Origin of the sequence: Agriterribacter sp. (assembly GCF_035497235.1) — a bacterium.
Taxonomy (GTDB): domain Bacteria; phylum Bacteroidota; class Bacteroidia; order Chitinophagales; family Chitinophagaceae; genus Agriterribacter.
This window is the reverse complement of sequence record NZ_DATJEB010000022.1, coordinates 1-57,671: the sequence shown is the minus strand read 5'-3', so window position 1 is coordinate 57,671 and position 57,671 is coordinate 1. Positions and strand designations below refer to the sequence as shown.

General features: G+C 42.9%; 54 protein-coding genes (1 of these 54 running past the window's edge). 24 read left to right on the top strand and 30 right to left on the bottom strand.

The window, feature by feature from the left end; genetic code table 11:
• Positions 1-742, bottom strand: partial view of a sodium:solute symporter family transporter gene (locus tag VL121_RS06520; RefSeq protein ID WP_325403401.1) — the start only. Its footprint begins 944 nt before the window's first position; only the first 742 of its 1,686 coding nucleotides appear in the window; the start codon lies at positions 740-742; its stop codon lies beyond the left edge, outside the window.
• A 186-nt stretch (positions 743-928) separates the two neighbouring features.
• Between VL121_RS06520 and VL121_RS06515 the strand changes: the two genes are divergently transcribed.
• From VL121_RS06515 to VL121_RS06455, 13 genes are all read left to right on the top strand, one after another.
• A complete protein-coding gene (locus VL121_RS06515) occupies positions 929-1,969 on the top strand; it encodes an aldose epimerase family protein (protein WP_325403399.1) in 1,041 nt (346 codons plus the stop codon).
• A 91-nt stretch (positions 1,970-2,060) separates the two neighbouring features.
• A complete protein-coding gene (gene def / locus VL121_RS06510) occupies positions 2,061-2,639 on the top strand; it encodes a peptide deformylase (protein WP_325403397.1) in 579 nt (192 codons plus the stop codon).
• The gene (locus tag VL121_RS06505) at positions 2,629-3,579 is read left to right on the top strand and encodes a hypothetical protein (RefSeq protein ID WP_325403395.1); all 951 of its coding nucleotides are present in this window, start codon (positions 2,629-2,631) and stop codon (positions 3,577-3,579) included. The genes def and VL121_RS06505 overlap by 11 nt, the downstream gene beginning before the upstream one ends.
• A gap of 59 nt (positions 3,580-3,638) precedes the next feature.
• The gene (locus VL121_RS06500) at positions 3,639-4,547 is read left to right on the top strand and encodes a ribonuclease Z (RefSeq protein WP_325403394.1); all 909 of its coding nucleotides are present in this window, start codon (positions 3,639-3,641) and stop codon (positions 4,545-4,547) included.
• Between the two features lie 109 nt (positions 4,548-4,656).
• The gene (locus VL121_RS06495) at positions 4,657-5,151 is read left to right on the top strand and encodes a BON domain-containing protein (protein ID WP_325403392.1); all 495 of its coding nucleotides are present in this window, start codon (positions 4,657-4,659) and stop codon (positions 5,149-5,151) included.
• A gap of 20 nt (positions 5,152-5,171) precedes the next feature.
• Entirely contained in the window at positions 5,172-5,594 is a 423-nt protein-coding gene (locus VL121_RS06490) for an SH3 domain-containing protein (RefSeq protein WP_325403390.1), read from the top strand.
• 430 nt (positions 5,595-6,024) lie between these two features.
• Entirely contained in the window at positions 6,025-7,431 is a 1,407-nt protein-coding gene (leuC, locus tag VL121_RS06485; protein WP_325403388.1) for a 3-isopropylmalate dehydratase large subunit, read from the top strand.
• Between the two features lie 44 nt (positions 7,432-7,475).
• A complete protein-coding gene (gene leuD, locus VL121_RS06480; RefSeq protein WP_325403386.1) occupies positions 7,476-8,072 on the top strand; it encodes a 3-isopropylmalate dehydratase small subunit in 597 nt (198 codons plus the stop codon).
• Positions 8,073-8,087: 15 nt separating this feature from the next.
• Complete coding sequence (locus VL121_RS06475; protein ID WP_325403384.1) at positions 8,088-9,611, top strand: alpha-isopropylmalate synthase regulatory domain-containing protein; 1,524 nt, start codon at positions 8,088-8,090, stop codon at positions 9,609-9,611.
• 69 nt (positions 9,612-9,680) lie between these two features.
• On the top strand, positions 9,681-10,757 hold the full coding sequence (gene leuB, locus VL121_RS06470; RefSeq protein WP_325403382.1) for a 3-isopropylmalate dehydrogenase: 1,077 nt from the start codon (positions 9,681-9,683) through the stop codon (positions 10,755-10,757).
• 331 nt (positions 10,758-11,088) lie between these two features.
• On the top strand, positions 11,089-12,189 hold the full coding sequence (locus VL121_RS06465; protein WP_325403380.1) for a hypothetical protein: 1,101 nt from the start codon (positions 11,089-11,091) through the stop codon (positions 12,187-12,189).
• A gap of 187 nt (positions 12,190-12,376) precedes the next feature.
• On the top strand, positions 12,377-13,513 hold the full coding sequence (locus VL121_RS06460) for a TlpA disulfide reductase family protein (RefSeq protein ID WP_325403378.1): 1,137 nt from the start codon (positions 12,377-12,379) through the stop codon (positions 13,511-13,513).
• Between the two features lie 272 nt (positions 13,514-13,785).
• Positions 13,786-14,676, top strand: coding sequence for a DMT family transporter (locus VL121_RS06455; RefSeq protein ID WP_325403376.1), 891 nt, complete (start codon positions 13,786-13,788; stop codon positions 14,674-14,676).
• Between the two features lie 90 nt (positions 14,677-14,766).
• Here VL121_RS06455 and VL121_RS06450 read toward each other — a convergent pair whose 3' ends face one another.
• The 4 genes from VL121_RS06450 to VL121_RS06435 all read right to left on the bottom strand — a co-directional run bounded on the left by VL121_RS06450 (position 14,767) and on the right by VL121_RS06435 (position 18,289).
• Positions 14,767-15,042, bottom strand: a complete 276-nt coding sequence (locus VL121_RS06450) for a hypothetical protein (protein ID WP_325403374.1) — start codon at positions 15,040-15,042, stop codon at positions 14,767-14,769.
• Between the two features lie 11 nt (positions 15,043-15,053).
• Complete coding sequence (locus tag VL121_RS06445) at positions 15,054-15,302, bottom strand: ORF6N domain-containing protein (RefSeq protein ID WP_325403372.1); 249 nt, start codon at positions 15,300-15,302, stop codon at positions 15,054-15,056.
• 117 nt (positions 15,303-15,419) lie between these two features.
• The gene (locus VL121_RS06440; RefSeq protein ID WP_325403370.1) at positions 15,420-17,462 is read right to left on the bottom strand and encodes a ComEA family DNA-binding protein; all 2,043 of its coding nucleotides are present in this window, start codon (positions 17,460-17,462) and stop codon (positions 15,420-15,422) included.
• Positions 17,459-18,289 carry a hypothetical protein gene (locus tag VL121_RS06435; RefSeq protein WP_325403368.1) on the bottom strand — a complete coding sequence of 277 codons (831 nt, stop codon included), beginning with the start codon at positions 18,287-18,289 and terminating at the stop codon, positions 17,459-17,461. The genes VL121_RS06440 and VL121_RS06435 overlap by 4 nt, the downstream gene beginning before the upstream one ends.
• 203 nt (positions 18,290-18,492) lie before the next feature.
• Between VL121_RS06435 and VL121_RS06430 the strand changes: the two genes are divergently transcribed.
• Positions 18,493-19,650, top strand: coding sequence for an MFS transporter (locus VL121_RS06430; RefSeq protein WP_325403366.1), 1,158 nt, complete (start codon positions 18,493-18,495; stop codon positions 19,648-19,650).
• Between the two features lie 77 nt (positions 19,651-19,727).
• Here VL121_RS06430 and VL121_RS06425 read toward each other — a convergent pair whose 3' ends face one another.
• The 4 genes from VL121_RS06425 to VL121_RS06410 all read right to left on the bottom strand — a co-directional run bounded on the left by VL121_RS06425 (position 19,728) and on the right by VL121_RS06410 (position 22,267).
• Positions 19,728-20,228: a hypothetical protein gene (locus VL121_RS06425; RefSeq protein ID WP_325403364.1), complete on the bottom strand. Its 501-nt coding sequence runs from the start codon at positions 20,226-20,228 to the stop codon at positions 19,728-19,730.
• Between the two features lie 140 nt (positions 20,229-20,368).
• A complete protein-coding gene (locus tag VL121_RS06420) occupies positions 20,369-21,022 on the bottom strand; it encodes a GNAT family N-acetyltransferase (RefSeq protein WP_325403361.1) in 654 nt (217 codons plus the stop codon).
• 346 nt (positions 21,023-21,368) lie between these two features.
• A complete protein-coding gene (locus tag VL121_RS06415) occupies positions 21,369-21,815 on the bottom strand; it encodes a DUF1573 domain-containing protein (RefSeq protein WP_325403359.1) in 447 nt (148 codons plus the stop codon).
• 2 nt (positions 21,816-21,817) lie between these two features.
• Entirely contained in the window at positions 21,818-22,267 is a 450-nt protein-coding gene (locus VL121_RS06410; RefSeq protein ID WP_325403356.1) for a DUF1573 domain-containing protein, read from the bottom strand.
• Between the two features lie 160 nt (positions 22,268-22,427).
• Between VL121_RS06410 and VL121_RS06405 the strand changes: the two genes are divergently transcribed.
• The 4 genes from VL121_RS06405 to VL121_RS06390 all read left to right on the top strand — a co-directional run bounded on the left by VL121_RS06405 (position 22,428) and on the right by VL121_RS06390 (position 25,219).
• A complete protein-coding gene (locus tag VL121_RS06405) occupies positions 22,428-22,925 on the top strand; it encodes a TlpA family protein disulfide reductase (protein ID WP_325403353.1) in 498 nt (165 codons plus the stop codon).
• A 107-nt stretch (positions 22,926-23,032) separates the two neighbouring features.
• Positions 23,033-23,962 carry a malate dehydrogenase gene (gene mdh / locus VL121_RS06400; RefSeq protein WP_325403351.1) on the top strand — a complete coding sequence of 310 codons (930 nt, stop codon included), beginning with the start codon at positions 23,033-23,035 and terminating at the stop codon, positions 23,960-23,962.
• A 248-nt stretch (positions 23,963-24,210) separates the two neighbouring features.
• The gene (locus tag VL121_RS06395) at positions 24,211-24,771 is read left to right on the top strand and encodes a hypothetical protein (RefSeq protein ID WP_325403349.1); all 561 of its coding nucleotides are present in this window, start codon (positions 24,211-24,213) and stop codon (positions 24,769-24,771) included.
• 169 nt (positions 24,772-24,940) lie between these two features.
• On the top strand, positions 24,941-25,219 hold the full coding sequence (locus tag VL121_RS06390; RefSeq protein WP_325403347.1) for a hypothetical protein: 279 nt from the start codon (positions 24,941-24,943) through the stop codon (positions 25,217-25,219).
• Positions 25,220-25,227: 8 nt separating this feature from the next.
• Here VL121_RS06390 and VL121_RS06385 read toward each other — a convergent pair whose 3' ends face one another.
• From VL121_RS06385 to VL121_RS06370, 4 genes are all read right to left on the bottom strand, one after another.
• A complete protein-coding gene (locus tag VL121_RS06385) occupies positions 25,228-26,220 on the bottom strand; it encodes a glycosyltransferase family 9 protein (RefSeq protein WP_325403345.1) in 993 nt (330 codons plus the stop codon).
• 109 nt (positions 26,221-26,329) lie between these two features.
• Positions 26,330-27,556 (bottom strand): MFS transporter, encoded by a 1,227-nt coding sequence (locus VL121_RS06380; protein ID WP_325403343.1) that lies wholly within the window; start codon positions 27,554-27,556, stop codon positions 26,330-26,332.
• Between the two features lie 12 nt (positions 27,557-27,568).
• The gene (locus VL121_RS06375) at positions 27,569-28,540 is read right to left on the bottom strand and encodes a DedA family protein (RefSeq protein ID WP_325403341.1); all 972 of its coding nucleotides are present in this window, start codon (positions 28,538-28,540) and stop codon (positions 27,569-27,571) included.
• Between the two features lie 114 nt (positions 28,541-28,654).
• A complete protein-coding gene (locus VL121_RS06370) occupies positions 28,655-30,031 on the bottom strand; it encodes a dicarboxylate/amino acid:cation symporter (RefSeq protein ID WP_325403339.1) in 1,377 nt (458 codons plus the stop codon).
• Positions 30,032-30,221: 190 nt separating this feature from the next.
• Between VL121_RS06370 and VL121_RS06365 the strand changes: the two genes are divergently transcribed.
• Complete coding sequence (locus VL121_RS06365; RefSeq protein ID WP_325403337.1) at positions 30,222-31,865, top strand: amino acid permease; 1,644 nt, start codon at positions 30,222-30,224, stop codon at positions 31,863-31,865.
• Between the two features lie 117 nt (positions 31,866-31,982).
• Entirely contained in the window at positions 31,983-32,477 is a 495-nt protein-coding gene (locus VL121_RS06360) for a DinB family protein (protein ID WP_325403335.1), read from the top strand.
• A 41-nt stretch (positions 32,478-32,518) separates the two neighbouring features.
• Here the strand turns inward: VL121_RS06360 and VL121_RS06355 are convergent, their stop codons facing one another.
• From VL121_RS06355 to VL121_RS06340, 4 genes are all read right to left on the bottom strand, one after another.
• Positions 32,519-33,007, bottom strand: a complete 489-nt coding sequence (locus VL121_RS06355; RefSeq protein WP_325403333.1) for a cytidine deaminase — start codon at positions 33,005-33,007, stop codon at positions 32,519-32,521.
• Positions 33,008-33,081: 74 nt separating this feature from the next.
• Entirely contained in the window at positions 33,082-34,578 is a 1,497-nt protein-coding gene (lepB, locus tag VL121_RS06350; RefSeq protein ID WP_325403331.1) for a signal peptidase I, read from the bottom strand.
• 136 nt (positions 34,579-34,714) lie between these two features.
• The gene (locus tag VL121_RS06345; RefSeq protein WP_325403329.1) at positions 34,715-35,374 is read right to left on the bottom strand and encodes an alpha/beta hydrolase; all 660 of its coding nucleotides are present in this window, start codon (positions 35,372-35,374) and stop codon (positions 34,715-34,717) included.
• A gap of 5 nt (positions 35,375-35,379) precedes the next feature.
• Entirely contained in the window at positions 35,380-36,543 is a 1,164-nt protein-coding gene (locus tag VL121_RS06340) for a sigma-54-dependent transcriptional regulator (RefSeq protein WP_325403327.1), read from the bottom strand.
• A 264-nt stretch (positions 36,544-36,807) separates the two neighbouring features.
• Here VL121_RS06340 and VL121_RS06335 point away from each other — a divergent pair, with 264 nt between their 5' ends.
• Complete coding sequence (locus VL121_RS06335; protein WP_325403325.1) at positions 36,808-36,954, top strand: hypothetical protein; 147 nt, start codon at positions 36,808-36,810, stop codon at positions 36,952-36,954.
• 79 nt (positions 36,955-37,033) lie between these two features.
• Here the strand turns inward: VL121_RS06335 and VL121_RS06330 are convergent, their stop codons facing one another.
• Entirely contained in the window at positions 37,034-39,112 is a 2,079-nt protein-coding gene (locus VL121_RS06330) for a TonB-dependent receptor (RefSeq protein WP_325403323.1), read from the bottom strand.
• Positions 39,113-39,192: 80 nt separating this feature from the next.
• Positions 39,193-40,182 (bottom strand): pyruvate dehydrogenase complex E1 component subunit beta, encoded by a 990-nt coding sequence (locus VL121_RS06325; RefSeq protein WP_325403321.1) that lies wholly within the window; start codon positions 40,180-40,182, stop codon positions 39,193-39,195.
• A gap of 133 nt (positions 40,183-40,315) precedes the next feature.
• Between VL121_RS06325 and VL121_RS06320 the strand changes: the two genes are divergently transcribed.
• Together VL121_RS06320 and VL121_RS06315 are read left to right on the top strand one after the other, a co-directional pair.
• Positions 40,316-41,065, top strand: coding sequence for a DeoR/GlpR family DNA-binding transcription regulator (locus VL121_RS06320; protein ID WP_325403319.1), 750 nt, complete (start codon positions 40,316-40,318; stop codon positions 41,063-41,065).
• Positions 41,066-41,169: 104 nt separating this feature from the next.
• On the top strand, positions 41,170-42,591 hold the full coding sequence (locus tag VL121_RS06315; RefSeq protein ID WP_325403316.1) for a M20/M25/M40 family metallo-hydrolase: 1,422 nt from the start codon (positions 41,170-41,172) through the stop codon (positions 42,589-42,591).
• 150 nt (positions 42,592-42,741) lie between these two features.
• On the opposite strand, the gene VL121_RS06310 is transcribed toward VL121_RS06315, so the two are convergent.
• Entirely contained in the window at positions 42,742-43,719 is a 978-nt protein-coding gene (locus VL121_RS06310; RefSeq protein WP_325403314.1) for a serine hydrolase domain-containing protein, read from the bottom strand.
• Between the two features lie 158 nt (positions 43,720-43,877).
• Here VL121_RS06310 and clpB point away from each other — a divergent pair, with 158 nt between their 5' ends.
• A complete protein-coding gene (gene clpB / locus VL121_RS06305) occupies positions 43,878-46,523 on the top strand; it encodes an ATP-dependent chaperone ClpB (protein ID WP_325403312.1) in 2,646 nt (881 codons plus the stop codon).
• Between the two features lie 162 nt (positions 46,524-46,685).
• Here clpB and VL121_RS06300 read toward each other — a convergent pair whose 3' ends face one another.
• From VL121_RS06300 to gyrA, 10 genes are all read right to left on the bottom strand, one after another.
• A complete protein-coding gene (locus VL121_RS06300) occupies positions 46,686-47,264 on the bottom strand; it encodes a YdeI/OmpD-associated family protein (RefSeq protein WP_325403310.1) in 579 nt (192 codons plus the stop codon).
• A gap of 78 nt (positions 47,265-47,342) precedes the next feature.
• Positions 47,343-47,747 (bottom strand): DoxX family protein, encoded by a 405-nt coding sequence (locus VL121_RS06295; RefSeq protein WP_325403308.1) that lies wholly within the window; start codon positions 47,745-47,747, stop codon positions 47,343-47,345.
• 9 nt (positions 47,748-47,756) lie between these two features.
• Positions 47,757-48,224 carry an SRPBCC family protein gene (locus VL121_RS06290; protein ID WP_325403306.1) on the bottom strand — a complete coding sequence of 156 codons (468 nt, stop codon included), beginning with the start codon at positions 48,222-48,224 and terminating at the stop codon, positions 47,757-47,759.
• Between the two features lie 6 nt (positions 48,225-48,230).
• Entirely contained in the window at positions 48,231-48,554 is a 324-nt protein-coding gene (locus VL121_RS06285; RefSeq protein WP_325403304.1) for an ArsR/SmtB family transcription factor, read from the bottom strand.
• A gap of 320 nt (positions 48,555-48,874) precedes the next feature.
• Positions 48,875-49,906, bottom strand: coding sequence for a DUF3500 domain-containing protein (locus VL121_RS06280; protein ID WP_325403302.1), 1,032 nt, complete (start codon positions 49,904-49,906; stop codon positions 48,875-48,877).
• A gap of 376 nt (positions 49,907-50,282) precedes the next feature.
• The gene (locus VL121_RS06275; protein ID WP_325403300.1) at positions 50,283-52,001 is read right to left on the bottom strand and encodes a tetratricopeptide repeat protein; all 1,719 of its coding nucleotides are present in this window, start codon (positions 51,999-52,001) and stop codon (positions 50,283-50,285) included.
• Positions 52,002-52,435: 434 nt separating this feature from the next.
• Positions 52,436-52,744 (bottom strand): hypothetical protein, encoded by a 309-nt coding sequence (locus VL121_RS06270; protein ID WP_325403298.1) that lies wholly within the window; start codon positions 52,742-52,744, stop codon positions 52,436-52,438.
• 8 nt (positions 52,745-52,752) lie between these two features.
• Positions 52,753-52,995: a hypothetical protein gene (locus VL121_RS06265; RefSeq protein ID WP_325403296.1), complete on the bottom strand. Its 243-nt coding sequence runs from the start codon at positions 52,993-52,995 to the stop codon at positions 52,753-52,755.
• Positions 52,996-53,607: 612 nt separating this feature from the next.
• Complete coding sequence (locus VL121_RS06260) at positions 53,608-54,873, bottom strand: tetratricopeptide repeat protein (protein ID WP_325403294.1); 1,266 nt, start codon at positions 54,871-54,873, stop codon at positions 53,608-53,610.
• Between the two features lie 38 nt (positions 54,874-54,911).
• Positions 54,912-57,551 (bottom strand): DNA gyrase subunit A, encoded by a 2,640-nt coding sequence (gene gyrA, locus VL121_RS06255; RefSeq protein ID WP_325403292.1) that lies wholly within the window; start codon positions 57,549-57,551, stop codon positions 54,912-54,914.
• Positions 57,552-57,671 lie beyond the last annotated feature (120 nt).

Here is a 57,671-nt window from a genome sequence, read left to right as displayed (position 1 = left end):
AGCCCGGTAAACTAATGTAATTGGGATTGTCTTTTTCAAAAATCATGTGAAAGTGGTCGTCAGCGTTTTCGGTGAGTTTGTGAAACCCGGCTATAACGCCGTTTAATCCAAAATGGGTGGCCACAAGGTCTAAGGCAAGGTAGGTAGTTACAAGTCCGCCTAATATTAAAAAGAAAACCTGCACCACATCTGTATATCCAATCACTTTCATACCACCCAACGTAATAATAATGGCAAACAGGGCCAGGAAAAGCATACATACGGTAAGACTAATGCCAGAGATACTGCTTATGGCCAATGCGCCAAGAAACAATATAGACGTGAGGTTAACAACTACATACAACAACAACCAGAATACCGCCATGATCATGGCTACCGTACCATTATAGCGCTGATTAAGAAACTGGGGCATGGTGTATATCTTATTCTTCAGATATACCGGTATAAAAAAAATGGCTACCACAATAAGTGTAGCCGCTGCCATCCATTCGTAGGTTGAAATGGCCAGCCCGAGTGTAAAGCCGCTTCCGCTCATGCCAATAAACTGTTCTGCTGAAATATTAGACGCAATAAGCGATGCGCCTATGGCCCACCAGGTAAGCGAGCCTTCTGCAAGGAAAAAATCTTTGGTATCGGTACTTTTCTTTTTCTTGCGCTGGTATATCCAGTAACCATAAATAGCAACGATAAGAAAGTAAATAATAAAAACAAGATAGTCTTTGGCTGAGAGGTAATTGTTCATAACAAATCAAATCGTTTAAATGTTTGGGTATGATCTGGCTTTATGGAATGGATACTATACATCAATAGGGTACAGTTTACATTTTGGGCGGATAAAGATTAGTGTTTTTGGCGATAAGAACAAATTCAATATTTATTTCAAACTTAGGCCATAACTTCATGCCTTATTTTTTTAAATGGATGTACGATGATAAACGAACAGGTAAAAAAATGGGGAGTGCTTGAAGGGAAAGAGGTGCTGCAGTATACGCTTACTAATAAGAAGGGAGTGACCGTAAAAATATTGAACTACGGCGGCACCATAACCGATATTATTACACCGGATAAAGCAGGCAAAAAAGGCAATGTTATACTGTGCTTCGATTCGCTTGAAGGCTATCTGCAAAAAAGCAACCCTTTTTTTGGCTGCTTAGTTGGCCGGTATGCCAACCGCATTGCCAACGCCCGTTTTTCGCTAAACGGAAAAGTATACCAACTGGCGCCGAACGACAATGGCAACACCCTGCACGGGGGCATAAAAGGATTTGATAAAAAAGTGTGGGATGCCGCCTTTACGCCGGAAAGCGCATCGCTTCAGCTCACCTGTAAAAGCCCTGATGGTGAGGAAGGTTATCCCGGCAATCTTAACGTTACGGTCGTATATACTTTAACCGAAGAAAATGAACTGGTTATCGACTACACAGGAGTAACGGATGCGGCTACGCCGGTTAATCTAACCAATCATGTGTATTTTAATTTATCGGCCGGCAGTGATGCTACCGTGCTGGATCATGAGCTCATGCTGCGGTCAGGTTATTATACCACTACTAACGAAAAGGTAATCCCTACGGGCGATTTGGTTCCGGTAAAAAACACGCCTTACGATTTCACTTCTCCCAAAAAAATTGGAAAGGATATAGGTGCAACAGGAAATGGCTACGACCACAACTTTGTGCTGGGTAATAATGCGGGCAGGATGCAAACAATCAGCACCTTGTATCATGCAGCCAGTGGCCGGCTTATGGAAACCGCCACCACACAGCCGGGAGTGCAATTGTATACGGGTAATTATTTAGATGGCAGCCTGCAACATACGCCCGGCAATATAAAATATAACAGGCATGGGGGATTATGTCTCGAAACCCAGCATTATCCCGATTCGCCCAACCAGCCTGCATTTCCCAACACTATATTACGGCCGGGTGAAAAATATCACCAGGTAACGGTGTATAAGTTTTCTGTTAAATAAGTTTGGATCATCCCTGTGAACAGGGGCGTTATTTTCCGGAATTTCAGTTAAATTTGCAGCCATAAAATAAGCGAATCAATAAGTAAAGCCAATGATTTTACCCATTATAGCATATGGCGCCCCGGTACTGAGAGCAGTGTGTAAGGATATAACGCCAGACTATCCCAAATTAGATAAGCTGATTAAGGATATGTGGGAAACCATGTATGCATCCAGCGGGGTGGGGCTTGCGGCCCCCCAGGTTAACCGCGATATCCGCCTTTTTGTTATAGACAGTACCCAGGTGTTTACAGGCATGGATGATGCAGAACGAAGTAAATATTCTGACGCGCCGGGTACCAGGCAGGTTTTTATTAATGCCCACATTAAAGCGCTTGATGGTGAAGCGTGGGCCTATAATGAAGGCTGCCTCAGCATTCCCAAAATACGGGAAGATATTTACCGCAATGAGAAAGTGACCATCGGGTATATGGATGAACAATTTGAGCCGCACACTGCAACATTTAATGGTATAACGGCAAGGGTTATCCTCCATGAATACGATCATATAGAAGGAAAATTATTCATTGATTACCTGAAACCCTTTAAGCGCAGGTTAATGAAAGGTAAGTTAGACGATATTTCGAAAGGGAAAGTAAATGTTGATTACAAGATGTCTTTTGCAAAGTAAATACCAGCATATAACGAAGTTCCTGCTATTGTTTTTTTCATCTCCCGCATTGCTCTCTGCCCAGCAGAACGATACTGTGATGGTGGATCAAAAAGTGATTACACTGTCAGAGATCATCATCCGGAATAATACAGACATACCTTCCTTTATTGAAAAAGTAAAAAACGATACTACTTTTTACAAAGCTTTCCGTAACCTGCGTATACTGCATTTCACTTCGCTGAATGACATCCGCATGTTTGATAAAAAGGGAAGGGTAAAAGCTACTTTATACAGCAAAACCGCGCAGTGGGCGGATAAGGGCTGCCGGCATACCAATGTTTTACAGGAAGAAGTTACGGGCAACATGTATGACAGAAACCGGCGGTACAATTATTACACGCCTGAATTATATGCCAGTCTTTTTTTTGCTCCTGATACCATTTGCGGTGAAACCAATATGGTAAAAGGAGCGGAACGCAACCTGAAGGATAAATCGGGAATGGCGAAACATAAGGAACAATTAAAAATGCTTTTTTTTAATCCGGGTAAAGCCATACCCGGATTGCCGTTTATAGGCAGCAAAACGGCCATTTTTGAAGAAGATATGGCGCCGTTGTATGATTATCATCTGGACCTGCAGGAACATCTTGGCGAGCTTTGCTACCTGTTTGTTATAAAAGCCAAAGATGAATTGAAGGGTGCAAAAAAAGACCGGGTAGTAATTGATGAAATGACCACCTGGTTTAGTGTAAAAACATTTGAAGTATTGGCCAGGAACTATGCCATGAGCTATAAAGCAGGCGTATACGATTTTGATGTGCAGATGCAGGTGGAGATGACAAGGAGCGGCAGTTATCTTGTTCCCCGGTTATTACGCTATACAGGTAACTGGGATGTTATTTTCAAAAAAAGAGAGACCGGTGTTTTTACGGCAACACTTTTCGATTTTGGTAACTAAAATGACAGGCATATTATAGTTAACTTAACACTACTTTTTCACTTCTTAATTATGACAACGTGTTTGCGGTAACCATACTTGGCAATAACTCTGCGCTTCCTATGCACGACAGGCATCCCACTGCCCAGGTAGTTTATTATGATGAGCATCTTTTTTTAGTGGATTGCGGCGAAGGCACACAAATACAAATGAACCGGTATAAGATCCGCCGTAACCGTATTCGTTATATTTTTATTTCCCATTTACACGGCGATCATTATTTTGGATTGCCCGGATTGCTCACCAGTTACGGATTAAACGGACGTACGGAAGACCTGTGGATATTTTCACCGCCATTACTCAGGGATATCATTGAAATACAATTAACGGCTTCTGATACGGTTTTACCCTACGCTATACATTTTGTTGCTATTGAAAAGGAAGGTATACTGGTTGATGAGAAGAAAATAACCGTAAGTTGTTTTGCGGTAAATCACCGCATTCCCTGCTGGGGCTTTATGTTTAAGGAAAAGGAGAAACCCTTAAAGCTGGACGCTGAAAAACTGAGGCAATACGCCATTCCTTCTTCCTTTTACCTGCGGCTTAAGACCGGGGAAGATTATATTACTAAAGACGGGGAAATTGTAAAAAATGAATGGCTCACCCGGCCGGTAGAGCCAGGTGGGAGCTATGCTTATTGCGCGGATACGGTTTATGATGAAAGTATAGCTGACAAATGTAAGACCGCTGATCTTTTATATCATGAAGCCACTTACTTAGATGATCAAAAGGAAAAAGCGGCTAGTCGCATGCACTCCACCAGCGGCCAGGCAGCAGCTATTGCGTTAAAAGCCAATGCAGGCAAACTGCTGATCGGGCATTTTAGCAGCCGCTATGAAACCTTAGATGATTTTGTTACCGAAGCCCGTGCTGTTTTTCCAAATACAGATTTAGCCATAGAAGGAGCAACATATATTATACATAAATGAGAAAAGTTATTATTTGAGAAAAATTTATTAAAAATAAGTTGCATACAATTGCTTAGTTGGCATGATTTTCTTTTGATCTTATCTTATTTATCTTAAAACCAGCACTTGTATGAAAAAAGCGTTTTTTCGTTTGCTCCGGGTTTCCATGTTTGTTGCCATGGCCAGTATCTGGCTTTTTTCATGTAAACCTAAAATAAGCGACCAGGACATAGAAGCCAAAATTCAGTCTAATGCCACTCTATCGCATCTTGCCGTTAGTGTAAAAGATGGAGTAGTTACGCTTAATGGCGAAGCTAAAGACCAGGCTGATCGAATGGACTGTGAAGCCGCGGCTAAAAGTATAGCAGGTGTGAAGCAGGTGATCAACAATACCACTATCGCCCCGCCTCCTCCACCCGCCCCTGTTGTAATTGCGGCAGACGATCCTTTAACGAAAGGTATTGCAGATGCGCTGAAGGATTTCCCTACGGTTAAAGCCACCGCTGCAGATGGCATCATTACCGTTACCGGCGAAACCACCGCTGCCAACTGGAAGAAAATTAAAATGGCGCTGGATGGTTTACAACCTAAGAAAGTAGATGCAGCCGCTTTGAAAATTAAATAATCTAAAAAAGTAAACTTATTATGGCACTACAGGATAAATACAAACAGTTAGTAGATACGGCAACTGCTTTCGGTATGGTTAATTTACAGGTAAGAGAGCAGGATGGCGTGTTATATATTGATGGTGAGGCGCCTTCGGGCAGTGTAAAAGATCAATTGTGGGACATATACGGGAAAATAGACCCTAATTTTCTATCGGGCGATGTGGTAATGAATGTAAACGTAGCCACTGCTGTGGCAGGCGCTAAGGCTAAAGTAACAACCGAAACATCCAATCTGAATATCCGTAAAGGCCCCGGCACCGATCAGCCCATTGTGGGCAAAGCGGCGCATAACGAAGTAGTAACGCTGATGAGTAAGGCAAACGACCAGTGGTGGCTGGTACGCACAAATGACGGGGAAGAGGGTTACGCGTATGCCCGGTATTTAACACCGGAAGAATAAGAATTATGTTTTCTGCATAAGAGATAAGGGGGTACTGTTTAGTATTCCCTTTTTTCGTTCTGCACGTGCGAAATCCGGCTTCGGATTGGCTAATTTGTGATAGTTCCGCTAAGCATCCTGAAAAGTTTACACCCGATAAATACAAACGGCAGAATGACGGCTCTTACCGTGCATTTACAGGATTTCATTACCGGGTTTCCTATTGGGTTAGTAAAAATATAATATTAATATTGCGAATACGGCATACAAGCTGCAAAGGGCTGGTGTGCTTCGCCACATACCATAGCCGGCTGTGAAAACCCCGTGCCACAGAATGTGAGTGAAGGCATTTTTTTCCGGAATGGCTAAAGATTTAAATTTAAACCGGATAAATCCTGATTATCTGGCTATAATTTAAGAAATTTGCGATTCTCTTTTAAATTCGTAAAAAATGAACAGTAAACCGGCAACATTATTTGATAAAGTGTGGGATTCCCATGTGGTAAGAAAAATTGAAGACGGCCCAGATGTGTTTTTTATTGACCGTCATTTTATTCATGAAGTAACCAGCCCGGTGGCCTTCCTGGGTTTGGAGCAAAGAGGGTTAACAGTAATGTTCCCCGGTAAAACATACGCCACCGCCGATCATAATACCCCTACTATTAACCAGCACCTGCCGGTGCAGGACCCGCTTTCAGCCAACCAGTTGAAGGCATTGGAAACCAATTCGGGCAAATACGGCATTTCGCATTGGGGCCTGGGTAATCCTAAAAACGGTATAGTACACGTGGTTGGTCCCGAAAACGGCATTACCCAGCCCGGCATGACCATCGTTTGCGGCGATTCGCATACTTCCACCCACGGCGCCTTTGGCGCTATTGCTTTCGGCATCGGTACATCCGAAGTGGAAATGGTACTTTCTTCCCAATGTATTATGCAGCCCAAGCCAAAGAAAATGCGCATCAGCGTTAATGGCAAAATGGGCAGGGGCGTTACCCCAAAAGATGTGGTACTCTATATTATTTCAAAATTAACGGCTGCGGGCGCTACAGGTTATTTTGTTGAATACGCAGGGGAAGTTTTTGAACAAATGAGTATGGAAGGCCGCATGACGGTATGCAACATGAGTATTGAAATGGGTGCGCGGGGCGGAATAATAGCGCCCGATGAAACAACATTCGCTTATATTAAAGGAAAAGATAAGGCGCCTAAAGGGGAAGCCTGGGATAAAGCCCTGGCTTACTGGAAAACGCTGAAAACAGATGATGGCGCCGGCTTCGACAAGGAATATCATTTTGATGCCGCAGATATAGAACCCATGATCACTTTTGGTACCAACCCGGGTATGGGTATGGGTATAAGTAACCGTATTCCCGTATCGGCAGGAATGGGAAGCGGAAAATCGAGCTATGAAAAATCATTGGATTACATGGGATTCAGGGAAGCGGAATCCATGCTTGGAAAAAAAGTAGATTATGTTTTCATAGGTAGTTGTACCAACGGCCGTATTGAAGATTTTCGCGCATTTGCTTCCATTATAAAAGGCCGTAAAAAAGCAGATCATGTTACCGCATGGATTGTTCCGGGATCGCATGTAGTAGAGCAGCAAATAAAGGAGGAAGGCATACTGGATATTTTATTAGAAGCGGGATTTCAACTGCGTCAGCCGGGCTGTTCCGCATGCCTGGCAATGAATGATGATAAAATTCCTGCCGGCAAATACGCGGTAAGTACCAGCAACCGGAATTTTGAAGGAAGGCAGGGACCCGGCGCCAGAACCATGCTGGCCAGTCCGCTGGTAGCTGCTGCTGCTGCTGTTATGGGTGTGGTTACCGATCCGCGCGAGTTGATGAGTTAACTATTTCAAATCTTAAATTTCAAATCTCAAACCTCAAATGATTCATGGCTTACGATAAATTTACAGTACTCAGAAGCACCGTAGTACCCATGCCCATTGAAAACGTGGATACCGACCAGATCATTCCCGCCCGTTTTTTAAAAGCAACGGAAAGAAAAGGGTTTGGCGATAATCTTTTCCGCGACTGGCGGTACAACAACGACAACAGCCCTAAAAAAGATTTTGTGCTGAATAACCCGCTGTACTCGGGCAAAATACTGGTTGGCGGTAAAAATTTTGGCAGCGGCAGCAGTCGCGAACATGCGGCGTGGGCCATTTATGACTATGGTTTTCGTTGTGTGGTATCAAGCTTTTTCGCAGACATTTTCAAGAACAATTCTATTAATGTGGGTATACTCCCGGTTCGGGTAAGTGAAATATTTTTAGATAAGATATTCACCGCTGTGGAAGCCAACCCCAAAAATGAAATAGAGGTAAATCTTCCCCAACAAACCATCACTATTCTCTCAACAGGAGAAACGGAATCGTTTGACATTAACGGGTATAAGAAGAATAACCTGACGAATGGTTATGATGATATTGACTACCTGCAGGCAATGAAAGAAGACATCGGGTTGTTTGCGGCCAAAAGTATATACTAAAAAGATCATCCAGAAATGCCGGCAGCCCAACGCTATATTGAAATAATGGATACCACGCTCAGGGATGGAGAACAAACCAGCGGTGTATCTTTTTCCGCTTCAGAAAAATTAACGATCGCCAAGCTTTTGTTATCAGAAGTAAAAGCAGACCGGATTGAAGTAGCTTCGGCCCGCGTGTCGGAAGGTGAATTTGATGCGGTAAAAAGAATAACCAAATGGGCGAAAGCCAATGGTTATTTGAACAGGGTGGAAGTACTTACTTTTGTTGACGGAGATGTATCTGTGCAATGGATGCTGAAAGCAGGGGCAAAAGTAATGAACCTGCTTACCAAAGGCTCATTAAATCATTTAACACACCAACTGAAGAAAAAGCCGGAACAGCACTTCGCGGATGTTGCCGCCGTTATTGCTCTTGCCGGAAAAAAAGGAATAGCCTGTAATGTATACCTCGAAGACTGGAGCAATGGCATGCGGTATTCAAAAGATTACGTTTTTCAATACCTTGATTTCCTTCAGCACCAGCCTGTTAAAAGAATAATGCTACCCGACACGCTGGGCGTTCTGATCCCTTCGGAAACATACCAGTATGTATCCGAAATTGTTACCCGGTATCCCGGCATCCATTTCGATTTTCATGCGCATAACGATTACGACCTGGGTACAGCAAATGTGCTGGAAGCGGTAAGGGCCGGCGCTCATGGCATTCATCTTACCATAAACGGCATGGGCGAAAGAGCGGGTAATGCGCCACTGGCAAGCGCTGTAGCTGTTTTGAATGACTTTATGCCGAAAGTGAAAACAGCGATTGCCGAAAAATCACTCTATACAGTGAGTAAGCTGGTTGAAACTTTTTCAGGATTCCGCATTCCTGTTAATAAGCCGGTAGTAGGTGAGAATGTATTTACCCAAACCGCAGGCATTCATGCGGATGGCGATAAAAAAAATAAACTATACTGCAGCGACCTCATGCCTGAACGCTTTGGACGCCAGCGAAAATACGCTTTGGGCAAAACCAGCGGCAAAGCCAATATTGAAAATAATTTGCAGCAGCTTGGCATACACTTATCTGATGCAGACTTGAGAAAAGTAACGCAGCGGATCATAGAGCTGGGCGACCGGAAAGTAGATGTTACCCAATCGGATCTTCCTTATATTATTTCGGATGTATTAAACAGCGATGCTACGGATGATAAAGTAAAAATTGAGAACTATGCGTTAACCCACTCCAAGGGGCTGAATCCATCGGTAACAATAAAGGTTATGATAGCAGGCGAATTGTTTGAAGAGCATGCACAGGGTGACGGACAATATGACGCGTTTATGAATGCGCTCAAGAAAGTATATAAACAAAAGAAGCTGGAATTGCCGCTTTTAACCGACTATGCGGTTCGTATACCTCCCGGCGGCAGAAGTGATGCTTTATGTGAAACGATAATAACATGGCAGCACAATAATAAAGAGTTCAAAACAAGAGGGCTCGACAGTGATCAAACCGTGTCGGCAATTAAAGCCACACAAAAGATGTTGAATACTATTTAGCATAATTCTTTAAACAAAACCCACATACTGTTTTTATCGTTATTTATATGATGGGGAAATAAAAATAAAATGGCAACCAAAAAAATTTTAATTGTTCCCGGCGATGGGATAGGACAGGAAGTAACAGCGGTTGGTAAAAAAGTATTAGATAAAATAGCGGCCCGGTTTGGCCACAGCTTTTCCTATGATGAAGCATTGATTGGCCACGTGGCTATTGAAGCCACCGGAAATCCTTTGCCCGATGAATCGCTGCAAAAAATGAAGGAATCGGATGCCGTGTTGTTTGGCGCCGTAGGCCATCCCAAATACGATAATGATCCTTCGGCAAAAGTAAGACCGGAACAGGGTTTACTGAAAATGCGCAAGGAGCTGGGTTTGTATGCCAATATCCGGCCTATTAAACTATTTGATGAATTGCTGGGCGCTTCCAGCATTAAACCTGAAATATTAAAAGGCGCCGATATTATGTTCTTCCGCGAGCTCACCGGCGATATTTATTTTGGTGAAAAAGGAAGAAAGAACAATGGCGATACGGCCTATGATGTAGCCGAATACAGTCGCTATGAAGTAGAACGCATTGCCCGTAAGGCATTTGAATCGGCCAGAACAAGAAGAAGAAAATTATGTTCGGTTGATAAAGCCAATGTACTTGAAACTTCACGCTTGTGGAGAGAGATAGTGCAAAAGGTAGCATTGGAATACCCCGATATTGAAGTGGAACACCAGTTTGTAGATGCAACAGCCATGTTGCTCATAAAAGACCCGCGGCGCTTTGACGTAGTAGTTACGGCCAATTTATTTGGCGATATCCTCACCGATGAAGCTTCGCAGATAGCCGGCTCCATGGGTATGCTGGCCTCGGCTTCTATTGGCGATGGCACAGGTGTATACGAACCTATTCATGGTTCCGCGCATGATATTACCGGCAAAGGCGTTGCCAATCCGCTGGCTTCCATTTTATCGGCCGCGTTGTTATTAAATATTTCTTTTGGTATGAAGGCAGAATCCGAAGCGGTTATTAATGCCGTTGATAAAGTATTGAAATCGGGTTATCGTACTAAAGATATTGCTGACGGGCAAACGCCGGCTGATAAAATTTTAGGCACAGCGGCAATGGGTGAAGAGGTGTTAAAATATTTGGGTTAAAGAAAATACAAGCAGTGAAGTAAACTGTGAGTTGTTAGTAATGAGTGCAATTGCAGATAGCAAGCCAGGTACTTATTATTGACAATTCCCTGCCCACCATTTGCTATTCATCACTCATTTAATGCACAATTGTTTACAATCAACATAGTAGTGACCGCCTAAAAAACTCCCGTATCATTGTAGGCTAAGCATTTTCATGTTTTTTACGCTGTGCAATCTTAAAAAAATAATGTAAAATTGTTGATAATATTTAATTGATTATCACGTTTTGGGCAGAATAGGATGTTACTTTGCCTGTTCATTTTTAGACACTTATAAATATTAATTGAGTATGTGCCATGTTTTGGTTAAAGCCGTGGAAAACACTGCTGTGAAGGGATCCGGTTCTGCTGTTCATCATTTTAGAAGGGTTACCCTTCTGATGTGTTTATTTGCTTTTGTGTTGCTTTCCGCAGGTTGCGGACAAAGTTTTTCTGAAACCGACCAGGTGAAAGATACCAGTGCAATACAGCTTCAGGAAGATGTTTCGGTGAAACAGCATACACCTGCACCGATTGACACTGCATTGTACGATCAAAAAAATATTGCGTTGGCCAATGGCGATAGTTCCGGCTTATGGCCGGTGAATGCACCTTATCCGCTTCCGGGCGCTATCTTTCCTTTTAAAAGAGTGGTTTCCTATTATGGCAACCTGTATTCAAAACGGATGGGAATATTAGGGGAGTTGCCACCTGCGGAAATGCTGGCTAAACTAAAAGGAGAAGTGGATAAGTGGGAAGCTGCAGATACTACAACTAAAGTTTTACCGGCTTTGCATTATATAGCGGTAACCGCGCAGGAAAGCCCCGGAAAAGGTGGAAAATACAGGCTGCGCATGCCTTTTCACCAGGTTGATTCTGTTTTAAGCATGGCGGAGAAAATTGATGCCATTACTTTCCTGGATGTGCAGGTAGGACTGAGCACTTTGCAGGAGGAGATTCCGCAATTGGAAAAATACCTAATAATGCCCGATGTACATTTGGGTGTAGATCCCGAATTTTCAATGAAGGGCGGGCAGCGGCCCGGTACGGTTATCGGTACGTTTAATGCAGATGATATTAACTATGTTACCGGTTACCTGGCCGATTTGGTAAAGAAGTATAATCTTCCTCCTAAAATATTAGTGGTACACCGCTTCACGCAGGGTATGGTAACCAATTATAAACAAATTAAAACCCGTCCCGAAGTTCAGATTATAATGGATATGGATGGCTGGGGACTACAGGCACGTAAAATAAATACGTACAGGCAATACATTTATAAAGAGCCGGTGCATTATACAGGATTCAAAATTTTTTACAAGAACGACTTCAGGGAACCTAACAGCCGCACCATGACGCCCGAAGAAGTACTGCAGTTAAAACCGCGGCCGATATATATACAATACCAGTAGTAAGTGAGAAGAAGTGAGAAATGATTTCACGTTTACCGTTTCACGGGATGAGAGATGAGAAGAGAGGTTGAATGTAAGAAGTAGTGACATCCGGTTAGCCATAAAATTATAACAATGTTTTGCCTCGGTTGCGGCTGCCGGGCGGTCCTTAATGCTTAATTTTGCGACTTAATTAAAAATATTGTAAATGCAAAAGCTACTTATTGTATTGAGTTTTGCCTTTATACTGGCATCCTGCGCCGATAAAGGTAAAACAGCCGCCGGAGAAAAAACAGCGGGTGACAGTACCTTTCTCTTAACCGGTAATATTGATGGACTGGATAGTGGATGGGCTTATTTGTATCATCCGGAAAAGGAGCAGCAAATACCCGATTCTGTTAAAATTGTGAACGGTAGCTTTACGTTTAACGGAAATGCAGTTCAGCCTGAGTTCGTGCTCCTGGGTTATGATCAGCACGGGCAAAAAAGGTTTCCCCTGGGGTTCTTCATAGAAGGAGGAGAGATAACCATAAAAGGAACGGTGGATTCACTGTATAAAGCTGATATCACCGGTTCTTCCGCGCAGGAGGAACTTGAGAAATTTAATGCATTGCGTAAACCCATAGAAGAGAAACAGAAGCAATTATATGAAGCATACCAGGTAGCTTCTATGTCGGGCAATGCACAAAAAGCAGGTGAAATTCAGAAACAATATGAAGCGCTGGAAGGTGAAAATAAAGCGCTTGTAATAAAGTTCGTTAAAGAGAACCCGGCTTCTTATGTTTCCGCTTTTCAACTGGCACAAACTTTTGCCTATGACGCGGTACCTGCAGACCTGGAACCATTGTATAATGGATTAGATGAAAAAATTAAAGCCTCTCATTTTGGAAAGGCTGTCAGGAAAAGCTTAGATGCCGCTAAAACCACGGCTATTGGAAGCGAAGCCCCCAATTTTATATTAAATGATATTAACGGTAAGCCGGTTTCATTAGCCGCCTATAAGGGAAAGTATATTCTTGTAGATTTTTGGGCAAGCTGGTGCGGGCCATGCCGCCAGGAAAACCCAACGGTAGTAAAAGCGTATAATACCTACAAATCAAAAGGGTTCGATATCCTGGGTGTTTCCTTAGATGAGAAAAAAGACAAATGGGAACAGGCTGTTAAACAGGATAATCTTACCTGGACGCATGTGTCGGATCTGAAAGGTTGGGAAAGTGATGTGGCTGCTTTATATGAAGTAAGAGCCATACCCATGAATTATTTGCTGGATAAAGAAGGAAAGATTATTGCCAAAAGCCTGAGAGGGGAGGATCTGATCAAAAAATTAGGTGAAATATTGAATTAATATCCCGGTAAATCAAACAGGGAAAGGCCAAAGGTGAAAAATACACCCTTGGCTTTTTTTATTTAGGGGATACCTCTGCACAGCAGTAATAAATAATGAATTGCTAAAACGGGTTAGGTTAAGGCGTAAAAGATAATGATAAAGCCGCAGCGTGCCTTTGTCCGGTACAATGCTTTTTATGAAGAGAGATTACGGAGGGAAAGTGTTATTGCAAAACTGAGATTCTATTTATCACATGCGACCTTGTAGTTTTGCACCGAAATGGAAATGCAATGAAAGCAGTAAGTACTGATGAACCAATAGAAGACGTATCAAACGGTTGGATTAACGGTTTTATAGGTGTGGTACTATTCAGTGGTTCCCTGCCTGCCACAAGAGTAGCGGTTTTGGATTTTAATCCTGTATTCGTAACGGTTGCCCGTGCGGCTACAGCAGGTTTGCTTGCATTGTGTGTGCTGCTGATCTTTAAAGAAACACGACCATCGCGGAAACATATTTTTCCTTTAGCTGTTGTAGCGTTAGGTGTTGTGGTAGGATTTCCGTTGCTGAGTGCACTCGCTTTACAGTATATAACATCGGCACATTCCATTGTTTTTTTGGGGTTACTACCGCTTGCAACGGCTGCGTTTGGTGTACTGCGCGGCGGTGAGCACCCCCGCCCGGTATTTTGGCTTTTCTCTGTTACAGGTAGTCTTTTAGTTATTGGATATGCAGTTTGGCAGGGGCTTACCGCATCACCTTTGGGTGATATGCTAATGCTGGGGGCAATCATTCTATGCGGACTGGGTTATGCCGAAGGCGCCAAACTTTCAAAAACACTGGGCGGATGGCAGGTCATATCCTGGGCTTTAGTATTGTCATTACCAGTTATGCTACCCATGATGTGGACATGCTTTCCATCATCATTCGCAGGCGTTAGCACAGGCGCCTGGATTAGCCTGGCTTATGTTTCCCTGTTCAGTATGTTTATTGGCTTTATATTTTGGTATCGTGGTTTGGCTCAGGGGGGTATTGCATCTGTAGGACAGTTGCAACTGCTGCAGCCGTTTTTAGGCCTGGCATTAGCTGCAACATTGCTTCACGAAAAAGTAAGTGTTAGCATGTTAGCAGTTACCATTGGCGTAATTCTCTGTGTTGCAGGTTCAAAGAAGTTTGCTAAATAATAATAAAGCAGGAAGGTGTAAAAGGAAAACTGAAGTTATTAAATGCGCTGCCTGCGATTAGCACGGGTGTTTGCAGGCTTGCCCAGAGGCTTAATCATAATGTTTAAAACCTATTTTATTTCTTGCGGTGGGTACGCTTTGCTTCTGTATCAGTTCATTCAAGACCATAAAAATATTCTCAATATCCCTGCTGTTACCTTTTACTTCCTTTTCTAATTTACCAAGCTGTATTAATATCGCTTTATGGGTAAGCGTATACTCCCGAAGCTTTGTAAATACTCTTATAATTCTGATGTTTACTTCTATGGCTGTTTTACTGTTTAAAATACTGGATAACATGGCAACGCCTTGTTCTGTAAAAGCCATCGGCATATATCTTACACCACCCAACTTGAGGTGCCAATTTGGCTCCTCAAGTTTTCAAATTCCTTTCTGGTAAGCGTAAACATAAAGTCTTTAGGGAACCTGTTTATATTTCTCTTTACCTGCCTTTTCAACTGTTTTGTTTCTACGCCATACATTGCCGATAAATCCTTATCCAACATTACTTTTTCACCACGTATTGCATATATTTTATTCAATACTTTTTGTTCTGCCACCAATAGCTGCAATTCTTTTTTTGCCATAGTCGCTATTTTTATATTTATAAATAAGTAACCGCTCTTAAAACCGAAAGCCGCAAATTGTGATTTTTAATAAAGGAACTTTTCCTGTAAGACAAATGCTGCTGACTTTGATGCATGTTAAAACGTTGCAGACAGCAATATCCTGATCTCCGATTTCTTATTTCCCTCAATTTCATCCAACCCGCTGCCAATAACATCCTTTTCACTATAAATGACCTGCCCCCATTTGACCCACACATTCATATATGTATTGAGTTTGTACCTGGCGTTGATATAATACCGTGTTCCCTTATCGTAAAATACGGGAACGGCATAATAGTACAGCACATCGTTTTCATAGGCATACAGCCTGGAGTTGTAGCTATCACTTTCAAAATATTGCAGGCGTGCATTCATACTCACGCGGCTTTGCGGAGGCTTGTAAAAAACGTCAAAAAAAGCTAAAAAGCCTTTCTCCTCATTTGCTTTCTCCGGCTTATACCACAACAGTTCAAACCGCTGCCGCACTGAAAATGTTCTGCTGAGCCGGTGGTTGATTTGCGTACGCCAGGAACGATTGAAAAAAGAAACTACTTCATGCATAACGGTAGCTTCCGTTTTTTGATTAATGGATTGCTGACGGCTCCTGTAACGGGTATACATTTCCGTTAGTTTGGAAGGTTTGCAACTGAGCTGAACAAAATAGTCTTTACCATAGGAGGGAGCATCCGTACGGTATTTTAGCCAGGGGAAACGAAATACATCCGCATACAAATCTATACTCCACGCCGGGAGCGGTTTCAGAGACAGCCCGGCAAACAATCCCTCCTCATTGGATACCGTGTTACCGGCAGTAAATGCGTTACCGTACAAGGCCTGGTAAGCCTTTGCAATGTTGCGGTACAGCAGGGAAATGCCGGCTTTAGGATGAACACTCACCAATACCCCGTTAATGGATGCTATGTTTACATTTCTGTCAATAGCTGTTTCTCCGAAAGCATGTATGTTTTTAAATGTGAAACCATAATCTATACTATAGTTGTTATGGTGCTTTCCGGTTAGTGTATACCGGTTATAAGGCACTGCTTCTTTTTGAATGCGCCTGTTAAAATAATAGTGTAGCATATTCAATCCCGCATACCCATTGCTTTTTTTATACATGAGGTTCACTCCATATGCCAGTTGACCTAAAGTTCCCCGGTCCAATCTTTCGCCGGGTGTTCTGTGGTATCCCGAAGTATGAATAGATGATACAAAGCCTTCCGCTTCTATAGTATCTGTATTTATCTTAGCGTCTAATTTTCGCATAGAAAGAAACACGGTTCCCTGCCAGTTGTTTTTTTCGAGCTGAACAGCAGCGCCCCGGTGAAAATAAAATGAGCCTGAAGAATTATACGGATGCAATACCGCAGATTGTCTTTTTATATGCAGTACAGCATCTCCTTTTCCAAACGCAAGTCCCTGCCAGTGAATCAGCCCCTGCCCCATATTAATAGTGTAATCACCCAGTGCAACAGCTTTAACTATACCCATATTTCTTGCAAAAAAATGAAAAGAATAAAAATCAAAACCTCCCGCGGTGCTCGTAAGTAATGGTTCGCCTGCATCCTTCGAAAACGTTACCCCGTACTGCAAAAGATTCTTATACTGGTATTTATAGCGAAGCATCAGTCTCGATGGATCGCCAGGATAAGCGTTTCGCGAACTGTCTTTTTCCAGGTATCCTTTTGCTTTTTCTATAGCATGCGAATAGCGCAGCACTATATAATGATTTCCCCCGCTAAGCCGTTTTGATAGTTTGTCTTTTGTTAACGCTGGTTCTGCAACAGCAATATAGGGCAGCAGCTTTTGAATAAGCGGTATATCCCAGCCTGGTACCGATTGTAATTCATAAATGCTGATCAGCTTACCTAATAATTTCCTGTAATTCATGAACTGGTTTACCTGCAAAGCAGACAGTAATTGCAGTTCCGTAAGCTCGGCCGCTGTAGCGGTGTTGAGATTGAGGTGATCTTTTCTCAGGTATTCCATTTGTTGCCACCAGCTATCATCCGCGGTTTCCGCATCTTCTGCTGCTTCTGTTATTGCTTCTAATTGCTGCTCCGTTTCAAAAGGCGGCTGCTCCTGACTTTGCGCATACAAGGGAAACAGCATATACCATATGAGGATGCAGCGGTTCATTGCTCCGTGCTTTTATTTAACTGGTATAACAGCAGTAAGCCGGGTGATATACCTAACTGCTGGTGGAAACTAACGGAAACATCCATACGCAGTTGCCGGTACAGGTAGCCTACGCCAAAGTAGCCGGATGATGTGCCTGTAAAAATGCCAGCCTTTGCCATCAATTCCTTCAATGGTTTATATTGAAAGGCCGCATGTATATTTACATCCCTGTTTTTTTCTTTTATTACTTCTAACTGCGTAAAAAATGAAGCAGACATTTCATACCCGATACCGGCTTTGTATATGGAAGCAATCTTTTCGCCTGTGTGTCTTCCTAAAGGGCTGCTCAAAGGATTATATACCGATACGCCGGTATGCAACTGGTTGCTGATATGAATAACCGATCCTATTTCAAAATTTACAGCCGAAGCGCTGAGGTAGGAAGGAATACGAAGATGATAATAGTTGAATTTAGCACCTATGCCTATTTTTTCACTAACCGGTAAACCATAGGCAATGCCAACCTGTGATTCATTATATGCAGTATACCCAAAATAATCCGCCTGCAGCGCCAAATTCCCGAAAGTGGCGGGTACCGTAACAACCGCAGTGTATAAACCCGTTTCCGCCAGCATAAATCTTCTTTCGCCATACACGCCGGCGCTGAAGTTTTTCAGCGCCGACAGCGCTCCAATATTGGATATAACAGAAAACGCATCCTGGAAGTTTTTGCTGTATGCCCCTGAAGAAAGATAGTAAGCTATTAAGGGACTATGTGCAGTTTGAGTAAAACCACCGGTGGCCAGGCAAAGCCATACCACGGCAAGCAGGTTAGCGCTTTTCATTACATGGTGTTTGAAGAACAAAATAATGAAAAAATATTGTCCTGAAAAATATTTCCTGAATACCGGGGTTCATATATCGGAGTGTCACAAGTTTCGGGTTACAGGTGTTTTCCTGTAGCCTGGAACACTCGGACTGCCGAAAGCTCATATTGTTAGCCGCAAACTATTTTTATCCTGTTCAAACCATAACTTAGCATTTTAATATGCTATCGTTAACACAAGTTCCATCACCTGCAAGAACTGCACGCATTGCCGTTAGCGCTTTATTTTTTTCCGCCGGACTCTGCTTTTCAAGCTGGGCTTCACGGATTCCTGCTATTCAGCAAAAGTTGCAACTCAGTGAGGCCGGGCTGGGTATGGTACTGCTTTCATTGCCCATGGGACTGATGCTGAGCTTACCCGTATCCGGCTTTGTAGTAGCGCGTTATGGAAGCAGGCGCACAGTTGTTATTGCATGCCTGCTTTATGCGTTTTTACTTCCTTTTTTGGGTGTTGTTTCTTTTGTATGGCAACTGGTTATGGTTTTGTTCCTTTTTGGCTTTGCCGGTAACCTGCTTAATATTTCCATGAATACCCAGGCTGTAAATGTGGAGGATGAATATGGCCGGTCAATTATGGCCTCTTTTCACGGGGTATGGAGTGTGGCGGGTTTTAGCGGAGCCGCTATCGGCATGCTTATGCTGTCTTTTTCTGCTTCTCCCTTTCTTCATTTTTGTATTATTACTGCTTTGGTATGGAGTATTGTTTTTGTGGCGTATAAATATTTGCAGGTAAAAGATATACATTCAGGCAGCAATACTCCTGTGTTTGCAAAGCCCGACAGCACATTGTTAAAACTGGGGCTAATTGCTTTTTGTTGTATGGTATGCGAAGGCACCATGTTTGACTGGAGCGGTATTTATTTCATTAAGGAAGTGCAGGCTCCCCAATCGCTTACTACTTTGGGTTATGTAGCTTTTATGACCACCATGGCAGGAGGCCGGTTTGCCGGTGACTGGCTGTCGGTAAAGTTGGGCAAGAAAAATATGATCAGAATAAGTGGTTTGCTGATTGCCGGCGGGTTAATGCTGGCAGTGGCACTGCCTTATATCGTTCCTGCTACTATAGGCTTTCTGATCACAGGCATGGGGGTATCTTCTGTTGTACCCCTGGTATACAGCGCTGCAGGGCGATCAGGAAAAATAGCTTCTGGCGTTGCGCTGGCAGCGGTTTCTACAATCGGTTACCTGGGGTTTTTGTTTGGTCCGCCGGCCATTGGGCTAATAGCACAGGCGCTTAGCCTAAGATGGTCTTTTACCCTGATCGCTTTTCTGGGATTAGGTACCACATTATTGGCCGGGTTTTCCAGGATTGAAAAATAAAAACAAACCAGAACAACTTTATATGTGCTGGTTTGTTTAACTGCTTTTCCTTTTTTATATCATCCGGTAGCATTCATTTACCGCATTGTTTCAAAAAAAGATACATTTCCATCGGGTGTTACCTGTAATATGATGGATTCAGACTGGTCGTTCTTTTTTAATGATACAAAATAATTGACATCACTTTCATAAGGCACCAGCGGGAATAAATCATTCAGGTTGTCTTCCTGGTCATTATACACAATCGTACTTTCAACGGTATAATTTTTATACTGCTTTGCAATTGTTTTACGTGCAGATCCGGGCAGATCGCTATAAGCAAAATTATGGGTAGTGCCGGCGAGTTCGCTATTCCAGTCGTAAAAGGCGTGCATAAGTATACCATTCTGCATAAATGTAGCTTCGCTGTATTGCTGATCCCTGCTCCATTGTTCGCCTTTTACATTAGGAAAATCTGATTGAAAATCCTGTTTTGCCATAAAGGTGGCTTTTTGTTTGCTTGCTTTGTGGACGCCATCGGCAAATGAAGCAGTACAGATAAGGGCAGCCATCAGCATTGTTAAACCTATCTTTTTCATAACTGTAGTTTTTAAAATAATGAAATTTGTTATACGCTTATACAGACTGCTGCTGATCGCTATCGTTTATACTGCCATTGTTAAGCAAATGTTTTTATACTGCCCTGTAACTGTACGTTATGTATCACTGAATTTTCCGTTCAGCGATAATGATAGTTTTTGATTAAAACATTCACAGAATGTGGTTGTGAAGACTGATGGTAACTCACGTTTGCCTGTCCTGTGTTTTTGAAATCTAGTTTTTCAAATAGCTTTAAAACATGGGTGTTATTTATAAAAGCCAGGCACCAGTTTATGCTGTTTTTTTCGCAAAAAAGTATTCTGCTCACGGCCAGTTGCCTGCTTAATCCATTTCCATGATACCTATGATCAACAACCAAACGACTGTAAAAAGCAAAGGGAAAAGCAATAGGAAGAGCAAGGTGTTGCAGGGAATAGTTATAGGGAAATTCATACAGAGAGTGAAATATATTAAGCCGGGCTGCTGCAACTATTTCACTTTTATCGTTCATGATGATCCAATGCAAAGCCGTTTCATCTAATTCATCAGACCAGCCATTTGGGAAAAGCTGCCTGTTTACAAATTTGCTTTTACCCGAATGCTCCCAAACATTTACACGCAATTCGTATATTTCCTTTAACCTTGTTTTATCTGTTAAAAGCTGGGGCCCCGATAAGGCAGATTGCGGCTTGTAAAGACCATTTTGTAATGGATGAAACAACTTGCCGGGAATATTAGATGCTACCATGTGTTCATCAGTTGAAACGCAACTGAATGCTGTATTTGTTGCCATTGTTTTTATGTTAAGGAGAGAAAATATTTTTAAAAATGCAAATTTTGATTATTTCCATTTTTAATTTACGTGATTGATTGAAGGATAAACCGGTGGATTATAGAGATGAACAGCATCGGACAGAAGGGGAGTATTGTATGTTCTTTGCAATTAACATAATGCAAAATTAATAAAGCCTTACCGGCTTGCCAAATTTATGGGTTAACCTTTCCCCCTATTTTAAAATATTACCGGATTGAGTAAATGTTTTTTGATAGCTATACCTGCAAAAAAATCCCCTTTGCTTTTAGCAAAGGGGATTAAGTATGAAAAAGCGGATCCTGTATACTGCAGGCTGACTTGTAAATTATTTACCGCCTTTATTATTTTTCTTTTCCGACTCGTATTTGGCATATGCTTCGGCATTCAGCACGTTCCCTGTAATTCTTAATTCAAGCGGAATATCAATACCCTGTACTTTTACATATACCACCTTATCGAATTCACCCGCAGCCGCGGCATTAAATCCTGCTTTAATAATATTGCTTTTTCCTTTGGCAACAGGCTGCTCAGGTTTGGTTGGTGTTGTACAACCACAGGAAGCCCACGCGTTTTCTATCACCACAGGTTTATCGCTGGTGTTTTGAAAAGCAAAGTCGTAAGTAACGGGAACGCCCTGTTTGATCTTTCCAAAGTCGTGTTTTTTTTCTTTAAAGCTGATCAGGTCTTCGGCTTTTTGCTTGCCTTCGGTTTTCTGTGCCACAGCCCAGGAAGTTATGGCAAAAGCTGCCATGGTAAATAACAGTTTCTTCATATTTAATGGTTTATGTTTTTTAATAATTGTACACTTGCATTAGCGGGAGCGGGGTCGGCAGGTGTTTCCCAAACTTCTCCTTTAATATACAGCATCTTTGTTTTTCCTGAATTATAAAAAATTGTTACCGGCTTTTCAAATGTTCCTTTAACCGCCGCATTATAACCTACCGTAATTTTTTTTGCTGCGCCGGGCGCTATCGGGTCGTGGCTCCATTCAGGAGTAGTACAACCGCAGGATGCCTGAACATTTTCAATTTGAAGCGGTTCCTTTCCCGTGTTTACTACTTCAAAGATATGGGTTACCGGTTTTCCCTGTTGTATTTTTCCAAAATCATACCGGGTTTCCTTCAGTAACAATATATCCTTAGCCGCAGGCAGGGCGGTGTTGTTCTGCGCCTTCACCGCCGATGCTAAGCCCAATATAAATAAAAGTGCGTAAAGCTTTTGCATTGTAATTTCGTTTCCTGTGCCTGCTACAACGTTTGTGCAAACTTACATATTGTTAAGCAACAACGTTAAAATTGTAGCTGATCCTTCATTTTTTTAACAAGCTTGTTGCTTAACTTGTGGTTTACATTTCCGTTGCTATTTTTGATCAAACTTAACCACAATGAAATATCTATTTATCCTGTTCGTGCTGTGTGTATGTGGCAAACAAAGTATCGCCCAGAATGATACGGCAAAAACTACACCATTGTATACACAGTACCCTTTACCCCAGTTTTCTATTTTACTTACCGATAGTGTAACCTGGTATACCAAAAACGATTTGCCCAAAAAAAAGAAAACGGTGATCATGCTGTTCAGCCCCGACTGCGAACATTGCAAACATGAAACCGAATTAATAAAAAAGAACATCAGCCAGTTCAGCGGTACCCAGGTAGTAATGGTAACGCCGATGCCCTTTGCTAAAATGCAGGAGTTTTATGAACATTTTGAGCTGCATAAGTTTAAAAACATTACGGTAGGGCGTGATCCGAAATTCTTTTTCAGCAATTACTTCAAAGTGCATTACCTGCCTTTTTTTGCTATTTACGATAAAAATTACAAGCTGCTTAAAACTTTTGAAGGTTCCACCAGGCTGGAAGACCTGATAAAATACCTGTAATAAACAACAGGAGTTGCGGGGGTGTTTTAAGCTTCCCCAAATTAACATTCGGCTAAATACCTTTATTTTGCTGAATAATATTCTTCATTTATTAAATACACTCACTAATGAAAGTAACTGTTGTAGGCGCCGGATCAGTAGGCGCAACCTGTGCTGATAATATTGCCAGGGCAGCGCTTTGCGAAGAACTGGTTTTGCTGGATATTAAAGAAGGACTGGCTGAAGGCAAGGCGATGGATATGATGCAGACCGCCGCATTATTAAATTTTGACACTAAAATTACCGGGAGTACCAGCGATTATGTAAAAACAAAGGGCAGTGATGTTGTGGTGATCACTTCAGGTATTCCGCGCAAGCCCGGCATGACGCGTGAAGAGCTGATTGGCATTAATGCAGGTATTGTTAAAAGTGTTACCAGTAATATTCTTCAGCATTCACCCAATGCAGTGATCATTATTATAAGTAACCCAATGGACACAATGACCTATTTGGCCTTAAAATCGACCGGGGTGCCTAAAAATCAGATCATTGGATTGGGCGGCATATTAGACAGTTCAAGATTTAAGTACTACCTGAGTCAGGCCCTGCCTGCTTCGCCCAACGATATACAAGCGGTGGTTATAGGCGGACATGGTGATACTACAATGATTCCGCTTACCCGCCTGGCTACTTACCAGGGTACCCCGGTAAGTGCTTACGCCAGTGCCGAAACCTTGAAAAAAGTGGCTGCAGATACGATGGTGGGTGGCGCAACACTTACCAGGTTAATAGGTACATCGGCCTGGTATGCTCCGGGTGCATCGGGCGCCGATATGGTAAGGGCAATTGTGCGGGATGAAAAGCGGCTGATACCCTGCTCTGTATACCTCGAAGGAGAATACGGTCAAAAAGATATTTGCATGGGTGTTCCCGTAACTATAGGCAGAAATGGCTGGGAGAAGATTATTGATTTTAATTTGAATGATGAAGAGAAAGCCCTGTTCAGTAAATCGGCCGATGCGGTAAGAACCATGAATAACGTTTTAAATACATTATAGGCGCGTTATATTTTTAAGCTATACACATTCACCTGCTGAATGTAGCTCACACTGTTGTAAAAGTATTTTGGGTGCATCCCATTTTGTTGCAAAGGTTGCCAGCCTTTAATCAGAACGATAATTTGGAATGCACCCCATTTTTTTACCATGCCATTTCTGACTATATTTAAGTTTTCCAATGCCTTATTGCAACCTTTAACCCTCATTCTGTATCCTACACTGTACCCGGTAAACTTAAATTAACGCGTATGAAGCTGGCTTTACTTTTTGCATTCGCTACCCTCTCCCTGTTCGCTTACGCACAGGTTCCATTTAACAGGAACCCGCAACTCAATCAAACCTTATCTCCCTATTCTAATGAACGGATCAGCCCCCTGAAAAACCTGAAGATCAATCCGCAGTTTAACTGGCATCTGAACCCTTATTCCAATGCCGCCATTAACCCGGGCAGTAACGCGTTGATCAATCCGAAATTAAACACGAAGATCAATCCCCACTATAATGAATTACTGAACCCCCTGCGTTCACTGAGTTTGAACCCCTTGATGAATGGTAACTGGCTGGGATATTATTTGTTTGATAAAGAAGGCAATCACCTGGGCTACTATGTGCGCGGAGATCAATTAGTGATGCTGTGTTTTGACCTGAAAGGAAAATGGACCGGTTATATGGTTCAAACAGACAATAACACCTACAATTATTTTGATTTGAACGATGAATGGACGGGCATATTTGCCTGTACCGATTCGGACAGCGGTATTAACATGTTTAATAAGGAAGGCGAATGGACCGGCGACTACGCCAGGTAATACCATGTTTTTTCTCCTGTTTATATTAGCATAGCTGTATTTGCCGGTGAAAGCGGCAATGACTATTGATGTAAGGTAGATTTTTGCAAATGACTTAGGGCTGTTGTTGATGGTATGGGGTGAATGGGATACTTTTAGAGAGTAAAAATTCATCCTGTAATCCTACGCTATGCTAAAGTATCTTAATTCACCTTTGAAAGCCACCGGAAGCTTACTTACGCTGGCCGGTATGTTTATAGCTGTATTTACATTTGAACAGTTTCTTTTTCTCGGGCTATCCGTTATTTCTTTGGGTGTACTTATACTGGTAACCGCCGGACTGCTTTATAAATCGCCTGTGAAGCGAGGCTATAACAGGTGGGGAGAAATTGCACTGGTATTCTTTATTCTTGCATTTTGCGCCGTGCTGCTGCTGGATTACCTGGGTATTATAAAGATAGTTTTATAACCGGTTACTCAAATCATACTTTTTACTTTATCGGCCATGGCAGCCACATCCTGCAAATGCATGCATTTAAAATGTTTTTTGGGACATTTTTTTGTGCCATAATTAGAACAGGGCTGGCAGGGCAGCGCAGGCACAATAAAATTGGTGTGCTTTTGCGTTGATGCGCTGCCGTAATAGGGCTCCACATCCAATTTGGGCGAAGTGCCACCCCATACAGCTAATACCGGTTTTTGAAAAGCGCAGGCAATATACTGTAAGCCGGTATCGTGCGAAATAACCAGTTTGGCCTTCCGGGTAATATCGGCCGATTCATTGAGCGAAAACTTGCCACAGGCGTTATATATTTTTACCGGGTCAACAGCAGCTATTGCCGTTCCTTCCGGTATATCTTCATTGCCACCCAGCAACACCACGGGATGTTGTATTTGCAGGCAAAGCTCCTGTAATTTGTATACCGGCATTTTTTTGGTATAATAAGAACCACCGATAACAATAGCAATATAACCCATTTGATGCGATAAAGGCAATTCGGTTATTTCTACTTCTTCGGCTTTGGGTATAAAATAATCCAATCCTTTTCCATCGTCTTTTACACCCAGTGGAAGAAGGGTATTAAGACTTCGTTCAGCAATGTGAATGCCGGGCATGGTATTAATGCCCAGTTTGGTTAACAGCCATTTTTGCAAACTAAGTTTACGATAGCTCAGCCACTTTGTTTGCATATCTGTTTCAAGGAAAATGCGCAGGGTACGCCAGTTTTTATGCAGGTCAATAATATAGTCATATTGTTCCCTCCGGATATCCCGGATCGTTTGCTTAATATCCTTATCAAAATAATGAAACTTATCAATATAGGGATTGGCAACTGTAACCGCTTTAAACTTTGTCCTGGTCAGAAAATGCACTTCAGCGCCGGGAATTTGTTGTTTGAGGCAACGGATTGCCGGTGTGGTTAATACAATATCGCCAATGGAAGAAAAACGGATGATGAGTAATTTCATGGATGCCGGTTGGTTAGTTGATCAGTGAACAGGCAAGTTATATTAATCATTTATATCCCGGTGGTATTACTCACTATTGATTATTCACCATTCACCCCCTGCACATCCTTCATTCCTCCACGTAATTCAAATCCTTGTTAAAAGTTTCCTTTGTCAGGATGATAGCACTGGTACCAATAGCCATAATAATAACGGCCGAAATCCATCCGCCGGTATAAAAGCTGGTAACATTGCGCAATCCCTGGAACAGGGGAAGAATAAAGATCGCCAGCATTCCCCTGATCATATTAGGTATGGTTGTGGCAGCCGTTGCCCTTATATTAGTGCCAAACTGCTCTGCCCCCATGGTAACAAATATAGCCCAGAACCCGGTACCAAAGCCAAGTCCTGCGCATATCCAGTACATTCGCGCTGCCGATCCATTCCACTGAACGGTAAAATACAGGATCATAAAGAAGGCTGTAATCATATAAAAAACATACAGCGCTTTTTTGCGGCTTTTGAACCATTGACTTACAAATCCAATAATAATATCACCCAGCGAAATAGCCACATAGGCAAACATGATGGATTTTCCGGGGTCAATTTTTTCAGTTATGCCCATATGCTTACCAAACTCACTTGAAAAAGTAACCAGCACACCTATAACAAACCAGGTAGGTAAGCCTATTAATATAGCGGTAATGTATTTTTTAAACCGCTCCGCATTATTGAAAAACATAATCAGGCTGCCGCGTTTTACATTCATTTTTTTAACCTCGTGAAACATGCCCGATTCAAAAACAGATATCCGCAGCAAAAGCAATAAAAGCCCTAATCCGCCGCCAATAAAATAACAGGTGCGCCAGTGAAAGTTTTCCTTGACAAAAAATGCGGCTACAGCACCTGTTAAGCCCAGCCCGGCAACCATTGATGTAGCAATACCTCTTTTTTCTTTAGCAGTGAGCTCCGATACCAGCGTAATACCGGCGCCCAGTTCCCCCGCCAATCCTAATCCGGCAATAAACCGTATCCATTTGTACTGATCAACTGTTTGCACAAAACCATTGGCGATATTGGCCAAAGAGTATAAAATAATGGAACCGAATAATACGCTGATCCTTCCTTTTTTATCGCCCATTACACCCCAGATAATGCCGCCAAGCAGCAATCCCCACATCTGCCATTGCAAAATTGTTTCCCCATCGGTTAATAATGCCGCTTCCGAAAGCCCCAGGTCTTTCAGGCTTTCAATGCGAATGATGCCAAAAAGCAGCAAATCATATATATCAACAAAATAACCCAGCGCCGCTACTATTACGGCAATATTAAAAATCGCATTTTTGGGTTGGGGCATGGGGCGCTGAATTTAAACGGTTGCTTTTGGCTTTTTTTTGCCGGATAATAGCTTTATGGCTACGGGCAGGGTTGTTACCAGCACAATAATAAGAACAATTACCTCCAGGTGATCTCTTAATTCAAAACCAAATTGTTTTCTTACCCATATCTGCAAAAAATGCCCGGCAAATATCATACTAACCACCCACGCTATACAGCCCACTATATTGTAAAACATGAATTTCTTCCGCTCCATTTGAACAATGCCTGCCACAATGGGTGCAAAAGTGCGTATGATGGGTAAAAAGCGGGCAAATATTACGGCGCCTCCGCCATACTTTTCATAAAAATCATGGGCGTCATTCAGGTATTTCTTTTTAAAAAGAAAGCGATCCTTCCAACTGTACATGGCTGGCCCTATTTTTCTTCCAAACCAATAGCCTACCATATTGCCTATAATACCTGCCAGGGAAATGAGCGCTGTCATCAGCAACAGGTCTACCCATTCATTCCGGATATGCCCTATACCAAATGCTTTAAAGAACTCATGTACGAGGCTGCTGCTGTATATGCCCGCTACAAAAAGCAAGCTGTCGCCAGGAAGAAAGAAACCTACAAACAAACCGGTTTCGGCAAATACAATAAATAATAAAAGCCAGAGTCCCCCATTAATAATATAGAACATGGGGTTCATCAGATCCTTCCAGGAAAAATCTTTATGAAGTGTTATGGGTTGGTCTTTTTTAATTTCAGCTATGGATGACGGGAAATCATTGTATCCGCTGCGGCTGATTACCACAACATCGGAAGGTTGCGCTTTGATGGTGAAATAGCCGCTATCATTCGCCAGGTACTCGCTGGTATTACCGCCCACGGTAATAACCGCGTTGTTAAGGGTTTCTTCATACTGGTTAAGGATTTTGAATTTGATTTCTTCTTCCTGTGCAAATACCGCATAGCTCATTACAATACAAATAGCCGTACCAATAATTCTTTTAATCATACCTGTGTTTTGAAGTTTTTCCATTTCGGTGGCAAAATTGCAATATCTGTCCAAATAAATGATCAGTTTTATTTGCTTTCTTAACAGAATATTAAAAAGAAAGGTTAAAAATGATTAGTCAGGCTGAAATGCCAGTGCCTTTTCATCGTCAAATTCACCTTCCCAGCGTGCTATTACGCAACTTGCCAGGGTATTTCCAATTACGTTTACTGAAGTGCGCGCCATATCCATGAGTTCATCAATGCCATAAATAGCCATAATAGGCCAAATGGGGAATCCAAATGTAGAAGCCGTGGCAATCAGGATCACCAGTGATGCCCTGGGTACTGCAGCCACTCCCTTACTGGTAAGCATCAGCGAAAACCCGATCATTAATTGTTCTCCTATGGATAAGTCAATGCCTGCCGCCTGTGCCACAAATACCGAAGCCAAAGAGAGATACAAAGTAGTGCCATCTAAATTGAATGTATAGCCTGTGGGTATAACAAAGGCTACGATCTTCCGGGGCACGCCAAATTTTTCCATATTTTCCATAGCAATCGGAAGTGCCGAATCGGAGCTGGTAGTGGCAAAAGCAATTGAAACCGGTTCTTTTATGGCCTGGATAAATTTTTTAACCGGCACTTTTATAAAAAGTAATATGGGTAATAATATCAGTAGCAGAAAAACAAATAAGGCTAAATACAGGGTGACCAGCAGCAACGCCAGGTTCTTCAGAATGTCGAGGCCTAAATGGCCAACGGTTACCGAAATAGCTGCCCCTACGCCAAAAGGAGCAAAATACATGATAATATGCACAAACCTGAACATGGTTTCGGCCAGGCTCTCTGAAAATTCCAGCATTGGCTTTTTACGGTGGGGGGCCAGTTTGGCAAGCGCGATACCAAACAGCACACTAAATACTACAATAGGCAATACACTGCCTTCATAAATAGATTTTATAATATTTTCAGGAAAGATGTCTACAATATGATCCTGCCATGTTTTTTCCACGGCAACCGGTAGTTCTTTAAGTAAAGCGGCGGGTACTTCGATGCCTACCCCGGCCTTGGTGATGTTTATAAACAGGAGCCCGATAATGAGCGCGAACGTGGTAACGATTTCAAAATATAAAATAGACTTCCAGCCCATACGCCCTACCTGTTTGAGGTTGGAGTGACTGGCAATACCTACCACTAATGTAGCAAACAACAGGGGCGCTACAATGGTTTTTACAAGGCGCAAAAATATGGTGCTCAGGAACCGGAGATGTTGAGAGAAGGCGGGGAAATCCAGCCCTATTTCTACTCCAATGGTCATAGCCACAAATATCCAGGTAGTGAGTGATTTCTTAAACCAGGCAAATAGTACCAGGGCTATAATCAAAAGCCACCGGCTTATAAATAATACTTTGTCAGGAAGCGTGATCCAGTGTTCGAAATGAAAGAAATGCAGCGCAGCAACAATGGTGAAAAGGGATAGCGCTAAGAATCCTGAACTGCGGGTATTCATATAATACTAAAAGGGCTGGTAAGTTTCAAAACTAACAGAAAGTTTACGGTTAATGAAAAAGAAATCATCCTTTTTTGAAGGATGCCAATATAAAACCGGCAAAGTTTCTCCTGAATTGAGCAGAAATCATTATTTTTCACACTTAATTTCCCAGACCGGAAAAATTTTACTTTAAATACCCACTAAGGCTATGAGTTTATTTATAAAAAAACCAATTGCAGGATTAATTGCTGAAGCCCAGGATACCGGGCCGGGAAGTTTAAAGAGAACATTAGGACCCTGGGCGCTGGTAGCTTTAGGTATTGGAGCCATTATAGGTGCAGGCTTATTTTCTATTACAGGCATAGCGGCAGCCAACCAGGCTGGTCCTGCTATTACTATTTCATTTATGGTAGCGGCATTGGGCTGCGCTTTTGCGGGATTATGTTATGCAGAGTTTGCATCCATGATACCGGTAGCCGGCAGTGCGTACACCTATAGCTATGCTACCATGGGCGAGTTTATTGCCTGGGTTATTGGATGGGACCTGGTATTGGAATACGCAGTTGGCGCCGCTACAGTAAGTATAAGCTGGAGCAGGTACCTGACCAGGTTCTTAGAAGGATTCGATATTTTTTTACCTGTTTCACTAACTGCGGGTCCATGGGATGGGGGGCTGATTAACCTCCCGGCTGTGTTAATAGTGGTTCTGGTAAGCGCCCTGCTCATACGCGGAACACAGGAAAGTGCATGGGTTAACTCTATTATTGTGGCGCTTAAAGTAAGCGTGGTATTGGTGTTTATTATATTAGGGTGGCAATATATCAATAAAGAAAATTATGTACCCTATATTCCTGAAAACACAGGCAATTTTGGAGAGTTTGGTTTTAGCGGAGTGATCAGGGCGGCGGCTGTAGTATTTTTTGCCTATATTGGTTTTGACGCGGTAAGTACGGCGGCGCAGGAAGCCAAAAATCCCAGAAAAGATATGCCAATTGGTATATTAGGCTCCTTAGTTATTTGTACCATACTATATATCCTTTTTGCGCACGTAATGACGGGCGTTACCAGCTATACTTCTTTTAGAGGACAGGATGGTATAGCACCCGTGGCAGTGGCTATTGAGCATATGGGTAAAGCGGACAGCGCCGGTGCAATTCACCCGGATTATCCCTGGCTGAACCGCGCTATTATAGTAGCTATCCTGGGCGGTTATGCTTCTGTAATATTAGTGATGCTTATGGGGCAAAGTCGTGTGTTTTACAGTATGAGCAAGGATGGGTTATTGCCTAAAATATTTTCTAACGTGCATCCTAAATTTCAAACCCCTGCCAAAAGCAATTTAATGTTTATGCTGCTGGTAAGTTTGTTTGCCGCATTTGTGCCTGCAAGGGTAGTAGGGGAGATGACCAGTATCGGCACTTTGTTCGCGTTTATACTGGTATGTATTGGTATATGGGTGATGCGGGTAAAAATGCCCGATGCTCCCCGCGGATTTAAAACGCCGCTGGTACCGCTTGTCCCTATTCTGGGTGTGGTTACCTGCTTTTTTATGATGGCTTTTCTGCCTTTGGATACCTGGATCCGTTTGATTTTATGGATGATCATAGGCTTTGATATTTACCTTTGGTATGGCATTTACCACAGTAAACTTTCCGGCGGGCAGCCCGGAACAGTAACACAGGCAAACAAGGTAGTAGGCTTAAGCGGCTTGATTTTGTCTGTATGTTTAATTGTCATAGCTTTTGTACATCATCATGTGACCAACGGAGCCGATAATGTTATTTTTTATTTTTCGCTCATTTTCGCTGCTGTGCACGTGGTATTGTACGCTCGGAGAATGATGAAAAAATAACCGGAACCGGTTTAACCTATACCAACCGTTTTCTCTGGCAGGAGATGGTTGGTATTGTGTTGTTAGCGACAAGCCAGCTTATGACATCCCCGACTAATACAAAACAGAAATCATAGAATGACCAGGAGTATATTTGTTGCAAACAGACTTAGAGAAGTTCTGCTTAACGGGCATTGGATTGCAAATACGAATTACAAAGAACAATTATTGCGTATAACCTGGAAACAAGCGATACAAAAAATAGGCACTTTAAATACGATTGCAGCGCTGACTTTTCATGTTAACTATTATTTGGCCGGACTTCTGAATGTGCTTCATGGAGGAAAACTTGAAATTCGCGATCAATACAGTTTTGATTTGCTGCCTATACAATCAGAAAGAGAATGGAAAGAATTAGTGGATGATTTTTTATCCAATGCTGAAAAATTTGCCGCGCAGGTTGAGCAAATAACAGACTCACGGTTTGACGAACCATTTGCAGATGAAAAGTATGGAAATTACCTGCGGAATATAGAAGGCGTTATTGAGCACAGCTATTATCATTTAGGGCAAATCTCACTTATCAGGAAAATGATTGCAGAAAACACGGAAGCACAAGCTGAAAATAAATGACCAAGCATTACCGGTAATGTATATGTTTGGGGTAAATAATACTATCGCATATCCGCACCGGAAAAATATAAGGGCAGAAGCGATTTTACATCATTGATCACAAATACCTTCCCTTCCATTCCTGCCAAAACCAACCGGATAGGTTGCTGCTGACGAAGTTCATACTCCAGGAGGGTTTGACGGCAAATGCCACAGGGCGCCGCGGGATGTTCACTTTTACCGTTCTTTTTATTGAAATAGCTGATGGCGATTGTTTGTATAGGTATACCGGCATATAAGGAAGCGGCGGCGGATAATAATACTCTTTCGGCGCATAAACCCACAGGAGAGGACGCGTTTTCCTGGTTGGTACCCGTAATGATTTTCCCGTTTTGTAATATGGCAGCGGCACCTACAAAGAACCGGGAGTAGGGAGCATAAGCAAGTTGGGTTACTTCCCTGGCTTTCTTTAACAGCTCCTGGTCGGCTTCGGGCAGCAACTCAATAGCATTTAATACTTCGTAAGAAAAAGAAATCTGTTCTTTTTTCAACTGAAGGTTTTTTGGTTAGATGATTCAGGCTAATTGTGCCTTACAACTTATCACTTATCACTTACCACTTACCACTATTTTATAGCTTTAAACAACCGCTTCCATCTTGGGCCGCTATCCCAGCTAAACCATATTAGTGAGGCTTTCCCTACTACATGATCTTCGGGTACATAGCCCCAAAAACGGGAATCCTGGGAGTTATGGCGGTTATCGCCCATCATCCAGTAATAATCCATTTTAAAAGTATACTGGTTGGTTGCTATGCCATTGATGATAAATTGCCCGCCTTTTTCTTCAAGTGTATTATGCTCGTAAACAGCAATAACCCTGCTGTAAAAAGCTATGTTTTCGGGTGTAAGCGTAATGGTAGCGCCTTTTTTGGGAACCCAAACCGGTCCGTAAAAATCTTCACTCCATTTATAATGTGCCGTATCGTTGGGGAACACACCGGGGTTGAATTGTTTTACATCCTTAACTATGCTTTCTACATAAGGCAGTTTTTTCATGCGCTCCGCTTCTTCAGCGCTCAGGTCAATCATATAGTTCATATTATTGCCAACGAGCAACTGTTGTCTTTCCGGGTTGGTTTCTACATGAAAATCTTCCTTTAAAACATCTTCATCAAAATATTGTCCTTTGGTTTGCACATTATAAAAAGTGGCGGAGGCCTCCGGCACATATCCCGGTTGGCCATTTACATACAAAATACCTTCTTTTAATTGCAGGGTGTCTCCCGGTATACCCACACAGCGTTTAATAAAGTTCTCTCTTTTGTCTACCGGCCGTACTATAATATCATCTCTTTGCAGCAGGGCTTCGCGGTTGCCACCGTACTGATCCCGCAATACATCATAGTAATTGAGGTTCGACTGGTATTCGCCTATTACCGTATCGCCAACGGGATAATTAAATACCACCACATCATTGCGTTTTAACGGGGTAGTCCATAAACGTTTGTAAGGAAGTTTAATCCATTCTAAATAAGATTTACCTCCTGTTATGGGTGCGGTATGGTGTACAAAAGGAATAGCTAAAGGCGTATTGGGAAGCCTGGGACCATAGCTCATCTTGCTAACAAACAAAAAATCGTTTACCAGCAGCGTTTTTTCCATGCTGCCGGTAGGAATAACATAGGCCTCAAAAATAAAAGTGCGAATGATAGTGGCTGCCACTACCGCAAAAACGCCGGCGTCAATCCATTCCCTTGCAGCAGATTTTTTGTAATTCTTTACTACGGCATTGCCTGCATACCTTTCGTTTTTAGAATATCCCAGGTAGGGAAAATACAAAAAAGGAAGAAACACGGTTGCGGCATGATGCAGCAACGAAAAGCGTCCGAAATGTTCTACAAAACGGATGCATATCCAAATTGTAATAAACTGCCCCACAATGGGTATGAACTGCAAAAAGAACCAATATTTTTTTAAAGGCATTTTTTCTACCATGCACCAGGTATTGTAAAAAGGGATCAGGGCTTTCCAGGGCTCAATAGCCGCCTTTTTAAACATGCCGTATAAACCAATAAGAGAACCAATTGTTGCTAAAATAAAAAGGGTGAAGCCTAAACTCATGTAACGCTGTTTTTATGAAGTTGCCAAAAATAGTATAAATAGCTGATTAAGCCGATATGTCGTTCATTATAGTAAGTTGTTACCAGCAGCGATGCTTTTTTATGTTAAATAAAATGTAACGGCAAATACCTGCAGGCTACATAATATCATTCAAAATAGCAGACACTTCTTTTGCGTGGCGGAACACTAAAAAGTGCCCGGCAGAAGCAATCGTATGCGTTGGATGTACCAGCGGGTAGGGAAATATTTTATCATTGGTACCATGCAAATGAAATAGTTTTTCAGGCAGCCATTCGTTTTTCCAGTTTAATACCTGGTGAACGGCCCATTTAAGATAAACGGGATCTATATGCTTCCTGTATTCATGAGCCAGTTTTTTTTCTTCTTCGGTTACCGCACCGAGGAAATAGTTTTCGAGGGGTTCAAATAATTTTAAAGGACGAATAGCGTGAAGGCGGCCTTTAGGTATAATAGCATCCAGGTTCAATTTGCCGGAGGCCTTCATCCATCGCGGAATTTCATGGTGCGTTTTTACACTGGAAATGAGTATCACTTTTTGAATAGCCGCCACTTTAGCAATCTCTATGCTTAACATGCCTCCAAAGGAAACGCCGATTAGTGTGGCGTTTTTTTCGGTGATGCGTTCACTCATTCGCAGGGCGTATGCCGAAAGGCTTTCAGCAGGCAGGGGCATCAGCCAGTGCAGATAATGCACCGTAGTGCCGCCCCAGTTCAGCTTGCTGAATATCCTTTCATCGGAACCTAAACCACATATACAATATGCTGTTTTCAACATAAGGCTTAATTACCGCGAAGTACATAATTGCGTATATCTTCTGTTGTGATGTTTTTGCCGGAAAGAATAACCAGCCTTTCCACCACATTTCGTAATTCACGTATGTTGCCCGTCCAGTTATTTTCCTGCAGGGCCTTTAAGGCATCGGCAGTTATTACTTTTTGGGCAATTCCGTAATCAGCGCATATATCTGAAAGGAATTTTTCTACCAGCAGGGGAATATCATCTTTCCTTTCGTTTAAAGAAGGCACATGTATAATGATTACACTGAGCCGGTGATACAGGTCAAGCCGGAATTTTTTTTCATCCACTTCGTGAAGCAGATCTTTATTGGTAGCGGCTATTACCCTCACGTCTACAGTAATATCTTTATCTCCGCCTACGCGGGTTATTTTTCCTTCCTGTAAAGCTCTCAGCACTTTAGCCTGGGCATTAAGGCTCATATCGCCAATTTCATCCAGAAACAAGGTTCCGCTATGTGCCTGTTCAAACTTGCCTATGCGCTGTTTTACTGCCGAAGTAAAGGAGCCTTTTTCGTGACCAAACAGTTCACTTTCAATTAACTCGCCCGGAATAGCGGCGCAATTCACTTCAACAAGCGGGTTTTTGCAACGGCTGCTTTTTTCGTGTATCCAGCGTGCTACCAGTTCTTTGCCTACACCATTTTCACCCATGATCATTACCCTTGCATCTGTTGGCGCTACTTTGTCTACCGTTTCTTTAATTTTTAAAATAGGAGCCGATTCCCCAATCATTTCCTCCACCTTAATTACTTTCCGGCGAAGTACTTTGGTTTCGGTAACCAGGTCTGTTTTATCCATCGCGTTGCGGATGGTAATCAGCAGCCTGTTCAGATCGGGTGGTTTTGAAACGTAATCGTATGCTCCTTTTTTTACAGATTCTACGGCCGTTTCAATAGTGCCGTGACCGGATATCATGATAATGGGAACATCCGGGTTTATTTCCCTGGCTTTATCCAAAAACTCTATGCCGTCTATCTTTGGCATTTTAATATCACAAAGCACTACATCGTAATTTTTTTCCCTGAACCGCTTCAGTCCTTCCTCCCCATCGCCCGCTTCATCTATCTTGTATCCTTCATAGGAAAGGATCTCCCCCAGCGTCTTGCGTATCGCTTTTTCATCGTCAATGATCAGAATATTTGACATAGTACAGAATAATTTTAATTTTCAAAAATAAGCTATTATGAGGGAGTTCTGGGATTGTTACAGGTTGCAGGTTCCGGGGTAGGGTAAGGGATACAGGGGGCTTCTCAACTTTTCACCACTCACTACTCACTACTCACTGCTTTATCAAATGCTAAAATTCAGTCATGTATTCACCCGTTTTCTTTAAAAACCTTGTACTTCATACTGCGGACAGCTACATTTGCGTTAATTAATCATTATCCTCTAAAACTAAATGAATCATCCATGAAAACTCAAGTAATTAAAGCCAATCATGCTGTAGAAATGCCCACCTGGAAACTGGTTGCCAAATTAGGTTTGTTAGCCGCGTTTTGTATGGGTTTATGCTACCTTTTCGCAGTTGGTATGTCGTCTTTAGCTACCATATTTTAAGCTATCATAACAGATGCCGTTTAGTTCAGTGCCGCCCTGATGGAAAAACTCCGCAAGCCATTGAACCAAACGGCATTTTTTAAAGCGTTACGATCAATCCTCCGTAGTAATTTCTTTTTGGGGCGGGATTATAATACCTGTTGCCGAAAGCATTAATATCATTCCCCAGGCTGTACAACTGGTTCAGCGCATTATCAGCTCCTGTAAAAAACTCAACGGAAAACGCATTGAATTGTTTTTTCCAGCCCAGCCTGCCCAGCAAAATATCGTAAGAAGGCGCGTAAAAGGTGCTGCCATCATTTAAAGGAAGCTTTGAAGTACAGGTGAGTGAGGCGTTAACATATAACCCCCACCTGGTAGTTATATCAAAACCTCCCCACCATATGGTTTTGGCTACCCCGGTTAAATCATTCCCAGAATAATCCTTATTGTCAACCATGTAATCCGTAAATGAAAAATCATTCAGCGTAATGCTTGCCCGGAGTTTCGCACTTTTAATAAAAGCAGCGCTGTAGCGTACCAGCGCATACTCGGCAAAGGTTTCTATACCCTTTTGATTGGTTCCGCCTGCATTTACAAAATATTCGGCACCCACATCGTTTATTCTTCTTACAATAGCATCATGCAGCCTGAACCGGTAAGCGCTAATATCAAATTGCAGCCTGTTGGCCAACGCCCTGCCGCGAATTCCTATTTCACGGTTCCAGCCATATTCGGGCTGCAGGTTACTGTAAAAACTTCCTTCCGATGGTCTTACTTCGGCTATAGAAGGCGGTGAGAATCCTTTACCTGCAGAAGCATACACAGATATGTTTTCTGAAATACGGTACAGCCCTGCTAACCGTGGCAGCAACTGCTCATCCAGCTTCTTTTTCTTTTTTGAATCATCAGTATCTGTAAGCCGCTGATAACGGTAAATAAAGAAATTGGAACCTATACCCGCCTGCAATTGAAATTTTTTACCTACCATCCATTCGCCCTGAATGAAAGGAGATGTCTGTCTTGCCCGTATTTTGTCTTTAAACTGAATCGTATCGGCTTTTCCCCGGCGGTTTCCGTAATTATTGATGGCAGAATAGTTATACAACCACTCCATTCCGGCAGTAAACTTTAAATCGTGCTTACCGGCAGCGGTATGGTATACCATTTTGGTACGCAACCCGAGGTTCGTTTCTTTCCTGGTTTCAAAATTGGTAATAAAAGGGTTTTTAAAATCGGTATACGCCAGCATTACCGAAGTAATATTGCTCCAGTTTTTATTGAACTGATGCCGGTTGCTGATACCTGCAAACGGCGTTTTGTTATAAATAGCCGCTTTTTGTTCCACCGCTCCCGGTGCGGTAGCTGTGCCGGGTCTTGCCTGGCGGGGATTTTCCTGCATTTGCTGCAGATTCAAACCGCCGGGTGTTTGGTAGTACATATCTGCATACATTAATATCCAGTCCAGCTTATCTTTTCCAGATACCCGGGCATATCCGTTCCATTGTATTACATCCCTGCGTAAGCGGGTATTTTCCCGGTAACCGTTCGACTGCAGATGGCTTTGGGTGAAGGATGAGCTTATGTTTTTATCCTGGTACTTCCATTGCACATTTTCGCCAAGCAACCCATACGAGCCGCCGGTAACCTGGGCGCGGAAATGATGCTCAGCGGAAATATTTTCCTGCAAAAAAGGTGGTTCATCCGGGTGAAGAATAATAACGCCGCCGGTATTGGCCCCATACATGCTTCCACCGGGGCCTTTCAATACCTCAATTTGAGCAATGCTGTGCTGATCCGCCAGGTTAAAATATGTATTTCCGCCTGCATCGGTAAAAGGAATGTCATTCCAGTATACTTTTATATTCCGCACACCAAAAGGAGAGCGAAGCAGGCTACCTCTTATGCTTAAACGATAACTGCCCGGAGAACGTTCTTCCATCCTCACTCCCGGAACCATATTTATTGCAGGTACCAGCGATGCTGTGGAAAAACGTTGCATATCGCTGCGGCTTACTATTCCGGCAGATACTGGGGTTTCCAGGAGGCGGCGGTCCGACTCGAATCCTTTAATAACAACTTCGGTCATTAAAGGGATGGTATCGGCAGGAGATAGCTTTTGTTGTCCGAATGAATAAAGCGAATGGAAAAAGAATAATATGTATATACTTTTTTTCATCGGGAAGTATTCAAATGTATTCAAAAAAATCCCGGAGCGCTTTACCCCGGGAAAAATATTATTTCGGAATCCGGAAAAAATTATTTACGGATGTACATTACTTCTTTTACCAGCTTTACCGTGCGGGGAACATCGGGCAGGTAAGCCGCTACCAGGTTGGGCGCATAGTGCATGGGAGCGTCAACGCTTGTAATTCTGCGCACAGGGGCATCTAAGTAATCAAACGCCTCTTTTTGTATACGGTAGGCCAACTCAGACGATACGGAGGCAAATGGCCACTGCTCTTCCACAATTACCAGGCGGTTGGTTTTTTTAACCGATTCAAAAACGGTATGCCAGTCTAACGGGCGAATGGTACGGAGGTCAATCACTTCCGCGCTGATATTCTCTTTTGCCAGCTCTTCCGCCGCGCCCAGTGCAACTTTCATCATTTTATTAAAAGAAACGATAGTAACATCCGTTCCGGCGCGTTTAATATCTGCTTTTCCAATAGGAATAAGATATTCTTCTTCCGGCACTTCCCCTTTTTCGCCATACATAACTTCACTCTCCATAAAAATAATGGGATCATCATCCCTGATAGCGCTTTTTAATAAGCCTTTTGCATCATATGGGTTGGAAACGGAGATCACTTTTAAACCGGGGATATTGGCATACAGGCTTTCAAACGCGGTAGAATGCTGTGCGCCTAACTGACCGGCAGAACCATTGGGACCGCGAAAAACAATAGGACAACCTACCTGTCCGCCACTCATGGCCAACATTTTGGAAGCTGTATTTAATATCTGGTCGAGCGGCAATACCGCAAAATTCCAGGTCATATATTCCACAATCGGACGGAGCCCGTTTTGCGCGGCGCCTACTGCCACTCCCGTAAAACCCAGTTCGGAAATAGGCGTGTCAATCACTCTTTTAGGACCAAATTCATCCAGCATACCCTGGCTTACCTTGTAAGCGCCATTGTATTCTGCTACTTCTTCACCCATTAAAAACACACGGTCGTCACGACGCATTTCTTCGTTCATCGCTTCGCGCAGCGCTTCCCGAAATTGTATAACACGGTTTGCCATCCTTATTCAGATTTGAGGATAGCAAAAATATTGGTTGTAGCGCAGATAACCAAAAGGATGTAAAACGGGATTAACTTAATTGCGCTTCTTTTGCGTTTATTTCTATTACTTTTGGGCAGAAACAAATCTGAAAATGTTAAAACGCGAACGGCAGGCTTTTATCCTTCACCAGGTTAATATTCATAACAAAGTGCTTTCTTCCGGTTTAAGCGAAGAGATGAAAGTATCGGAAGATACGATTCGCCGCGACCTCCAGGAATTATCTGATGAAGGCAAGATCATTAAAGTACACGGGGGCGCCTTATCCTGCTCCTTTAGTCATGTGGGCTATCCCTCCGAAAAAATATATTCACATACGCATAAAAAAATTATCGCCACCAAAGCGCTTAGTCTCATACAGGACGGGATGTTTATACTAACAACCGGCGGAACCACCATTATGGAACTGGCGCGGATATTACCTATGCAGTTGAAGGCCACTTTTGTATCGTGCAGTATACCCGCCATACTCGAATATTCCAATCATCCCAATATTGATGTAATTGTTATAGGAGACAAGCTCTCCAAGAACTCAAAAATTACGGTAGGCGGTGATGCTATTGCCGCTATCCGCCAGATCAAAGCGGATATTTGCCTGCTGGGCGTTAACTCTATTGATATTGAGCATGGGGTTACAGACAGCGACTGGGAAGTGGTACAAATTAAAAAAGCCATGATTGAGTCTGCCAAAAAAACGGTTTGTCTTACCATTTCCGAAAAGGTAAATACGGTTCAGCCTTTAAGGATTTGCGGTTTGCACCAGATTGATATACTGGCTACTGAATTGCCGCCCGAAAACCCACTCTTGCAGCCCTATGTTAATGCGGGGATACAGGTGTTGTAAGAGGTAGAGATTTGAAATGATGATTTGAAATTTGAAATGAGATATGCTGCTGTCATGTTTATCATAAAATAACGTATTTTCTGCCACGAATGCCCGAATATTTCATGAAATACTTTTTGCTCTTCATTTCCCTGTTTTTTTATTCCGTCATTTATTCGCAAACTTCCATTAAGGGTAAAAATATATTCAGGCATATTGAATATTTATCGTGTGATGCATTGCAGGGCCGTTGGCCCGGAACGAAGGGAGACAGTATAGCCGGGCAATACATTAAAACTGCTTTTTCAAAATCGGGTGTACTGCCTTTGTTTGGGCAGTACGATCAGCCATTTGATGTAATTGTTAAGCTGGATGCCCCGGCAAGCGGTAATTTTATCCGCGCAGGCAGCGAAGAAAGCCTTCTGCTGAATAAGCAGTATAGCATTTTTCCTTTTTCAGGTTCTGCTATCTTAGAAGCGCCCGTATTGTTTGCAGGTGATAACGCTATTGCTTTTAGTGCGCAACAGCATTCAAAGCCATGCTGGATAGTGCTCTGGCGCCATAAAACAGCAGATCCTGCAACAGACAGCTTATCGGATTATGCACTATCAGTAAGGGCCATGCAAAATGGAGCGGCAGGCGTAATACTCATTTCGCCCGACAGCGTGGATAGCAAAGATGTGCTGGTAAGATTGCGTCCGCGCCGGGACAAGCCTATAGCCATTCCCGTTGTTCAGCTTACCCGAAAGGTATGGCAGCAAATGCAGGCGAAATTATTTTCGGGAACAACGGCTGGTGATAAAAACTATTATTTATCCGCTGCGCTTCTTTCGGGATCAGTGAATATCCGACAGCAAAAAGTTATTGCCAGAAATATAGTGGGTATAATAAAAGGCAGTGATCCGCAACTGCAAAATGAATACATTGTGCTGGGTGCCCATTACGATCATTTGGGCTATGGCGGTTTTGGCACCGGCTCATTAAAACCCGATACCACTGCTATACACAACGGCGCAGACGACAACGCCTCTGGCACTGCCGCTCTGCTGGAAATAGCAAAGGCTTTGCAGCGCAATCAGAAACAGTTGAAGCGCAGTGTAATTGTGGTGGCTTTTGCGGCGGAAGAAGAAGGCTTGCTGGGATCGCAGTATTTTACAGATCATCTTCCGGTATCACAATCTGCCATTAAAGTAATGCTCAATATGGATATGGTAGGGCGGCTGAATGCGGAACACCAGTTGTATATGGGTGGCGCCGGAACTTTTCCGGGAGGTGTTGATTTTATGAAAAGCCTTGGTGAAGGTTCAGGGTTAAATGTAGTGGTACATGCCGGGGGAGTTGGCGGGTCGGACCATGTGTCTTTTTACCGCAAGGGTATTTCCTGCATTGGGCTGCATACAGGCGGACATCCGCAATACCATACACCTGCCGATGACGCAGAACTGATTCATGTTGCAGGAATTGAAAAAGTGGCGCGGTATATTTATCGTGCGGTATATGCACTTTCTGTACGCAAAGGAGAATGGGGGTTTATTAAGCAGGAGTGAGGAACAAAAGCCCGAAGCCGGAATTTCGAAATCTGAAGCAAAATGCAACCAGGAACTACAAATGATAAACCACCAATAATAAACGATAACCCCAGATTGAAACGAGTTTCCCCTGATACCTGACACCTCATATCATCCCTTCATCCAATCCTATTTTCCTCGTACTGCCTCATCTACAGCGGCTTTAAATTGCGTGTACATTTCTTTTCCCTGTTCGCCAGACTGGGGTTTTAGCAGTAAAATAGCGGCATAATTATTTTTGCGGTCAATATAGGGCCAGGTACCTATAAAAGAAGGGCTGCTGAGTACGGTACCCTTTCCCTGCGCGTCTTCTTCCATTAGCCATGCGCCTAATCCGTAATGCAAACCTTCGGTTCCTTTGGGCGTATACTTTACCGGTAAATTGGTGAACTGCGCCTTTTCCATTTCTTCAATGGCTTTTTCACTCATCACGCGTTTGCCTTCAAACATGCCATTGTTTAACAGCATGACCAGGAAATTCATATAGTCGTTAGCGGTAGATTGCGCCCCCGATGAAGGATTGACGTATAAATTATCGTAATTGAAAAAAGTAGTGCTTCTCATTTTTAAAGGGCGAAGCAGTTTTTCCTGCACTACCCGGTCAAAAGTTTTACGGCTCACCACTTCCAGCATGCGGCCCGCAATATTCATTCCTACATTACTGTAAAAAAACTCTGTTTGCGGGTTGGTTACAATGGCTCTTTTTGTTGCAAAATGATTGATCTCTTCCTCCAGCGATTCAAATTTGGATTTAGGGATGAGTTTGCCGATACCGCTTTTTTCGCCCTCCAGCCCTGTGGTATGCGTAAGGCAGTGCCTCAGGTTGATATATGCCTTCATATATTGGGCTAAAATGGGAATGAGCTTACCGGCTTTGGTGTCTAAAGTGAGCTTGCCTTCATCAACATAGATCATTGAAACCGCGGCAGTGAGCCATTGCCCGCTGGCGCCTACGGGTACCTGTATTTTACCGTTAAAATCTTCACCAATCTCTTTTCTATAAACGATCTTCCCGTCTTTCCAAACCAGGGCAACAACCTGTTTGCCCAAAGTTTTTTGATTTTTTTGTAGCATATCATCCACACCTGTAAAATTATATTGGCTCATAACCGGCTGCAAGAATAACAGGAAAGTTGCTAATAAGCTGAAATACAGGCAGGTTGATATGGTTTTATATGACATAATTGCTGTGTTTCGTTTTTGGATTGTGTTTTGTGCAATGAGGGTTAAAGTTATTTGAAAACGAATAAAGGAAAACTTAAAATATGAACTTAAATAATTTCACCATTAAAGCACAGGAAGCAATGGCCAAATCGCAGCAGGTCGCTTTCAATAATAACAATATTAATATTGAAACAGAACATTTGCTCAAAGCGCTGCTGAGTGATGACGATTCGCCTATTGAATTTTTGCTGAAAAAGAATAATGTGAACGTAAGCTTTGTGGAAAGCAAATTAGACGAGAGCATTAATAAATTGCCCAAAGTACAGGGCGGCGAACCCGCACAGGTTATTAGCCGTGATGCTAATAATGTGGTTTTGCGGGCAGGCGCGTTGCTGAAACCATTTAATGATGAGTTTGTAAGCGTAGAACACTTGCTGCTGGCTATTTTGCAGGGTAACGATAACAGCGCCAAGCTGCTGAAAGACGCGGGGTTAACCGACAAGGGTTTAACAGCGGCTATTAAAGATTTGCGCAAAGGGTCTACCATTTCTTCCCAAACGCAGGAAACACAGTTTAATGTACTGAATAAGTTCGCTAAAAATTTAAACGAGCTGGCAAGACAGGGCAAGTTAGACCCGGTAATAGGCCGTGATGAGGAAATTCGCAGAACCTTACATATCCTTTCGCGGCGTAACAAAAACAACCCCATGCTGGTAGGAGAACCAGGCGTAGGCAAAACCGCTATAGCAGAAGGTTTGGCCATGCGTATTGTAAATGGTGATGTGCCTGAGAACCTGAAAAGTAAAATTATTTATGGTTTGGATATGGGGCAACTGATTGCTGGCGCTAAATATAAAGGGGAATTTGAGGAAAGGCTGAAAGGGGTAATTAATGAAGTTACCAAAAGTGACGGGCAGATCATTCTTTTTATAGATGAAATTCACACGCTAGTTGGCGCGGGTGGGGGCGAAGGCGCAATGGACGCGGCCAATATTTTAAAGCCTGCACTGGCAAGAGGCGAATTAAGGGCTATAGGCGCCACTACATTAAATGAGTACCAGAAATATTTTGAAAAAGATAAGGCCTTAGAAAGGCGGTTTCAGCGGGTGCTGATTAGTGAACCCAGTGTAGAAGACGCGGTTTCTATTTTACGGGGTATTAAAGACCGTTATGAAACCCATCACCATGTGCGTATTAAGGATGAAGCTATTATTGCCGCGGTAGAATTATCGAACCGTTATATTTCCGACCGCTTTTTGCCCGATAAGGCTATTGACCTCATTGATGAAAGTGCTGCCAAGCTGCGCTTAGAAATGAATTCTATGCCGGAGGAACTGGACCAGTTAGAAAGGCAGATCCGGCAACTTGAAATTGAAAGGGAAGCCATTAAAAGGGAAAAAGATGAAGAAAAGCTGAAAGAGCTGGCAAAAGAGATTTCGCTGCACAGCGTGGAAAGGGATACCCTGAAGGCCAAGTGGCAGGAAGAAAAAGAGCTGGTTGAAAAGATACAGGCCGGCAAAGCCGGTATTGAAGCATTAAAAACAGAGGCCGAAAAAGCGGAGCGCAATGGCGATTACGGAAGGGTAGCGGAAATCCGCTATGGGAAAATACAGGAAGAAGAAAAAAAGATAGAGCAGTTTACTGTAGAGTTGAATGAATTAGCTCCCGAAAAAAGGTTATTGAAGGAAGAAGTGGATGCGGAAGATATTGCGGAATCGGTAGCCAAGGCCACAGGTATACCCGTAACTAAAATGCTGCAAAGTGAAAGGGAAAAACTGCTGAACCTTGAAGATGAATTACACAAGCGAGTGATAGGGCAGGAGGAAGCGATAACCGCTGTAGCGGATGCCATTCGCCGCAGCCGCGCAGGTTTGCATGATCCCAAAAAACCTATTGGCTCGTTTATTTTTTTGGGTACCACCGGTGTAGGTAAAACGGAACTGGCAAAAGCGCTGGCGGAGTACCTCTTTGATGATGAGAATATGATGACGCGGATTGATATGAGCGAATACCAGGAAAAGCATACTGTTAGCCGTTTGGTGGGCGCTCCTCCGGGGTACGTGGGATATGATGAAGGCGGGCAGCTAACCGAAGCCGTTAGGCACAAACCCTATAGCGTGGTGCTGCTGGATGAAATAGAAAAAGCGCATCCCGATGTATTTAACGTGTTGCTGCAGGTATTGGATGACGGCCGTTTAACCGACAATAAGGGGCGTGTGGTGAACTTTAAAAATACCATCATCATTATGACCAGTAATATGGGCAGCCAGGTGATACAGGATAATTTTGAAAATGTAACCGAAAGCAACAAGGAAGAAGTGGTGGAAAATACCAAACGTGAAGTATTGAATATACTGCGGCAAACCATTCGCCCGGAGTTTTTAAACCGTATTGACGATATTATTATGTTTCAGCCGCTGATGAAGAGCGAAATACGCGGCATTATTAATATACAGCTCAATCATTTAAAAAGCCAGGTGTTGCAGAACGGCATTACATTAGAATTTACCGGTTATGCGCTCGACTTTCTTGCCGAAAACGGCTATGATCCGCAGTTTGGCGCCAGGCCATTGAAAAGACTGATACAGAAAGAAATTGTGAACCAGTTGAGTAAAAGAATACTGGCAGGCGATATAGACAAAACGAAACCTGTGCTGGTGGATGTGTTTGATAATACCGTGGTGTTCAGGAATGAAAATCCGGCCGGCAATGCTACAGACGAGAAAAAGCGGAAAGCGCTTTCTTAAAATATTTTCATTCTTAATATTAGCGTTATCCTTTTGGGTAGCGCTTTTTTTGTTTATTAAGTCGCGCCGGGGTCTTCATGAAAAGCTACGTGGGCAGCTATGAGACCCTGGCGCTGAGCAATGTTTCTTTGAGCGTCATATCAGGTATAGTCAGCTTCCCCATTAATCTTCCAGACCCAGTCCATCCAAAATTTTCGGGATATATTTCTCTACTCTCGCCTCCCGGGTTTTGGATTGTTTGGCCTGGCCAAAATAAAAAAGATAGGCCCGTTGCCGTCCCGGTGTTAGTGCCTCAAACGCTTTTTTAAGGGCAGAGTTTTTGTTGAGCCGGGTTTGAAACTCTTCGGGTATGCTGTAGCCGGAAGTTTTCTTAAGCTTCACTTTCAGCCCGGCTTTTTCTACTTCAATAGCTTCATACATATAGGCTTTCAGGATATTTTTTTGCTGAATGAGCTCTTTCACATCTGTAAAGCGGATCTGCCGTGCCGATTGCACATTTTTGGTTTGCTGCATTAAAATGCCATTGGGATCCTGGAGCAAAACCCCCTTAAAAAGCAGGAAGGCACAGTATTCTTTGAACACATGTATTAAAACAATGTTGGCATTATTGTACTGGTAGCAGGGACAGCCCCATTTCAATGTTTCTTCCAGTCCGCAGCCGAGGGCAATGGCTCGCATCTGCCTGATCTCTTTCTGCCATTGTTCATTTTTGTCGAAGTACCAATCTGCTTTGGGATTCATTGTATTCATTTATCTAAAAAAAATTCAATCATCGGAACAATAAACACGGTGCCGCTTTTGTCATTGTGTAAAATAAAGCTAACGGCTGAGCGCTGGCAACCTCCTGCCCGCCGGCCGGAAATACCACGACACCACCGTTAGTACTATCAGCAATACCGGACCAAACAGTGCTGCGGCGTTATCGCCTACGGCTATGTGCGAGATAACCGCTCCCGACATAGTAAAGAAAAAACCTGCATAGGCCCATTCTTTCAGCAAGGGAAGCCGCGGCGCCAGCACGGTTATTACACCCAATATTTTCCATATGCCCAGTATGGTTAACAAATACATCGGGTAGCCCAGGCGGGTCATCATGTCAGTTTCTTCTTTCATTCTGATCAATTGAACGATTGCGGTTGATACCATTCCCAATGAAAGCCATATGGTAGCAACCCAATAGATAATTTTACCGGCTTTGCCAGCAGGTTGATTTTGTTTTGACATAAATAATGATTATTTTAATGCACTTACAATCTCCTGCAACCGATTGTGCGCCATATTAATACCATAGGCAAAGGGAAGTTTGAGCTGTTGCTCCCTGTGTGCCGGGGAGCGGTAAATAATATGCATGGTGAGCCTGCTGGTGCCGGGGGTAAGTGGCTCAAAATCTATGAACTCAAGCTGGGCATCGAAACCGGCACTGTCCATTTCAAATGTGCGCACGATCTTTTGATCCGGAACAATATCATGAATGGCTCCATGTGCCTTAAACAACAGGTTTCCCTGCGGATCGCTGGTTGCAAAGGAGTAGCCGCCGTGCTGTTTGTTTTCCAGCTTCAGCACTTTGGTGCCCATCCATTGTTCAACGATGCCGGCTTCTGTATAGGCACTGAACAATAATGCCACGGGCAGATCAAATTCCCTGGTAATGGTTAAGTCCTGTTTGCCGTCTTCGGCGTGGACCTTTGTTTTACGTTCCATTTGATGCTATTTTTTTGTTTTATATTGTTTCATCACGGCTTCCAGCTTGTTGAACCGGTCATCCCACATGTTGCGGAAGGGTTCAATAAAGTCGGCTATTGTTTTCATCTTTTTGGGATTTAACTGATAATAAATCTCCCTTCCGGTTTGCTCCTGTTTCAGCAGTTCGCATTCGGTGAGTATCTGTATGTGTTTGGAAATGGTTTGCCGGGATGAGTTAAAATGCTCCGCGATGGCGCCGGGTGTCATGGCGTGTACCGCCAGCAGGGTAATGATCGCCCGGCGGGTAGGGTCGGCTATGGCCTGAAATACATCTCTTCGTAAATCCATTATGCAGCTATTTGACTGCAAATATATATGCAGTCATTTAACTGCGCAAATTTATTTTTCAGATGAAAAGAGTAATGCAGGAAGAACAGCCTGTTGCTAAAGCAGAATAACAGTTTATATTCAAACCAGCTTTAACAGGAAATCGTTCGTTTCCAGAAAATCCCTGCATGATGATAGTATTAAGCAGGGATTTTAATTTAGCTCATAGCGGGCGGCACAGCAACGCATTTCTTTGCGGACTTTGCCCCTTTGCGTCCTCTGCCTGCCCGTCTGTTCAGGCGGGCGTGAAACAATACCTGAAAATAGAGGAGGTTAAAATTTTACCGCTTCTCATTTTTATGATGCCCATTCTTGTAATGCTCCAATAAAGCATCTTCTCCAAAATCATTTTTGAGATCGCGGATCACCGTATGAATATGGTTTCCATTATTCTGGGTATTGTCGTATTCAATAATAATTGTTGGTCCGTGAATGCGGTAATAGCAGGGTTTTCCTATTCCTCTTTGCTGATGCCCGGCCCAGGCAAACCGGAGATTTTCCATACCGGCATTTTTAATATCCTGCAGCATTTTGTCAGACAATTCCTTTTTATAGCGGTCCAGGTAAACTTCCAGGAGCCGCAAAAATAATAGTTGCGCTTTTGTGCCCAGCTCCATATAAGGTACTCCCACTGCTTGCTCAATCATTGCTTTTCGCGCAGCGCCTGTTATTATTTCAGACGGTGCAGTTGTGCTTATGATGGCTTTTTTCAATTCAGTTTCTGAAAGACTATGTAAAAGTTCGAAACCCGCAGTTGTTTCCTCTTTTAAAATTTCTTTATTCTTTTGAGGTCCGGATTGTACTATCGCAGGATTGGATCCCAGGAATGAAGGTGTTCCCGAGAGGAGTAAGTTTTTGTGTGCAGAAAAATTAAAAGAGATATGATGTCCTTCAAAACGCCATCCCCATATACCGGAATCAGACGGTGTTCCGAAAATAGTTAAAAAGTATTTTCCGGCATCCCGGAAATGATCATCCCGGGATCTTTGCTCCAGTTCTTTTAACAGTATCTCCAGTTGCATAACCGCCGTTATCTTTTCTACTGCAGTATTATTTAGTGAAGTGCGCAACAGGGTAAATACCTGCTGTTGTTGAGCCGTATTGAGCTCATTCATTGAAATGCCTTTACGATCATTAAGCGGTACGAAGTGAAAGTTGTACCGTTCAGAAGTGTCAAATGGCAATAAGGTTTTGCTTCTCTGTCCGTTATTGAGCAGTTTAATAAAACGATTGGCTTCTGTCGTGATATCCTGAGCCTGAGCCGGCAAATACAATATAACCGTAAAGAAAGCAATATACCAGAAACGGGTCATATAACCTGTGAATTGAAATGGAATATAAACAATTCCACGTAATTGCTACGCGCGGATTGTAAGCTTTCTAAAAACTATTGTGAAATTTGTTTTGTTACTTTTTTTGCGGAAAAAAAAGTAACGCAAAAAAACCGCCGGAAACATATTACCCCCATGTTTCCGGGAAGAGCTTCGATTGAGCTTTAGTGCTACTGTGACTTCAGCAATAGGAATACTACTGTTGGCGTATCTGCTATATGCTAATTAAATTGGAGAGACAAAGAAAAGTAAAGATGCTATTGTGGCTTTTCAATTCTTTGCCTTGCATCGCTGCTCCTTTGCGCCCGCTGCGTGAAACATCTTCTCAACATTGGCATTGGTTTGTGAAGAAACCACCTCAAAACACATCACTGTCTCTGGCAGCAACTTTAAGCCTTGCAGCAACCTTTGCCGCCGCTTCATTCTTGCCCTGCTGTTGTAAAGCTTTATGCAGCCCGTTCAGCGACCATACATTTTCATTGTTATCTTTCAGATCGTTGCGGAACATGGCTTCGGCTTCTTTCCAATTGCCTGCCCGGAAATATGCATCAGCCAGGTAATACTTCGGGTTCAGCAGCCAGTCTCTCGGCTCGTTATACACCATATTGTTTTCCCTTTCAACAGCTACCTGGAAATGGGAGATGGCCTCCGTATAATTTTTCTTTGCCAAAGCAATCGTTCCTGCCAGCATGTTGTCAGCAATCACGGCACCATCAATAGCAGGGGAGAAAGGAGTAAAGGGTAAGGAAAGCACAGGGTCTTTCACCAGCTTTTGTACGATGCCCGATTCCGCTTCTGCCTCGCTGATCTTACCCGTATTCGCAAAAGCCATTCCTCTTCCGAAATGTGATAACAACGTTGCATATACCTTCGATGAGTCAACTGCCGGGGTTTCCAGCAAACCCTTCCAGTCTTCGAACCTGATCATGGTGAGGGTGGGCACCATGTAGATATAGGCAAGGTAATTGCCCATTGCACCGGGTTCCGATAAAAAGGCTTCAATCGTTTTTTGAAAAGCAAGCGATTTATCAATGGTATATTGCCTGCGTCCGGCATGCATGGCACAGTTAATCAGCATATGCTCATTATGCAGCCGGTATAAAAACTCACCTCCTGCCACTGCCGGGTACAATTGAAGATAACCGTTGAATTGTGCCACTGCTTCTTCATTCACCCGGTATCCTTTGCCATAGTAGCCGGTACGCAGGTAAATATGCGAGGGCATATGCACCATATGCGCCAGCCCGGGGGTTAACCGGCCCAGCCTGTCGGCGCTGGCCAGGGCTTTTTCCGGGTAAGGCGAAGGCTCCATTACGTGGATATAATAATGATTCAGCCCCGGGTGTTCCGGGCTTTTTATCAATGTTTTTTCTAACACGGCGCGTATGGCGGGTGTCCAGGGTTTGGGGGTGCCGTTGATATTCCATAGCTCCCAGGGATGTTCAATCATCATGGCATCTACATATAAAGCGGCAATATCTGCATGGGCAGGGTACCGGGTGTATAATGTTTGCATGGCCTGCTTATAATCCGCATTCAGCTTTTCTCTTGTTTGCGTGGTATCTTTTGAATACCGGGCAGTAATGGCCTTGATTAGCCCCCGTTCTACAGGCGATGCTTTTGCCAGCAATGCATTGGCTTTATCTACTGCTTCGAGCGCCTGGGGCAGCACTGCATAACTAACATCATTGATGTTGGGCCCATAGGCCAGCGCCTGTGCCCACCAGATCATTGGATTCAGGCTGTCAAATGTAGCTGCTTTTTTAAAGGATGCCAGCGACTCAATAATGTGAAAGCCATAATAAGTATTTATGCCCTGGTTAAAATAGAACCGGGCGCTGTCGTGCGGGGTATTGATCTTCCATTGGTATATCCCCGCTCCCGGCATGGGTGGAATATCAGTCTCTTCCGTCCATTTTTCCATAACCTGCCGGTCGGGACTGCAACTGATGCTGTTGGCAAGCTTTAATGCATTGATCGTATTTATTGCCGGTGGCTGTACGGCAGAAACGGTTGACAACCTCGTTGCACCGGCTGCTGCCAGCAAAGCCAGGGCTAAAAAGGAGAGGAGTTTCATGGCAGATAATTAAGATAAAAAGATACAACATTTCCGGAAATGGTATATAAAAAACAGGCTGGTTTTTTTGGGGGAAGTGTAATATTTGCGCCAGGTAGCGTAGAAGGAAAATTATTATCCGGGCGTACCCGCCACGGCAGGTTTTCCGTTGCCTTTGAGGTTGCATGTTCATAAGCAGCAAAATTTTTAACCGGTGAAATATTGGTCGGATGGAATGTAAATAATGACCACTTTTAAGGTGTGAACACGACCGCCAACAGGGAAAAGTTTTTATGGTACAGGCTGTAGTGCTGCTATGAAGCTTCCGTTGCCACGCTCGCTTGTACGTTCTGTGTTCTATTCGGCAATAATGCGCCACGTAATATGAAATCTATAATTGTAGAAGAAAAGTTTAATAGCATGTCATTTTGAATTGTATCGTTGTAGTTTCTATGCTATTTATTTCCGGGAATTTTATAACCAATCCTGATAGCGAATGTGTGGAAATGTTCGCCGTAAGCCAAACCATCGGAGGTAATAAAACGGTAATCAATTGAAAAGCTGAATTTTCGTTTTTGAATGCCTGGTTCTATACCAATAAAGCCACAAAAATTTTCGTGGCGGCCTTCAATATCAATACCAAAACCTGCTTTGGGCTCAATAAAAGCCGATCTTATATTTTTTCTATACCCAATAGAAGTAAGCGCAAAAGTATAGCTATATGCATCGTAATCTAAATCCTCATATAGCCTGTCAATGCCCAACGTGGCAACTAAAGCATTTTTTTTTTACCAACTGGCAATAAGAGCTTTACATGGCTTCCAACTCCCCAAAGTGGATATCCCTCACTTAATGCAAAATCTATAGAGCCGGTTACTTCCAACTGAGGCTTTTTTTCCTGCTGCGCATTTGAAGAATAACTATAAACATGCAAGCAAAGCAGAATAAGGGTTGAAGGTTTAAGTAACATTGATAAAAAAATTACATCTAATGGTTTGGGGAATTTAAACTTCATCTACCCTTGTGTTTCGTAGGTAAAATATCAATCATTTCTTGGCTGCTTGAATACATCTACTATTAAGGGAATAGAAATTAAAGATAATTATAAATACTTTTTTAAATCTTTTCTCATTATTTCAACCTGTTCTTCATATAGCTTATTCAATTTATCTCTAACAAATTTTATATCTCGAATTAGTGTTAACGTAATCCTTTAATTTTCATTATCAACTTTATTTTCCTATAATTTATATTATGTTAAGTATGAAAATGCAGAACTGAACTTTGTGTCCTTAGAGTCTTAGTGGCACATCTTCTATACCGGTCCTTCTGAGACAACCTCTACTATTTTTTAGGGAACAGCATCTCATGCGGTCGGGAGCTCCTTTAGATTTTATTTTCTTCGTGTTTTAGAGACTTTTCCGAAGGGTCGAAACAAGGAAAAGCATAATGGCTGCCTGCCGTAACCGACCCTGAAGGCGATTTGATAACGATAAAAATATAAAGGTCCCCGATTTGAAAGTAAGATGGGTGAAAGCTTCTCAGGAAGCGGAGTTGCATTAATTGAAAAAGGGAAGCCTGACACGCTTCCCCTTTTTTTACTTATTATTTTTTAAAAGATACTTTTTTACTTGTTATCAGCCTCATCGTATTTCTTCTGGTAGAAATCTGATTTCGCTTTATCTCCTTTCCTGTCGTAGCAGTAAGCCAGGTTGTTACAGGCCGATTTAAATTCAGACTTCTCCGATAATTTCAGTGTTCCCTTATTATCATATTCCTTAAACACCACTTCAAAAGGAGGAATAGCTTTATCGCATAAAGCCAGTACCTGCGCTTTCAGGTCGTCTTTTTTCTTTATGTCGTCAGGAGTTTTCCCTTTTATTTTGTTGGCATCTTCTTCAATAAACAGTGCCTGGTTAAAATAATGTTTGGCCAGGTTGAGGTTGGCTTCCAATGCATCCGGCTTAATTGCCAATGCCTTTTTGTACAGCCCTTCTATTTTCAGGCAACGCTCTGCATAATCGGCGGGTCTGTCTTTTGCATCGCTTACATGCGTTTCATTAAATAACTCATTGGCATAATCGAGGATCAGGTCGAATCCTTCCGGGTTGGCGGCAATAAGCTCTTCATATTTGGCATAAATGGCTTTCTTATCGCCCTGCCCGCGCAGGTAATCAAACTCTACTAATGGCAGGTAGTCATCCTTAGGATATAATTCACGCCCTAATGCCACATATTTTTGCATATTGGGAATGTCCTTTTTATCAAGATAGTATTTTGCCAGGTAGCGATAGGTAGTTACATGTTCGGGTTTAGTTGCCACTTTGGCGTCAGCCAGCTTCTGAAACATGGCAACGGCTTCATCGTCTTTTTTAGCATTCATGGCAGCAAGGGCGGAATAATAGACCTGAGTAGTGTCCAGCTTATATAAGCCCCAACCCTGGTCAAAGATATAGCTGCCGATCTCACCCGCTTTTTTGAAATTTGCCAGTGCATCTTCATATTTCTCGGCATTGTACTGGCTGGCCGCTGCATCGAAATAGCTGCCATATAAATCGTAAACAGGTTTATAGCTGTCTACTGTTAATAAGGTAGTGGCTTTGGTTTTGTCTATTTCCTGAGCCTTTTTTATGGCTTCAAAAGCTTCTGTTCTTCCATCGGCTACCAATGTTTTAAACTGATCATTGGCTGCAATAGCACCGTAAATTTTTGCCTTGGTGTACCACACTTCCACATTTTTTTGGTTTTTGGGTACGGTTAGCAAAGCGTCAATTCCCTGCTTGGCCTTATCCAGTTCATTATCTTTTAGCATGTCTTTCACCTTGTTAAGGTTTTGTGCCGAAAGACCCAATGTCCACCCCGCCATGAGGGCGATGAGCATTATTTTCTTCATATGTGTTGTTTGTTTAAATACTTATAATTATTTGGATATTAAACACCCTCACCCGGATTTTCTTCCGGTGCAGGAGCGCTGTCTCCTTCTGCCTGCCCATCATCCGCATCTTCATTGTTTTCTGCCTCGTAGCGGGCCAGTTTTGTAATGGCTGCTATGGCATCATCGTCATCAAGCCTTATCAGCTTTACCCCCTGGGTGGCTCTTCCCTGCTGGCTTACCTGGTTTACCGCCATCCGGATAGTAACACCAGACCTGCAGGTGATCATCAGATCTTCTTCTTCCGTTACATCCAATATGCCTACCAAAGCCCCTGTTTTGCCGGTAACGTTAATTGTTTTTACACCCTTACCACCGCGGTTGGTTATACGGTATACTTCTTCTCCGGATTCATCGGTAATGGCAGTACGCTTACCAAATCCTTTTTCGCTAACAACCAGTACCGTCCTGGAATTGTCGTCCTTTTTGACACAAATCATGCCAACCACTTCATCGTGCTCATTATCCACTTCAATACCCGTAACACCTATGGCTCCGCGGCCGGTTGAACGTACTTTGCTTTCAGGAAAACGGATCGCTCTTCCGCTTTTCACCGCCATCATTATTTCACTATTACCGTCTGTCATTTTTGCTTCCAGCAACTGGTCTCCTTCTACGATGGTTATTGCATTAACCCCGGTTGCACGCGGTCTGCTAAAATCTTGTAAAAGCGTTTTCTTAATTGTACCTTTTCGGGTACAAAGTACAATATAATGACTCTTTACAAATTCCTCATCTTCTAAATTCTTTACGGCTATAATAGCACGCACTTTATCATCCGGGGGCAACTGGATGAGGTTTTGAATTGCCCTGCCTTTACTGGTTTTATCGCCTTCAGGCAACTGGTATACTTTCAGCCAGAAGCACCTTCCTTTTTCTGTAAAATAGAGCATAGTATGGTGGGTAGACGCCACAAATAAATGCTCAATCCAGTCTTCCTGCTTGGTACGTCCGCCTATAGCGCCTCTGCCACCCCTGTTTTGCTGCCTGTATTCCGTTGCCGAAGTTCTTTTTATGTAGCCCTGGTGAGAAATGGTTATCACCACATCTTCTTCTTCAATCAGGTCTTCCAGCCGCATCTCATCGGCAAGATATTGAATTTCGGTTTTACGGCTGTCGCCAAATTTATCTTTTATTTCAATGAGCTCTTTCTTTATAAGATCATACCGCATTACTTCATTCCCCAGCAACTCTTTAAGATAAGTAATCTGTTTCATTATTTCCTCATACTCTTCTTTTATCTTTTCCCGCTCCATGCCGGTAAGCCGTTGCAATCTAAGTTCCAGTATAGCTTTAGCCTGCACTTCATCGAGTCCCCAGCCAGCGCCTACCAGCTTTTCTTTGGCTATTTCGGGTGTAGCTGAACTGCGGATAAGCGAAATCACTTCATCCAGGTGATCTAAAGCAATCAGGTATCCCAGCAATAAATGTGCTTTCTTCTGCGCTTCCCTTAATTCAAACTGGGCACGCCTTACCACTACTTCATGCCTGAATTCCACGAACTCGCTGATCAGATCCCTGAGGTTAAGTAATTTTGGTCTGCCTCTTACAATGGCCACATTATTGATGCCATAGGAAGTTTGCAGTTCGGTGTGCTTATATAAATGGTTAATAACTACATTGGCTATGGCATCCCGCTTCAGATCTATTACTATCCGCGTACCTTCTTTTTCATTCGACTCGTTATTTACATGTGCTATTCCGTCAATAATTTTTTCATTTACCAGCTCTCCTATTTTATTGGTAAGTATATCACGACTTACCTGGTAAGGCACTTCCGTAATAATAATTTGCTCTCTTCCGCTGGGTTTGGTATCTACATGTAATTTGCCACGCATCACTACCCTGCCCCTGCCGGTATGCATACCCGTTTTAATGCCTTCATAGCCGTAAATAATGCCACCTGTAGGAAAATCAGGCGCTTTTACGTATTTAATAAGCTCCTCAATAGTAATTTCCTTATTGTCAATATAAGCAATGCATCCTTCAATTACTTCCGTAAGGTTATGGGGCATCATGTTGGTGGCCATACCCACGGCAATACCACTCGATCCGTTTACCAGTAACTGGGGAATACGGGTAGGAAGAATGGAAGGCTCTCTTTCCGAATCATCGAAGTTCGATTGAAAATCTACCGTGTCTTTTTCTATGTCATCGAGCATATGCTCGGCTAATCTTTGCAGCCTTACCTCCGTATACCGCATTGCCGCCGGTCCATCGCCATCCTGGTTACCAAAGTTTCCCTGTTTGTCAACAAGGGTATACCGCATGCTCCAGTCCTGCGCCATACGCACCATGGCATCATATACCGAACTATCGCCATGCGGGTGGTATTTACCAAGCACCTCCCCTACCACACGCGCCGATTTTTTATACGGGCGGTTATAGTTCAGTCCAAGGTCGTTCATGGCATATAAAATGCGGCGGTGTACCGGCTTTAATCCATCCCGCACATCGGGCAGGGCTCTCCCTACAATTACACTCATGGAGTAATCAATGTAGGCGGTTTTCATTTGCTCTTCAATATTCACCTGGATGATGCGGTCATTGTCGCTGGTTTCTAAGGGAACTAAGTTATCTTCCATAATAATTTTCTGGTTCTGATGCTTGTTGCCGGGCGCTTTAAAAAATAAGTGCAAAGGTACTGTTTTTAAGCCTCTTTAGCCTTATTTTTAGTCTTTTTCTATCCTTTTTATCCACGGAATGTGGATAGATCATCCCCCGGAAAATAAATTAACATGGCTTTGAAAAAAAATAGC

Excerpts from the sequence above, each read along its gene's own strand:
- VL121_RS06515 (WP_325403399.1), top strand. The coding sequence starts at position 929 with ATGATAAACGAACAGGTAAAAAAATGGGGAGTGCTTGAAGGGAAAGAG.
- def (WP_325403397.1), top strand. The coding sequence starts at position 2,061 with ATGATTTTACCCATTATAGCATATGGCGCCCCGGTACTGAGAGCAGTG.
- VL121_RS06495 (WP_325403392.1), top strand. The coding sequence starts at position 4,657 with ATGAAAAAAGCGTTTTTTCGTTTGCTCCGGGTTTCCATGTTTGTTGCC.
- VL121_RS06490 (WP_325403390.1), top strand. The coding sequence starts at position 5,172 with ATGGCACTACAGGATAAATACAAACAGTTAGTAGATACGGCAACTGCT.
- leuC (WP_325403388.1), top strand. The coding sequence starts at position 6,025 with ATGAACAGTAAACCGGCAACATTATTTGATAAAGTGTGGGATTCCCAT.
- leuD (WP_325403386.1), top strand. The coding sequence starts at position 7,476 with ATGGCTTACGATAAATTTACAGTACTCAGAAGCACCGTAGTACCCATG.
- VL121_RS06475 (WP_325403384.1), top strand. The coding sequence starts at position 8,088 with ATGCCGGCAGCCCAACGCTATATTGAAATAATGGATACCACGCTCAGG.
- leuB (WP_325403382.1), top strand. The coding sequence starts at position 9,681 with ATGGCAACCAAAAAAATTTTAATTGTTCCCGGCGATGGGATAGGACAG.
- VL121_RS06465 (WP_325403380.1), top strand. The coding sequence starts at position 11,089 with ATGTGCCATGTTTTGGTTAAAGCCGTGGAAAACACTGCTGTGAAGGGA.
- VL121_RS06460 (WP_325403378.1), top strand. The coding sequence starts at position 12,377 with ATGCAAAAGCTACTTATTGTATTGAGTTTTGCCTTTATACTGGCATCC.
- VL121_RS06455 (WP_325403376.1), top strand. The coding sequence starts at position 13,786 with ATGAAAGCAGTAAGTACTGATGAACCAATAGAAGACGTATCAAACGGT.
- VL121_RS06450 (WP_325403374.1), bottom strand. The coding sequence starts at position 15,042 with ATGGCTTTTACAGAACAAGGCGTTGCCATGTTATCCAGTATTTTAAAC.
- VL121_RS06445 (WP_325403372.1), bottom strand. The coding sequence starts at position 15,302 with ATGGCAAAAAAAGAATTGCAGCTATTGGTGGCAGAACAAAAAGTATTG.
- VL121_RS06440 (WP_325403370.1), bottom strand. The coding sequence starts at position 17,462 with ATGAACCGCTGCATCCTCATATGGTATATGCTGTTTCCCTTGTATGCG.
- VL121_RS06435 (WP_325403368.1), bottom strand. The coding sequence starts at position 18,289 with ATGAAAAGCGCTAACCTGCTTGCCGTGGTATGGCTTTGCCTGGCCACC.
- VL121_RS06430 (WP_325403366.1), top strand. The coding sequence starts at position 18,493 with ATGCTATCGTTAACACAAGTTCCATCACCTGCAAGAACTGCACGCATT.
- VL121_RS06425 (WP_325403364.1), bottom strand. The coding sequence starts at position 20,228 with ATGAAAAAGATAGGTTTAACAATGCTGATGGCTGCCCTTATCTGTACT.
- VL121_RS06420 (WP_325403361.1), bottom strand. The coding sequence starts at position 21,022 with ATGGCAACAAATACAGCATTCAGTTGCGTTTCAACTGATGAACACATG.
- VL121_RS06415 (WP_325403359.1), bottom strand. The coding sequence starts at position 21,815 with ATGAAGAAACTGTTATTTACCATGGCAGCTTTTGCCATAACTTCCTGG.
- VL121_RS06410 (WP_325403356.1), bottom strand. The coding sequence starts at position 22,267 with ATGCAAAAGCTTTACGCACTTTTATTTATATTGGGCTTAGCATCGGCG.
- VL121_RS06405 (WP_325403353.1), top strand. The coding sequence starts at position 22,428 with ATGAAATATCTATTTATCCTGTTCGTGCTGTGTGTATGTGGCAAACAA.
- mdh (WP_325403351.1), top strand. The coding sequence starts at position 23,033 with ATGAAAGTAACTGTTGTAGGCGCCGGATCAGTAGGCGCAACCTGTGCT.
- VL121_RS06395 (WP_325403349.1), top strand. The coding sequence starts at position 24,211 with ATGAAGCTGGCTTTACTTTTTGCATTCGCTACCCTCTCCCTGTTCGCT.
- VL121_RS06390 (WP_325403347.1), top strand. The coding sequence starts at position 24,941 with ATGCTAAAGTATCTTAATTCACCTTTGAAAGCCACCGGAAGCTTACTT.
- VL121_RS06385 (WP_325403345.1), bottom strand. The coding sequence starts at position 26,220 with ATGAAATTACTCATCATCCGTTTTTCTTCCATTGGCGATATTGTATTA.
- VL121_RS06380 (WP_325403343.1), bottom strand. The coding sequence starts at position 27,556 with ATGCCCCAACCCAAAAATGCGATTTTTAATATTGCCGTAATAGTAGCG.
- VL121_RS06375 (WP_325403341.1), bottom strand. The coding sequence starts at position 28,540 with ATGATTAAAAGAATTATTGGTACGGCTATTTGTATTGTAATGAGCTAT.
- VL121_RS06370 (WP_325403339.1), bottom strand. The coding sequence starts at position 30,031 with ATGAATACCCGCAGTTCAGGATTCTTAGCGCTATCCCTTTTCACCATT.
- VL121_RS06365 (WP_325403337.1), top strand. The coding sequence starts at position 30,222 with ATGAGTTTATTTATAAAAAAACCAATTGCAGGATTAATTGCTGAAGCC.
- VL121_RS06360 (WP_325403335.1), top strand. The coding sequence starts at position 31,983 with ATGACCAGGAGTATATTTGTTGCAAACAGACTTAGAGAAGTTCTGCTT.
- lepB (WP_325403331.1), bottom strand. The coding sequence starts at position 34,578 with ATGAGTTTAGGCTTCACCCTTTTTATTTTAGCAACAATTGGTTCTCTT.
- VL121_RS06345 (WP_325403329.1), bottom strand. The coding sequence starts at position 35,374 with ATGTTGAAAACAGCATATTGTATATGTGGTTTAGGTTCCGATGAAAGG.
- VL121_RS06340 (WP_325403327.1), bottom strand. The coding sequence starts at position 36,543 with ATGTCAAATATTCTGATCATTGACGATGAAAAAGCGATACGCAAGACG.
- VL121_RS06335 (WP_325403325.1), top strand. The coding sequence starts at position 36,808 with ATGAAAACTCAAGTAATTAAAGCCAATCATGCTGTAGAAATGCCCACC.
- VL121_RS06330 (WP_325403323.1), bottom strand. The coding sequence starts at position 39,112 with ATGAAAAAAAGTATATACATATTATTCTTTTTCCATTCGCTTTATTCA.
- VL121_RS06325 (WP_325403321.1), bottom strand. The coding sequence starts at position 40,182 with ATGGCAAACCGTGTTATACAATTTCGGGAAGCGCTGCGCGAAGCGATG.
- VL121_RS06320 (WP_325403319.1), top strand. The coding sequence starts at position 40,316 with ATGTTAAAACGCGAACGGCAGGCTTTTATCCTTCACCAGGTTAATATT.
- VL121_RS06315 (WP_325403316.1), top strand. The coding sequence starts at position 41,170 with ATGAAATACTTTTTGCTCTTCATTTCCCTGTTTTTTTATTCCGTCATT.
- VL121_RS06310 (WP_325403314.1), bottom strand. The coding sequence starts at position 43,719 with ATGAGCCAATATAATTTTACAGGTGTGGATGATATGCTACAAAAAAAT.
- clpB (WP_325403312.1), top strand. The coding sequence starts at position 43,878 with ATGAACTTAAATAATTTCACCATTAAAGCACAGGAAGCAATGGCCAAA.
- VL121_RS06300 (WP_325403310.1), bottom strand. The coding sequence starts at position 47,264 with ATGAATCCCAAAGCAGATTGGTACTTCGACAAAAATGAACAATGGCAG.
- VL121_RS06295 (WP_325403308.1), bottom strand. The coding sequence starts at position 47,747 with ATGTCAAAACAAAATCAACCTGCTGGCAAAGCCGGTAAAATTATCTAT.
- VL121_RS06290 (WP_325403306.1), bottom strand. The coding sequence starts at position 48,224 with ATGGAACGTAAAACAAAGGTCCACGCCGAAGACGGCAAACAGGACTTA.
- VL121_RS06285 (WP_325403304.1), bottom strand. The coding sequence starts at position 48,554 with ATGGATTTACGAAGAGATGTATTTCAGGCCATAGCCGACCCTACCCGC.
- VL121_RS06280 (WP_325403302.1), bottom strand. The coding sequence starts at position 49,906 with ATGACCCGTTTCTGGTATATTGCTTTCTTTACGGTTATATTGTATTTG.
- VL121_RS06275 (WP_325403300.1), bottom strand. The coding sequence starts at position 52,001 with ATGAAACTCCTCTCCTTTTTAGCCCTGGCTTTGCTGGCAGCAGCCGGT.
- VL121_RS06265 (WP_325403296.1), bottom strand. The coding sequence starts at position 52,995 with ATGAAGTTTAAATTCCCCAAACCATTAGATGTAATTTTTTTATCAATG.
- VL121_RS06260 (WP_325403294.1), bottom strand. The coding sequence starts at position 54,873 with ATGAAGAAAATAATGCTCATCGCCCTCATGGCGGGGTGGACATTGGGT.